This window comes from Candidatus Thiodictyon syntrophicum, from assembly GCF_002813775.1.
Lineage (GTDB): Bacteria > Pseudomonadota > Gammaproteobacteria > Chromatiales > Chromatiaceae > Thiodictyon > Thiodictyon syntrophicum.
Map to the genome: position 1 here is coordinate 3,089,346 of NZ_CP020370.1, position 56,120 is coordinate 3,145,465.

55 protein-coding genes and 1 tRNA gene (2 of these 56 cut by a window edge) are annotated in these 56,120 nt (G+C 64.7%); 35 read left to right on the plus strand and 21 right to left on the minus strand.

Annotation, left to right across the window (positions count from 1 at the left end; genetic code table 11):
- From THSYN_RS13060 to scpB, 6 genes are all read left to right on the plus strand, one after another.
- A protein-coding gene (locus tag THSYN_RS13060) for a PHP domain-containing protein (protein ID WP_100922410.1) crosses the window boundary here: on the plus strand, positions 1–465 show its 3' portion. 441 nt of this gene lie to the left of the window's left edge; the window shows 465 of its 906 coding nt (coding positions 442–906); its start codon lies off the left edge, out of view; it ends in the stop codon at positions 463–465.
- Between the two features lie 56 nt (positions 466–521).
- The gene (locus THSYN_RS13065) at positions 522–1,151 is read left to right on the plus strand and encodes an L-threonylcarbamoyladenylate synthase (protein ID WP_100919537.1); all 630 of its coding nucleotides are present in this window, start codon (positions 522–524) and stop codon (positions 1,149–1,151) included.
- 66 nt (positions 1,152–1,217) lie between these two features.
- On the plus strand, positions 1,218–1,889 hold the full coding sequence (locus THSYN_RS13070) for a site-2 protease family protein (RefSeq protein ID WP_100919538.1): 672 nt from the start codon (positions 1,218–1,220) through the stop codon (positions 1,887–1,889).
- A 58-nt stretch (positions 1,890–1,947) separates the two neighbouring features.
- The gene (locus THSYN_RS13075; RefSeq protein WP_236848884.1) at positions 1,948–3,120 is read left to right on the plus strand and encodes a tryptophan--tRNA ligase; all 1,173 of its coding nucleotides are present in this window, start codon (positions 1,948–1,950) and stop codon (positions 3,118–3,120) included.
- 16 nt (positions 3,121–3,136) lie between these two features.
- Positions 3,137–3,982, plus strand: coding sequence for a segregation and condensation protein A (locus tag THSYN_RS13080; RefSeq protein ID WP_100919540.1), 846 nt, complete (start codon positions 3,137–3,139; stop codon positions 3,980–3,982).
- A 42-nt stretch (positions 3,983–4,024) separates the two neighbouring features.
- Complete coding sequence (gene scpB / locus THSYN_RS13085) at positions 4,025–4,633, plus strand: SMC-Scp complex subunit ScpB (protein ID WP_100919541.1); 609 nt, start codon at positions 4,025–4,027, stop codon at positions 4,631–4,633.
- 159 nt (positions 4,634–4,792) lie between these two features.
- On the opposite strand, the gene THSYN_RS13090 is transcribed toward scpB, so the two are convergent.
- A complete protein-coding gene (locus tag THSYN_RS13090; protein WP_100919542.1) occupies positions 4,793–5,371 on the minus strand; it encodes a DUF805 domain-containing protein in 579 nt (192 codons plus the stop codon).
- Positions 5,372–5,560: 189 nt separating this feature from the next.
- Here THSYN_RS13090 and THSYN_RS13095 point away from each other — a divergent pair, with 189 nt between their 5' ends.
- Positions 5,561–6,433 carry a Uma2 family endonuclease gene (locus THSYN_RS13095; RefSeq protein ID WP_100919543.1) on the plus strand — a complete coding sequence of 291 codons (873 nt, stop codon included), beginning with the start codon at positions 5,561–5,563 and terminating at the stop codon, positions 6,431–6,433.
- A gap of 16 nt (positions 6,434–6,449) precedes the next feature.
- Here the strand turns inward: THSYN_RS13095 and THSYN_RS13100 are convergent, their stop codons facing one another.
- Entirely contained in the window at positions 6,450–6,899 is a 450-nt protein-coding gene (locus THSYN_RS13100) for a hypothetical protein (RefSeq protein ID WP_172965274.1), read from the minus strand.
- A 306-nt stretch (positions 6,900–7,205) separates the two neighbouring features.
- Here THSYN_RS13100 and THSYN_RS13105 point away from each other — a divergent pair, with 306 nt between their 5' ends.
- The gene (locus THSYN_RS13105) at positions 7,206–9,875 is read left to right on the plus strand and encodes a penicillin-binding protein 1A (RefSeq protein WP_335582507.1); all 2,670 of its coding nucleotides are present in this window, start codon (positions 7,206–7,208) and stop codon (positions 9,873–9,875) included.
- 116 nt (positions 9,876–9,991) lie between these two features.
- Here THSYN_RS13105 and THSYN_RS13110 read toward each other — a convergent pair whose 3' ends face one another.
- Positions 9,992–10,870 (minus strand): DUF6279 family lipoprotein, encoded by an 879-nt coding sequence (locus THSYN_RS13110; protein ID WP_100919544.1) that lies wholly within the window; start codon positions 10,868–10,870, stop codon positions 9,992–9,994.
- Between the two features lie 30 nt (positions 10,871–10,900).
- Between THSYN_RS13110 and THSYN_RS13115 the strand changes: the two genes are divergently transcribed.
- The 6 genes from THSYN_RS13115 to THSYN_RS13135 all read left to right on the plus strand — a co-directional run bounded on the left by THSYN_RS13115 (position 10,901) and on the right by THSYN_RS13135 (position 16,442).
- Positions 10,901–11,422: an MOSC domain-containing protein gene (locus THSYN_RS13115; protein ID WP_100919545.1), complete on the plus strand. Its 522-nt coding sequence runs from the start codon at positions 10,901–10,903 to the stop codon at positions 11,420–11,422.
- Between the two features lie 312 nt (positions 11,423–11,734).
- The gene (locus THSYN_RS33820; protein ID WP_157817643.1) at positions 11,735–11,887 is read left to right on the plus strand and encodes a DUF5993 family protein; all 153 of its coding nucleotides are present in this window, start codon (positions 11,735–11,737) and stop codon (positions 11,885–11,887) included.
- Positions 11,888–11,926: 39 nt separating this feature from the next.
- Positions 11,927–12,505: a disulfide bond formation protein B gene (locus THSYN_RS13120; RefSeq protein ID WP_100919546.1), complete on the plus strand. Its 579-nt coding sequence runs from the start codon at positions 11,927–11,929 to the stop codon at positions 12,503–12,505.
- A gap of 291 nt (positions 12,506–12,796) precedes the next feature.
- A complete protein-coding gene (locus THSYN_RS13125; protein WP_100919547.1) occupies positions 12,797–13,687 on the plus strand; it encodes an electron transfer flavoprotein subunit beta/FixA family protein in 891 nt (296 codons plus the stop codon).
- Between the two features lie 6 nt (positions 13,688–13,693).
- Positions 13,694–14,713: an electron transfer flavoprotein subunit alpha/FixB family protein gene (locus tag THSYN_RS13130; RefSeq protein WP_100919548.1), complete on the plus strand. Its 1,020-nt coding sequence runs from the start codon at positions 13,694–13,696 to the stop codon at positions 14,711–14,713.
- A 7-nt stretch (positions 14,714–14,720) separates the two neighbouring features.
- Positions 14,721–16,442: an acyl-CoA dehydrogenase family protein gene (locus THSYN_RS13135; RefSeq protein ID WP_100919549.1), complete on the plus strand. Its 1,722-nt coding sequence runs from the start codon at positions 14,721–14,723 to the stop codon at positions 16,440–16,442.
- A gap of 548 nt (positions 16,443–16,990) precedes the next feature.
- Here THSYN_RS13135 and THSYN_RS13140 read toward each other — a convergent pair.
- The 4 genes from THSYN_RS13140 to THSYN_RS13155 form a co-directional block, all read right to left on the minus strand.
- On the minus strand, positions 16,991–17,449 hold the full coding sequence (locus THSYN_RS13140) for a DUF29 domain-containing protein (protein WP_100919550.1): 459 nt from the start codon (positions 17,447–17,449) through the stop codon (positions 16,991–16,993).
- 90 nt (positions 17,450–17,539) lie between these two features.
- Positions 17,540–20,209, minus strand: a complete 2,670-nt coding sequence (locus THSYN_RS13145) for an AAA family ATPase (RefSeq protein WP_100919551.1) — start codon at positions 20,207–20,209, stop codon at positions 17,540–17,542.
- A 222-nt stretch (positions 20,210–20,431) separates the two neighbouring features.
- Positions 20,432–20,719, minus strand: a complete 288-nt coding sequence (locus THSYN_RS13150; RefSeq protein ID WP_236848885.1) for a type II toxin-antitoxin system HicB family antitoxin — start codon at positions 20,717–20,719, stop codon at positions 20,432–20,434.
- 159 nt (positions 20,720–20,878) lie between these two features.
- Positions 20,879–21,655, minus strand: a complete 777-nt coding sequence (locus THSYN_RS13155) for an enoyl-ACP reductase FabI (protein ID WP_100919552.1) — start codon at positions 21,653–21,655, stop codon at positions 20,879–20,881.
- Positions 21,656–21,962: 307 nt separating this feature from the next.
- Between THSYN_RS13155 and THSYN_RS13160 the strand changes: the two genes are divergently transcribed.
- The 8 genes from THSYN_RS13160 to THSYN_RS13195 all read left to right on the plus strand — a co-directional run bounded on the left by THSYN_RS13160 (position 21,963) and on the right by THSYN_RS13195 (position 29,685).
- Complete coding sequence (locus THSYN_RS13160) at positions 21,963–24,077, plus strand: ABC transporter substrate-binding protein (protein WP_100922413.1); 2,115 nt, start codon at positions 21,963–21,965, stop codon at positions 24,075–24,077.
- Entirely contained in the window at positions 24,074–25,051 is a 978-nt protein-coding gene (locus THSYN_RS13165) for an ABC transporter permease (RefSeq protein ID WP_100919553.1), read from the plus strand. Before THSYN_RS13160 ends, THSYN_RS13165 begins: the two co-directional genes overlap by 4 nt.
- On the plus strand, positions 25,048–26,469 hold the full coding sequence (locus tag THSYN_RS13170) for an ABC transporter permease (protein ID WP_236848886.1): 1,422 nt from the start codon (positions 25,048–25,050) through the stop codon (positions 26,467–26,469). The genes THSYN_RS13165 and THSYN_RS13170 overlap by 4 nt, the downstream gene beginning before the upstream one ends.
- Before the next feature lie 209 nt (positions 26,470–26,678).
- Positions 26,679–26,951, plus strand: a complete 273-nt coding sequence (locus THSYN_RS13175) for a type II toxin-antitoxin system TacA family antitoxin (protein WP_100922414.1) — start codon at positions 26,679–26,681, stop codon at positions 26,949–26,951.
- A complete protein-coding gene (locus THSYN_RS13180) occupies positions 26,948–27,454 on the plus strand; it encodes a GNAT family N-acetyltransferase (RefSeq protein WP_100919555.1) in 507 nt (168 codons plus the stop codon). Before THSYN_RS13175 ends, THSYN_RS13180 begins: the two co-directional genes overlap by 4 nt.
- Positions 27,455–27,561: 107 nt before the next feature.
- Positions 27,562–27,822, plus strand: a complete 261-nt coding sequence (locus THSYN_RS13185; RefSeq protein WP_100919556.1) for a UPF0175 family protein — start codon at positions 27,562–27,564, stop codon at positions 27,820–27,822.
- Complete coding sequence (locus tag THSYN_RS13190) at positions 27,819–28,313, plus strand: PIN domain-containing protein (protein ID WP_100919557.1); 495 nt, start codon at positions 27,819–27,821, stop codon at positions 28,311–28,313. Before THSYN_RS13185 ends, THSYN_RS13190 begins: the two co-directional genes overlap by 4 nt.
- A gap of 85 nt (positions 28,314–28,398) precedes the next feature.
- Complete coding sequence (locus THSYN_RS13195) at positions 28,399–29,685, plus strand: ATP-binding protein (RefSeq protein WP_100919558.1); 1,287 nt, start codon at positions 28,399–28,401, stop codon at positions 29,683–29,685.
- A gap of 194 nt (positions 29,686–29,879) precedes the next feature.
- Here the strand turns inward: THSYN_RS13195 and THSYN_RS33825 are convergent, their stop codons facing one another.
- A complete protein-coding gene (locus tag THSYN_RS33825) occupies positions 29,880–30,278 on the minus strand; it encodes a hypothetical protein (protein ID WP_157817644.1) in 399 nt (132 codons plus the stop codon).
- A 534-nt stretch (positions 30,279–30,812) separates the two neighbouring features.
- Between THSYN_RS33825 and THSYN_RS13200 the strand changes: the two genes are divergently transcribed.
- The gene (locus THSYN_RS13200) at positions 30,813–33,341 is read left to right on the plus strand and encodes an ATP-binding protein (RefSeq protein WP_157817645.1); all 2,529 of its coding nucleotides are present in this window, start codon (positions 30,813–30,815) and stop codon (positions 33,339–33,341) included.
- Positions 33,342–33,506: 165 nt separating this feature from the next.
- On the opposite strand, the gene THSYN_RS13205 is transcribed toward THSYN_RS13200, so the two are convergent.
- On the minus strand, positions 33,507–34,082 hold the full coding sequence (locus THSYN_RS13205) for a Uma2 family endonuclease (RefSeq protein WP_100919560.1): 576 nt from the start codon (positions 34,080–34,082) through the stop codon (positions 33,507–33,509).
- 190 nt (positions 34,083–34,272) lie between these two features.
- On the opposite strand from THSYN_RS13205, the gene THSYN_RS13210 reads away from it, so the two are divergent.
- Complete coding sequence (locus THSYN_RS13210) at positions 34,273–34,608, plus strand: nucleotidyltransferase domain-containing protein (protein ID WP_100919561.1); 336 nt, start codon at positions 34,273–34,275, stop codon at positions 34,606–34,608.
- A complete protein-coding gene (locus tag THSYN_RS13215) occupies positions 34,598–35,008 on the plus strand; it encodes a HEPN domain-containing protein (protein ID WP_100919562.1) in 411 nt (136 codons plus the stop codon). The genes THSYN_RS13210 and THSYN_RS13215 overlap by 11 nt, the downstream gene beginning before the upstream one ends.
- A 42-nt stretch (positions 35,009–35,050) precedes the next feature.
- Here THSYN_RS13215 and rho read toward each other — a convergent pair whose 3' ends face one another.
- Both rho and trxA read right to left on the minus strand, forming a co-directional pair.
- Entirely contained in the window at positions 35,051–36,307 is a 1,257-nt protein-coding gene (rho, locus tag THSYN_RS13220) for a transcription termination factor Rho (RefSeq protein WP_100919563.1), read from the minus strand.
- Between the two features lie 252 nt (positions 36,308–36,559).
- Complete coding sequence (gene trxA, locus THSYN_RS13225; protein ID WP_100919564.1) at positions 36,560–36,886, minus strand: thioredoxin TrxA; 327 nt, start codon at positions 36,884–36,886, stop codon at positions 36,560–36,562.
- Between the two features lie 279 nt (positions 36,887–37,165).
- On the opposite strand from trxA, the gene THSYN_RS13230 reads away from it, so the two are divergent.
- On the plus strand, positions 37,166–38,878 hold the full coding sequence (locus THSYN_RS13230) for a DEAD/DEAH box helicase (RefSeq protein ID WP_100919565.1): 1,713 nt from the start codon (positions 37,166–37,168) through the stop codon (positions 38,876–38,878).
- A 77-nt stretch (positions 38,879–38,955) separates the two neighbouring features.
- On the opposite strand, the gene yrfG is transcribed toward THSYN_RS13230, so the two are convergent.
- Entirely contained in the window at positions 38,956–39,624 is a 669-nt protein-coding gene (yrfG, locus tag THSYN_RS13235) for a GMP/IMP nucleotidase (RefSeq protein WP_100919566.1), read from the minus strand.
- 95 nt (positions 39,625–39,719) lie between these two features.
- Here yrfG and nudE point away from each other — a divergent pair, with 95 nt between their 5' ends.
- From nudE to bioA, 5 genes are all read left to right on the plus strand, one after another.
- A complete protein-coding gene (nudE, locus tag THSYN_RS13240) occupies positions 39,720–40,283 on the plus strand; it encodes an ADP compounds hydrolase NudE (protein WP_100919567.1) in 564 nt (187 codons plus the stop codon).
- A gap of 242 nt (positions 40,284–40,525) precedes the next feature.
- On the plus strand, positions 40,526–41,110 hold the full coding sequence (locus THSYN_RS13245; protein ID WP_100922415.1) for a D-sedoheptulose 7-phosphate isomerase: 585 nt from the start codon (positions 40,526–40,528) through the stop codon (positions 41,108–41,110).
- A gap of 328 nt (positions 41,111–41,438) precedes the next feature.
- Positions 41,439–43,622: a phosphate acetyltransferase gene (gene pta / locus THSYN_RS13250; RefSeq protein ID WP_100919568.1), complete on the plus strand. Its 2,184-nt coding sequence runs from the start codon at positions 41,439–41,441 to the stop codon at positions 43,620–43,622.
- A 64-nt stretch (positions 43,623–43,686) separates the two neighbouring features.
- Positions 43,687–44,133, plus strand: coding sequence for a DUF29 domain-containing protein (locus tag THSYN_RS13255; protein WP_100919569.1), 447 nt, complete (start codon positions 43,687–43,689; stop codon positions 44,131–44,133).
- 206 nt (positions 44,134–44,339) lie between these two features.
- Entirely contained in the window at positions 44,340–45,626 is a 1,287-nt protein-coding gene (bioA, locus tag THSYN_RS13260) for an adenosylmethionine--8-amino-7-oxononanoate transaminase (protein ID WP_100919570.1), read from the plus strand.
- A 166-nt stretch (positions 45,627–45,792) separates the two neighbouring features.
- Here the strand turns inward: bioA and THSYN_RS13265 are convergent, their stop codons facing one another.
- The 5 genes from THSYN_RS13265 to THSYN_RS13285 form a co-directional block, all read right to left on the minus strand.
- Positions 45,793–46,281, minus strand: coding sequence for an RNA recognition motif domain-containing protein (locus THSYN_RS13265; RefSeq protein ID WP_100919571.1), 489 nt, complete (start codon positions 46,279–46,281; stop codon positions 45,793–45,795).
- 37 nt (positions 46,282–46,318) lie between these two features.
- Complete coding sequence (locus tag THSYN_RS13270; RefSeq protein WP_100919572.1) at positions 46,319–47,059, minus strand: RNA-guided endonuclease InsQ/TnpB family protein; 741 nt, start codon at positions 47,057–47,059, stop codon at positions 46,319–46,321.
- Entirely contained in the window at positions 47,037–47,213 is a 177-nt protein-coding gene (locus tag THSYN_RS35295; protein WP_216644752.1) for a hypothetical protein, read from the minus strand. The genes THSYN_RS13270 and THSYN_RS35295 overlap by 23 nt, the downstream gene beginning before the upstream one ends.
- A 37-nt stretch (positions 47,214–47,250) precedes the next feature.
- On the minus strand, positions 47,251–47,442 hold the full coding sequence (locus tag THSYN_RS13280) for a hypothetical protein (RefSeq protein WP_100919573.1): 192 nt from the start codon (positions 47,440–47,442) through the stop codon (positions 47,251–47,253).
- A gap of 87 nt (positions 47,443–47,529) precedes the next feature.
- Entirely contained in the window at positions 47,530–48,198 is a 669-nt protein-coding gene (locus THSYN_RS13285) for a Bax inhibitor-1/YccA family protein (RefSeq protein ID WP_100919574.1), read from the minus strand.
- A 221-nt stretch (positions 48,199–48,419) separates the two neighbouring features.
- Between THSYN_RS13285 and THSYN_RS13290 the strand changes: the two genes are divergently transcribed.
- Positions 48,420–48,507 (plus strand) — tRNA-Ser (locus THSYN_RS13290).
- A gap of 331 nt (positions 48,508–48,838) precedes the next feature.
- Here the strand turns inward: THSYN_RS13290 and THSYN_RS13295 are convergent.
- Both THSYN_RS13295 and THSYN_RS35900 read right to left on the minus strand, forming a co-directional pair.
- Positions 48,839–49,585: a hypothetical protein gene (locus THSYN_RS13295; protein WP_100919575.1), complete on the minus strand. Its 747-nt coding sequence runs from the start codon at positions 49,583–49,585 to the stop codon at positions 48,839–48,841.
- A 506-nt stretch (positions 49,586–50,091) separates the two neighbouring features.
- A complete protein-coding gene (locus tag THSYN_RS35900; protein ID WP_236848888.1) occupies positions 50,092–50,562 on the minus strand; it encodes a hypothetical protein in 471 nt (156 codons plus the stop codon).
- A gap of 409 nt (positions 50,563–50,971) precedes the next feature.
- Here THSYN_RS35900 and THSYN_RS13305 point away from each other — a divergent pair, with 409 nt between their 5' ends.
- Positions 50,972–51,892: an Rpn family recombination-promoting nuclease/putative transposase gene (locus THSYN_RS13305; protein ID WP_100919576.1), complete on the plus strand. Its 921-nt coding sequence runs from the start codon at positions 50,972–50,974 to the stop codon at positions 51,890–51,892.
- Here THSYN_RS13305 and THSYN_RS13310 read toward each other — a convergent pair whose 3' ends face one another.
- Positions 51,893–53,482: a hypothetical protein gene (locus THSYN_RS13310; protein ID WP_100919577.1), complete on the minus strand. Its 1,590-nt coding sequence runs from the start codon at positions 53,480–53,482 to the stop codon at positions 51,893–51,895.
- 206 nt (positions 53,483–53,688) lie between these two features.
- Between THSYN_RS13310 and THSYN_RS13315 the strand changes: the two genes are divergently transcribed.
- Together THSYN_RS13315 and THSYN_RS13320 are read left to right on the plus strand one after the other, a co-directional pair.
- Positions 53,689–54,000 carry a hypothetical protein gene (locus tag THSYN_RS13315; protein ID WP_216644753.1) on the plus strand — a complete coding sequence of 104 codons (312 nt, stop codon included), beginning with the start codon at positions 53,689–53,691 and terminating at the stop codon, positions 53,998–54,000.
- Between the two features lie 171 nt (positions 54,001–54,171).
- Positions 54,172–55,755 carry an AIPR family protein gene (locus tag THSYN_RS13320; RefSeq protein ID WP_236848889.1) on the plus strand — a complete coding sequence of 528 codons (1,584 nt, stop codon included), beginning with the start codon at positions 54,172–54,174 and terminating at the stop codon, positions 55,753–55,755.
- Here THSYN_RS13320 and THSYN_RS37275 read toward each other — a convergent pair.
- Positions 55,667–56,120 carry the 3' portion of a DUF2290 domain-containing protein gene (locus THSYN_RS37275; RefSeq protein WP_418219937.1) on the minus strand. 107 nt of this gene lie beyond the right edge of the window, so 454 of the gene's 561 nt are visible here — the last part of the coding sequence; its start codon lies beyond the right edge, outside the window; the stop codon is at positions 55,667–55,669. The two genes, THSYN_RS13320 and THSYN_RS37275, sit on opposite strands and share 89 nt — an antisense overlap.

Consider the following 56,120-nt stretch of genomic DNA (forward strand, 5'->3'; position numbering starts at 1 on the left):
GTCACCGAGCGCGATGTCTTCAAACACTTTCTGGTAACCGGTAAGCCCGGGTATGTCCCCGGCGACTGGGCGAGCCTGGAGCAGGCGGTGGGCTGGATCCGTGACAGCGGCGGTCAGGCGGTGATCGCCCACCCGGCGCGCTACAAGCTCACGCGGACCAAGTTGCTGCACCTCATCGGCCGCTTTCGGGAACTGGGGGGCGTCGGTCTGGAGGTGGTGTGCGGCAGCCACGCCCGGGACGAGGCCTTTACCTATGCCCGTCACGCGCGTGAGCAGCGGCTCCTGGCGTCCGCCGGTTCCGACTTCCACGGCCCCCAATTGACCCTGTCCACCCAACCCTGGATCGACCTGGGCCGGCTGGCGGCCCTGCCGGACGGCTGTACGCCCATCTGGCATGACTGGCCCGCCGCCGCCCGGTTGTTGCCCGCGGCGGCCGGTGACCCGGTGCGGGCGGCGGTTGCTTGAGGGATCGGCGGCAAGGTCCGGTCACTCCAGGTTAATTTTCATCGATCGACGTAGTCATGGCGCAATTTTTTCAGATCCATCCAGTCAACCCTCAACCGCGCCTGGTGCGCCGTTGCGTCGAGATCCTGCTCGCGGGGGGCATCATCGTCTATCCGACGGACTCCTCTTACGCCTTGGGGTGCCAACTCGGGGAGAAGGACGCCATGGAGCGCATCCGGCGCATCCGCGCCTTGGACGACAAGCACAATTTCACCCTGGTGTGTCGGGACCTGTCGGAGATCACCACCTACGCCAAGATCGACAACCAGGCCTTCAGGCTGTTGAAATCGCTGACGCCGGGGCCCTATACCTTCATCCACGAGGCCACCAAACAGGTCCCGCGGCGGATGCTCCACCCCAAGCGTAAGGCGATCGGTATCCGTGTCCCGGACAACGAGATCTGTCGCGCCCTATTGAGTGAACTCAACCAGCCGATCCTGAGCACCACTCTGATCCTGCCCGGCGACGAGCACCCGCTGACGGACCCCGAGGAGATGCGTGAGGTGCTGGACAAGCAGGTGGATCTGATCATCGACGGCGGCTTCTGCGGGCTCGACGCCACCACCGTGGTGGACATGATCGCGGAGCCGCCGACGGTGATCCGGGTCGGCAAGGGCGACGCCGGGCAGTTCGCCGCGCCCGCGTGACTCGATCGCTGAAGGTTGCCGCGAACCGGGGGCGAGGATTCGGCGCCGCACCCGTATAATGGCCCGATGAACGCACTGAACCAGATCCAACTGCTCGCGGTCCTCGCCCTCCCGGTGGTGCTCGCGATTACCGTCCACGAGGCGGCCCACGGCTGGGTGGCCAACCGCCTGGGGGACCGCACCGCCCTGATGCTGGGGCGGGTCACCTTCAACCCCTTGCGGCACATCGATCCGATCGGCACCGTTCTGGTCCCGTTGGTTACCTTTCTGCTGGCGGGGTTGCTGTTCGGCTGGGCCAAGCCGGTGCCGGTGAATGTGCAGAACCTCCGCCACCCGCGCCGCGACATGGCCCTGGTGGCCTTGGCGGGGCCGGGGGTCAATCTGCTCATGGCGATTGCCTGGGGCCTCACGATCCAGGGCGGCATGTGGCTGTTGGATGTTAATCAATGGGTTGCGCTGCCGCTCGTCTACATGGGCGCGGCGGGCGTGCTGATCAATGTCTTTCTGATGGTACTCAATCTGGTGCCGCTGCTGCCGCTCGACGGCGGCCGGGTGCTCAATGCCATGCTGCCGCGGCGCTGGTCCTACTATTTCTCCCGGCTCGAGCCCTACGGGCTCCTGATCCTGGTGTTGTTGCTGGCGACTGGGCGCCTGGGCCTCGTGCTCCTGCCGCCCGTGATCGGCACCGTCAGCCTCTTGCCGGGCGCCGACATCGTGAGAGAGTTATTCCATTACTGATCTTGAGGCAATAGCATTGACTTCCGTCTCCGCACAGCACGCGCGCGTGCTTTCCGGCATGCGCCCCACCGGCCGGCTCCACCTGGGCCATTATCACGGGGTACTCAAGAACTGGCTGGAACTCCAGCACGAGTTCGAGTGCTACTTCTTCGTCGCCGACTGGCACGCCCTCACCACCCACTATGAGGACCCGACCCTGATCCCCGACAGCATCCGCGAGATGCTGATCGACTGGCTGGCGGCCGGGATCAACCCGGGCTCCGCGACCCTCTTCATCCAGTCCCGGGTGCCGGAGCACGCGGAACTGCACCTGCTGTTGTCCATGATCACCCCGGTCGGTTGGCTTGAGCGGGTGCCGACCTATAAGGATCAGCAGGACCGGCTCAAGGAGAAGGATCTGGCCACCTACGGTTTTCTGGGCTACCCGCTGCTGCAATCGGCGGACATCCTGATCTACAAGGCAGGGCGGGTGCCGGTGGGGGAGGATCAGGTGGCCCATGTGGAGCTGACCCGGGAGATCGCCCGGCGCTTCAACCATATCTATGGCCGGGAGCCGGGCTTCGAGGCCAAGGCGGAAGAGGCCAAGCGCAAGATGGGCAAGAAGAACGCCCGGCAGTTCGACGAACTGCGCCGCGCCTATCAGGAGCGCGGCGACGCGCAGGCCCTGGCGGTGGCGCGCGCCATGCTGGGGGGTCAGAACAACCTCACGGTCGCCGATCGGGAACGCCTGTTCGGGTTCCTGGAGGGCGGCGGCCGGGTCATCCTGCCCGAACCCATACCGCTCCTGACCAAGGCGTCCAAGATGCCGGGGCTCGACGGGCAGAAGATGTCCAAGTCCTATGGCAACACCATTGCGTTGCGTGACGAGCCCGCGGACGTGGAGAAGGCTATCCGCACCATGCCCACGGACCCGGCGCGGGTGCGCCGCACCGATCCCGGCGACCCGGACAAGTGCCCGGTGTGGCAGTTCCATCTGATCTATTCCACCGACGCGGTGCGCGATTGGGTCCAGGGGGGCTGTCGCTCGGCGGGCATCGGCTGTCTGGATTGCAAGGGGCCGGTGATCGAGTCCGTCCTGACCGAACTGGCCCCCATGCGCGAGCGCGTGCGTGAGTTCTCCACGCAGCCGGACCTGCTGCGCAACCTCATCAACGACGGCTGCGAACGGGCGCGGGCCGTGGCCCGGGAGACCATGGAAGAGGTCCGGTTCGCCATGTCGCTGGTCCTGTAGCGGGGCGCCCGCGGGTATGGACGCCATCGGCGAGACCCTGAGCACCGCGCAGGCGTTGCCCGTGGCCCTGGTCCAGGGCAAGCCCTATCTGACCTTGCCCCTGGATCTCTATATACCGCCGGACGCGCTCGAGGTCTTTCTCGACACCTTCGAGGGGCCGCTGGATCTCCTGCTGTATCTGATCAAGCGCCAGAATCTCGATATCCTCAATATCCCGATCGCCGTCATCACCGACCAGTACATTGAGTATATGGACCTGATGCAGGAACTGCGGTTGGAACTGGCGGCCGAGTATCTGGTGATGGCCGCCATGCTGGCCGAGATCAAGTCGCGCTTGCTCCTGCCGCGTCCCGCCGCCGAGGCGCAGGATGAGGGGGACCCGCGCGCCGAGCTGATCCGCCGCCTGTTGGAGTACGAGCGCTTCAAGCAGGCCGCGCAAGACCTGGATGGCCTGCCGCGCCTGGAGCGCGACCTCTTCACCGCCCAGGCGCAATTGCCCCCCGGGCACCTCAACCGGGTCCCACCCGAGGTCGACCTGCGCGAGGTGCTGATGGCGTTGCGTGGCGTGCTGGCGCGGGCGGACCTCTTCACCAGCCACCGGGTGGAGAAGGAGTCCTTGTCCCTGCGCGAGCGGATGTCGCAGGTCCTGGAGCGGATGCGCGGCGGCCATTTCCTCCTCTTTACCGAACTGTTCGACCTGACCGAGGGGCGCGCCGGGGTGGTGGTGACCTTCCTGGCCCTGTTGGAGCTGATCCGCTCCGCCACGCTGGAACTGGTCCAGTCCGAGCCCTTCGCGCCGATCCATGTGCGGCTGCGGGAGGGACAGGGCGACGCCGGTGCCGACGCAGAACTGACGGGCTGAAGAGATTTCGCGCAAAGACGCAAAGACGCAAAGAAGAAAGTAATGACCACGCCGAGCCTGCAGCAGATCGTCGAAGGCGCCCTGTTCGCCGCTGGCGGGCCCCTGACCCTGGAGCAACTCCAGACCCTGTTCCCGGAGGAGGGGCGTCCCGAGCGCGCGGATTTGCTGGAAGTCATCGCCGTGCTGAGTGCGGACTACACCGGGCGGGGGATCGAAATCGCCCAGGTCGCCGGCGGCTGGCGCGTCCAGGTGCGCGCCCTGGTCGCCCCCTGGGTCGGACGCCTGTGGGATGAGAAACCCGCCCGCTATTCGCGCGCCCTGCTGGAGACCCTGGCGCTCATTGCCTACCGCCAGCCCATCACCCGCGGCGAGATCGAGGACATCCGCGGCGTGGCCGTGACCACGCAGATCGTCAAGACCCTGAGTGAGCGGGAGTGGATCCGCGTGGTCGGTCACCGGGATGTGCCGGGGCGCCCCGCGTTGTTCGCCACTACCCGCAAGTTCCTGGATTATTTCGGTCTGCGATCCTTGAACGACCTGCCGACCCTGGCCGAGCTGCGCGACCCCGCCTTCCTGGGGGATGACCTGGACCTGGCTGACCCCAACCCACCGGGCCTGGAGCAGCCACTCAATCCGCTGCCTGGGGCTTGAGCGAAGAAAACGCAGTTTGGCCGCAAATGAACGCAAATTGACTCAAATAATCAGAGGCTTGGCCTTTACTGCATGGTAACCGTCGGGGTGACGCCCGTGACGATGTTAACCAGTAGATTAATTTGCGCTTATTTGCGTTCATTTGCGGCTAAATACTCTTTAGTGCATCCCCTGTGTCTGATAGTCAACGAGCGCCGGGAAGGCGATGGCGGCGATGATCCCGCCGACCAATCCCAGCACGATCAGCACGATGTAGATGATGCCCAGGACCCGCTCCCAGTCCGGCGTGGGGCGTGGCGGGCCGAAGCGGTTGGCTGATTCGTCGCCGCGCTTGAACAGGAGCACGAGAAAGGTGATCAGATTGACCAGCGGCACGATCAGCGTCAAGGACCACCAACCGGAGGCGTCGATGTCGTGGAAACGGCGGATGCTGAGTATCCACCCGAGCACCGCCATGACGAGATAGGGTATGACCAGCACGATAACCCCGAGGATCGGGGCCGCGGCGTCCGGGGCCGCGGTGGGCTGCGGCATCGCCGCCAGGCCCAGTGCCCCCAAGATGAAGACGACGATGCCGACCACGATGCTGCCGACCACTGCCAGCACCAGATTCCAGGCCAGCCAACTCAGGCGGCTGAAGCGGCCCTTGGGGTCGAAGGGACCGGTGGTGTCGAGCGCCGTCCCCGCGGGACGGGTCAGGTCGCTGCGGGGGCTTGCATAGGGATTGCTCTGATCCATGGACGTTTTCCTGTAGGTTCTAGGGTGGATGGGTTGTTCCGCAGCGGGGGGGCCCGGCCCGCGGCCGGGTGCAAATACCCTGGCGTCGGGGCATCAGGCCGGATCGCCGCTCCTGATGCAAGGCCCGGGGAGCGCCGACCGGCCGCCGCGCCCGCTATACTATGCCAACCTTGTCGGGAGCCGTTACTCATGTCCCAAACCGCCGAGAACTTCTACCTGGCCTTCGCGCAAGGCCGCGAGCCCGATAGCGACGAGCCGGAAATGGAAAGCTCACTGCACTATGATCAACTCGCCCTCCTGGTCAGCACCCTGGAGTGGCACTGGCGCGACCGGGACGATTTCTTCATCGGCGCCAACCTGAGCGTCTATTTTCGCCGTGACCAGTGCGAGCCGCGGGAACTGCGCGGGCCGGATTTTTTCCTGGTGCGGGGGGTGGAGCGCCGCCCGCGGCGCTCTTGGACGGTCTGGCTGGAGGACGGGCGCTACCCGGACCTGATCATCGAACTGCTCTCCGACGAGACCGCCCGGTCGGATCGGACCGCCAAGAAGGCGCTGTACGAAGGTGTCTTCCGTACCCCGGAGTATTTCTGGTTTTCACCTCAGACCAAGGAACTGGCCGGTTTTCACCTGGTCGATGCGCACTACTATCCCATCGATCAGGATGCGGCGGGTCGTTTGCCGAGCGTGATCCTGGGGTTGCGACTGGGTGTGGCAGAGGGCCTGTTGCGCTTTTACACCCCCGACGGCGCGCTCATCCCGACGCTGGCGGAATCCGTGGCCCTGGAACAGGCGCGGGCGGAACAGGAGCGGCTGCGGGCGGACCAGGAGCGGCTGCGGGCGGAACAGGAGCGGCTTCACGCGCAGCAGGAGCGGGCGTGCGCGCAGCAGGCGCAGGCGCTGGCCGATCAGGCGCAGTGTGACGCGGAACAGGAACGGCTGCGGGCGGAGCAGGAGCGGGACCGCGCTGCGGCCGAACGGCTTCGCGCGGACGCTCAAAGCAACCGGGCGGACCGCCTGGCAGCGCGTTTGCGCGCGCTGGGCGTCGATCCCGAAGGGGCGTGAGCGGGCGCAAGCCTTGTCACCGCCCGGCGTTGGCGTCGAACGCATTGGCCGGCGCCTGCACCCCGTGGTCCGACAGCCACCGCAGATCGAGTGTCCAGGCCACACTCTGCACGTCCGGCAAGGCCCCGACCAGGTCCATGGCGCGCCGCTGGCTGGCGACCAGGTCCGCCTGGGCCTTGATCATCGCGGGGTCATCCTGGTCCTTGCCGGCCAGTTGCGGGTAGAGGATCGGGATGAATTGGATGGCCGGGAGGGCGGGCGAGCGGGGGGTCAGGAGGGTCGCGACCCCGTTTTCCAGCGACAGGACCCGGAACTGGTAGGGATAATTCGCGACGAGCGGGTCGGCCTCCAGCATCCGGTTGATCTCCCAGACCCGCGGTTGCCAGGTCGAGTGCAGCCACAGGGCGAAGGCGGCCAGTGCGAAAAGACCCAGTACCATGCTGTAACTACGAGTGAAACGATCCAAGGGCGAAGTCCTCCGGGTGAAAGAAAACGGTGCGGGCAACGCGCCGCGGCCGGCGCCAAGCGTCAGCGCAAGCTAACGCAGGAACGCGGGCGCTGCATTGAAGATCCGCAGGGGTGGATGAGGTCCCTGGTTATCTCCGGTCCCGGGGGTGGCGCGGTGCCGTCACCGCGGCGCTCGCCGACGGTTGCGCGAACCGGCGCCGAGGTGCGGGGCTGCTTGGGGGCTGTATGGTGTAAAATCGCGCCTGTTCCGAATGACAGTGAGGTTCGCCCCGGCGCCGCGCGCCCCGGGCGGCCGGAGTTGAGTGTGCAAGAAGAGACCCGCAGCGAGGCCCCAGGATCGAACGGCACGGTTCCGTCGCAGTCACCGCCCGTGCGCGGCGTCCCGCGGATTGGGGATGACGCGGACGCGGTGGTGGCGTCCGCCGCCGAGCCGGTTGCCCCGGCCCCCGCACCGGCGCCTGCGGCCGGACCACCGCAACCGCCGGCGCCCCGCTCCGGGCGGGGTCCGCGTTCGGCCACCGGCTGGTTCCTGCAATACCTGACCGTTCTGGGTGCGCCCCTGCAATTGCTGACCCTCGCCCTGCTCGGGGCGGCGGCCTTCGTCAACCTGACCCTGCCCGAACTGCCGGACGTGAAGCAGGGCTTGAGTCAGGTGCAGCTCCAGGAGCCGCTGCGTGTCTATAGCGCCGACGGTGCCCTGATGGCCGAATTCGGCGTGGAGCGGCGCCAGCCCCTTACCTATGCGGAGTTTCCGCCGCTCCTGATCCAGGCCTTTCTGGCGACCGAGGACAGCCGCTTCTTCGAGCACGGCGGTATCGACGTGGTCGGCATGGGCCGTGCGATCGTCAACTACGCCTCCACCGGCATCAAGGCCCAGGGCGCCAGTACCATCACCATGCAGGTTACCAGGAACTTCTTCCTGTCTCCGGAGAAGACCTTCAAACGCAAGCTGGCCGAGGTGCTGCTGAGCCTGCGGGTGGAAAAGACCCTGACCAAGGAGCAGATCCTGGAACTGTACCTGAACCAGATCTTCTTCGGACACCGCGCCTATGGCGTGGCCGCCGCCTCCACCCTCTATTACGGGAAGGACCTGGCGCAACTCGATGTGGCCGAGATGGCCATGCTCGCCGGGGTGCCGAAAGCCCCGTCGTCCAGTAACCCGGTCACCAACCCCGAGCGAGCCTTGGAGCGGCGCAATTACATCTTGGGACGGATGCTGGAACTGGGATTCATCGACAAGTCCCGCTATGACACTGCCCTGGCGCGGCCCGATGATGCGCGGCTGCATGGCGCCCAGGTCGACCTGGAGGCCGGCTATGTGGCGGAGATGGTGCGTCGGGAGATTGCCGAGTATTACGGTGAGCAGGCGGCCAAACAGGGGCTGCGGGTGACCACGACCATCGACTCGCGCCTGCAGACGGCCGCCCAGGACGCGGTGCGTAAGGCCCTACGTCAATATGAGCGCCGTCACGGTTACCGCGGACCCGAGGCGCGGGTAGACCTGGCGGGTGCCTCCGAGGTCGATATGGACGCCTATCTGGAGGGCGTGCCCCAGGTGACCGGTCTGGAGGCCGGTCTGGTGACCGGCTTTGCGGACGGGGCGGCCCAGGTCTATTTGGGCGGCGGTCGCCGCGTCACCCTGGGGCTCGGTCAGGTGAGCTGGGCGCGGGCCTTCAAGAATGCGGGTTGGCGCGGCAATGCCCCGCGACGGGTGGCCGACGTGGTCGCCAAGGGCGATCTGATCCGGGTGCGTCTGGATCAACAGGGCAAGTGGGAGCTGAGCCCGATCCCGGCGGTGACCGGTGTCCTGGTCACGGTGGCGCCCCGGGATGGTGCGATTCAAGCCATGGTCAGCGGCTATGCCTACACCGAGAAGAGCCAATTCAACCGGGCGGTGGACATGCGCCGCCAGCCGGGTTCCAGCTTCAAGCCCTTCATCTATGCCGCGGCCCTGAACCGGGGCTGGACGCCGGTCAGCATCGTGAAGGACGTGGGGATCAGGATCGGGGACTGGCAACCGCAGGATTCCGATCATCGTGAGTTGGGTGCCATCCCCATGCGCAAGGCCCTGGCCCTCTCGCGCAACCTGGCCGCCATCAATTTATTGCAGAGTGTGGGTGTCGATAATGCCGCCCATTTCATCCGCCGCTTCGGTTTTGATCTCGATCCCAAGGTGCTCGGGCCCTCCATGGCCTTGGGGACCGCCGAGACCTCACCGGTCAAGATGGCGGAGGGCTATGCGATCTTTGCCAACGGCGGTTATCACGTCCTGCCCTACTACATCTCGCGTATCGAGAACGCGAGCGGAGACTTGATCTACCAGGCGGAGCCGCCGCGCGCCTGTGCGGATTGCTGGTATCGCACCGGGACCGAGAAGCCGGCCCGCACCGCGGGCACCGCCGCGGGTGAAAATCCGGCCGAGCAGGTCATCGATCCGCGCATCGCCTACCAGATGACCTCCATGCTGCGCGGCGTCGTCGAATACGGGACCGCCACGCGCGCGCTGCGCCTGGGGCGTAAGGACATCGTCGGCAAGACCGGCACCACCAACGACATCCGCGACTCCTGGTTCTGCGGCTTCCAGGCCGACTTTGTGACCGTCGCCTGGATGGGCTTCGACAACAACGAAAAGCTCGGCCGCGGCGAGGAGGGCGGGCGGGCGGCGCTCAGTATGTGGACCGACTACATGGAGGACGCCCTGCGGGACAAGCCGGTGGCCAAGTTGGAAGCGCCCCCGGGGATGGTCAAGGTGAAGGTCGACGGCAGCCGCGGTACCGAGTCCAAGTCCAGCACCGCGCAGACCGAGGAGGTCATGGAGGAATACCGGCTGATGCTGATGGGGCCTGACCCGGACCCCGATACCGGGCCGGCGGTGGCGGTCAAGAAAAAGCCGGCAGCCGCCAAGCCGGCAGCCGCCAGTCCTAAAGGGACACCCGCCCGTGCCGCCCCCAAGTCGGTGGACGACCTGTTCTGAGTACCGCGCGTCGGCCGCCGCTGCGCGCAATCCGGGCCTGTAGGGTCCGCTGCGCGGACCATCGCACTCGCCGTCAACGTGGCGGCGAGACGAGGGTCGAGCCCGCTGCACCGCGCTTAGGCCGGACAGGTCACCGCGACCAGATGGGGGGCCTTCTGGAGCTGCATCAGATCGTCGCGCAAGGTCGCCAGGCGGTCATTCAAGCGCTTGCGTTGGGCCTGGTCGAGGCTGGCCCCGAGTCGGATCAGGAGTTCCCCCACGCGCTCCTGGAGCTGCTCGCCGGCGCGTCCCAGGGGCGGCGGCAGGTCCCGATAGTCCACCAGCCAGTCGGTGAGAAAGCGCTGGAGTGTGGCCTCATTCGCCTTGGCGCGCAGGAGCGCGATCAACTCCCGGCGCTGGTGCGAGCGGTACTCCAGGACCATCACCTCAGTGTCCGGCATCCGCCCGGTTACCTCCGCCACCAGGGCGCGTTGGGCGGCCGTGAGGGGGCCGGTCCACTCCTCGACCGACTTGACGTACCGGCGGGCGCGTTTGGCCAGTTCCAGGGCGCGATCCCGGTTGCCGGGGCGGGGCAGGTCTTGCGCGTACTCCACGGCGAAGCGCCGCTCCAGCGCCTGGACCTGCGCCGGTGTCACCCCCGCGAGCAGCGGTGCCGCGGTATCCACCGCGAGCCTGGCATGGCGTCGGTAGAGGTCGCGAAAGGCGCCGGTGAGGCAGCGCGTGTTGGCGTCGTCGAAACCCGCACGGCTGGCCTGGAGCAGGGTCTCGAAAAATCCTGCGAGCAGCGGCAATTCCAGTGCCCGATGGGCCGCGAGTGCGGCATCCAGGCGCGGCTCCCAACGCGCCATCTGGTCGCTGTCGAGCTTCAGATAGTCGTCGGCATAGCGCTTGATGAAGAAGGGCGCGGTGCCGTAGGCGATCTGGAGTTGGCTGCATCCGGGCAGGATCAGCAGAAGCGAGAGCAAGGTCAGAAACAGGGTGCGGGCTGCGTTCATGGTTCCGGATGCCTGATAAAGGGGACAATCGTGGAGACGCTGGAGTCACTCAAGAGCCAGTTCCCCCGCGCCGGACGGGTCTTATGGATCGGCGTGCGGGCCTGCCGCCGCGGCCCGGTCAGTTTGCGGCAGCAGGCCCGCGCCCTGGCTGGTGCCGGACTGGATGGGGACCATTATGGCGGTAGGAGCGGTGCCCGGGGCATTACCCTGATGCAATCCGAGCATCTGGCCGCGCTCGGCGCGCTGCTCGGCGAACCCCCGCTGGACCCGACGCGGCTGCGGCGCAATCTGGTCGTCTCCGGGATCAACCTCACGGCGCTGCAGGGGCGGCAGTTCGTCATCGGCGAGGTGCTGCTGCTGGGTACCGGACTCTGCCACCCATGTGCGCGCATGGAAGAGGTCTTGGGCCCCGGTGGCTACAATGCTATGCGCGGTCATGGCGGGCTCAATGCCCGGGTGCTGCGCGGCGGGCTGATCCGTGTGGGGGATGCCGTTGCGGTCTGCGCCGCTGCGGATGAGCTATGCGCAGACGATGCCGTCAGCCGCAACTAGTACCGCGAAGCGCAATTGCCGACACTCGTCTGGCGATCGGGTAAGCCGCGGAAATTGGACAGGATTAACAGAATTTTGCAGGATCAACAGAAAAAATGAGGGTGCGACATGCATCAACAAGCCATCCTGTAAATCCTGAGAAATCCTGTTAATCCTGTCCACTTGTTAAGCTCAGGGTCGCGCTCGAATGGTATCGGGATCTGCGCTCCACGATACTAGCCGCGCCGCTGGTCCCGGACCCGGCCGCCGTGCCGCCGGGCACTTCGTGGTCCGCCGCTTTTTCTGGTTTCCCTTGGCCCTCGGCGAGTTGCTATGTACATCACCTTTCTTCTGGGCCTCATTGCCGCCGTCGCGATCCTGCGGGGGTCGCGGGCGACCGGGGCGCTGTTCGCCTTGTTGACGATCGCGGCGATCGGCGGCTTGTTGATTCATCATATGACCGATCGGTTGCCGATCGGGCTCTAGTGTCGCGTCCTCACCCTGAAGGCCATCCCCGGAGCCCCTATGCCTGCCTCGCGCCTCGTTGTCCGGCTCAATGCGCTCGCCCTGGGTCTGATCTCTCTGGCATTGGTTGCCGCCTTTGCCGATCAGTTGCTTCTCGGTGAACTGCCGTGCCCGCTGTGCCTCCTGCAACGGGCGGCCCTGATCGCCGCCGGGTTGGGCTTCCTGCTCAATCTGCGTTTTGGTATCCGCCCGTTGCATTACGGCCTGGCGATTCTGGCGGCCCTGTCGGGGGCGGCCGCCGCCATGCGGCAGGTCTTGCTGCACATTGCACCGGGTGATCCGGGCTTCGGTCATGCCCTGTTTGGGCTGCACCTCTACACCTGGGCCTTCATGGCCTTCGTCGGCATCATCTTCGGGATCGCCATCCTGCTCAGTCTGCCGGGCAGCATGGACGGTCAGGCCGCCCCCCGGGAGCGCGGGCGATTCGTCGGCCTGGTCATCATCCTGTTCGTTGTACTGATTGTCGGTAATCTCGTCTCCACCTTGCTGGAATGTGGTCTGACCCAGTGTCCGGACGATCCCGTGCGCTATGAATGGATCGCCGGGATTGCGACTCTGTTGCAGGGCGGCGTCCGGTAACCCTGCGCCACGTTGCCTGGGTTCAGCAATGGACAGGCTTAACAGGAGTTACAGCGACTGGGCGGTCGCGGCGAAGGCCTGCTCGGGGGCGGGCGACCGCCGACCACGCCGGCCGGCACCGGTCGGACGCCTAGCTGCCCCGGCCGCGGACATCGCGCCATCGTACGAAAGATGGTACCATCCCCGCGCCCCGTTTTCCGGGTTGTGCAAGCGCCGCCGCCCGGGTTCATCTTAATCGCCGGGCCGGTCGCCGGCCGCATTCCCCAATTACTTCAATAGACAAGGCAGAGCATGAGCTACCATTCCATCGTAATGGTCAAACAGGTTCCCGACACGGCCAATATCTCCGGCCAGGTAATGAAGCCGGACGGTACCGTCAATCGCAGCAAGCTCCCCACGATCTTCAATCCCGAAGACAGGGTGGCGCTGGAACTGGCGCTGCAATTGCGGGACCGCTACGGCGGCACCGTGCGGGTGCTGACCATGGGGCCGCTGAAGGCCTCAGACCTGCTGCGCGACTGTCTGTATATGGGCGCCGATGAGGCCTTTCTCGTCAGCGACCGCAAGTTTGCCGGGGCCGACACCCTGGCGACCTCCTATGTGCTGGCAGAGGCGCTGCGTAAGCTAGGCCCCTACGACATCATTTTTGCCGGCCGCCAGGCGATCGACGGCGACACCGCCCAGGTCGGCCCCCAGACCGCAGAAAAGCTGGGCCTGCCGCAGATCACCTATGCAGAGGCGATCCTCGAGGCGCAGGGACCCCGGATTACCGTCAAGCGCAAGGTCGATCACGGCTTCGAGATCCTGGAGGGCACGCTGCCCCTGTTGATCACGGTGGTCAAGGACGCCGCCACGCCGCGTCCCTTCCGGGCCAAGCGGGTCATGGCCTACAAGAATGCCCACACCCTCCTCGAACTGGAAAAAATGACCGAGGGCAATTCATTGCTGTATGTGGATCAGCTCAAGGAGGAGTATGTGTCCAAGGGCCTGTTTATCCCCACCCTGACCGCGGACGAGCTCGACGTCGATCTCAGCCGGTGCGGCCTCGGCGGGTCACCGACCAAGGTCCACAAGATCGAGTCAGTGGTCCTGGGCGGGAGCGCACATGAAACCATACCGGCTACCAGAGACGGCATGTATGCGCTGATCGATAAACTGATGGAAGACCACATCTTCGGATAAGCCCCTATGAATGAGAATACACAAAAAGTCTGGGTGTTCATCGAGCAGCGCGACGGTGTGCCGGCCGACGTGAGTCTGGAACTGCTGTCCAAGGGCAGAAAGCTGGCGGAAAGCCTGAACGGCGAATTGCAGGCGGTGCTCATCGGCCACGACCTGCAGGCCCTGGCCGCCGAGACCTTCCGCTACGGTGCCCGCGAGGTCTTGCTGGCGGATCACCCGGAGCTCGCTCATTACAATACCCTGCCCTATAGCCGAATCATGAGCGAATTGGTCGATCGGCACCAGCCGCGGATCGTCCTCTTCGGCGGCACCTTCATCGGCCGGGACCTGGCGCCGCGCGTCGCCTCCCATACCCGCAGCGGCTTGACCGCGGACTGCACCGATCTCCAGATCGCCGACGTGACCTATCTGCGCAAGGACTACTCCCAACTCCTGTTGCAGATTCGCCCCGCATTCGGCGGCAACATCATCGCCACCATCATCTGTCCGGATTCCCCGGTGCAGATGGCCACGGTGCGCGAGGGGGTCATGGAGAAGATACCGCTGGCGCAACCGGTCGACGGGCGCATTACCCCGGTCCCCTATTCGCCCAGCGCCGCCGACCAACTGGTGCGCATCATTGCCCGCCATCACGAGGAGAGCAAGGTCAATCTCAAGGCTGCCCCGATCATCGTCGCCGGCGGCTACGGGATGGGCAATTGGCAGAACTTCCAGATCCTCTATGAGTTGGCCCGGGTGATCGGCGGCGAGGTCGCGGGTACGCGCGCCGCGGTCGACGCCGGTTTTATCGACCAGGTGCGCCAGGTGGGACAGACCGGCGTCACGGTGCGGCCAAAGCTCTACATCGCCTGCGGCATTTCGGGGGCGATCCAGCACCGGGCCGGCATGTGCGACTCCAACAAGATCATTGCCGTTAATGATGACCCCGACGCGCCGATTTTCGGTGTCTGTCATTACGGAATCGTCGGCGATGTGATGGAAGTGATTCCGAAGCTCATCGACGCCTACAAGCACAAGTTAAAGTAGTCGAGCCATGGCCAACTATTTCACCGACAACACCGATCTGCTGTTCCATTTCGATCGCCTGAAGCTCGAAGAGGTGGTCGACATCGCCGAGCACGGCTACACCGAGGCCGCGCATTACAACTACGCCCCGACCGACTACCAGGACGCCTTGGACAATTATCGCAAGGTGCTGGAGATCGTCGGCGATATCACCGCGAACAACGTGGCCCCCCAGGCCGCCGCGGTGGACGAGGAGGGGAGCCATTTCGCCGCGGGCAAGGTCACCTATGCCAAGGGCGTCCAGGAGGCCCTGGATCTCCTGACCCAGGCGGAGTTGATGGGCTTCACACTGCCCCGGCGCTATGGGGGTCTCAACATCCCCACCACCCTCTACACCATGGCGATCGAGATGGTTGCCCGTGCCGAGGCCTCGTTGATGAACCTGTTCGGTCTGCAGGACATCGCCGAGACCATCAACAAGTACGGCACCGAAGAGCAGCGTCAGGAATTCCTGCCGCAATTCGCCAGTGGTGCCGCCACCGGCGCCATGGTGCTGACCGAGCCGGACGCGGGCTCCGACCTGCAGGCAGTCAACATGCTGGCCTATCAGGACGACGACGGGCAATGGCGGCTCAAGGGGGTCAAGCGCTTCATTACCAACGGCAACGCGCAGATCCTGCTGGTGCTGGCCCGCTCCGAGCCGGGCACCAAGGACGGCCGCGGCCTGAGTCTGTTCGCCTGTTATGGAAAAGACAACGTCCAGGTGCGGCGCATCGAGAACAAGCTCGGGATCCACGGTTCGCCCACCTGCGAACTGCAATTCAACGATACCCCGGCGCAACTCATCGGCAAGCGCAAGTTCGGCCTGATCAAATATGTCATGGACATGATGAACGGGGCGCGCCTGGGCGTGGCCGCCCAAGGCTTGGGCATCTCCCAGGCGGCCTATGAGGAGGCCCTGCGCTACGCCCGGGCACGCGAGCAGTTCGGCAAGAGCATTTATGCCATCCCGGTGGTCGCCAATCTGCTGATGGAGATGCGCGTCACGCTCGAGAGCGACCGCTCACTGCTCTACGCCGGCTGCCACTGGGTCGACCTGCGCAACAAGCTGGAAGAAAAGATCGAGGCGCTCAAGGCCGCGGGCAAGGACTCGTCGGAACAGACCGCCAAACTCAAGGAGGCGACCCGGGTGGCCGCGCTGCTCACCCCCATGGCCAAGTATGTGCTGAGCGAGAACGCCAATAAGATCACCTATGACGCCCTGCAGATCCACGGCGGCACCGGTTACATGAAGGAGTTCAATGTCGAGCGCCTGACGCGCGATGCCCGGATCACCAACATCTACGAGGGCACCTCGCAACTGCAGATCGTCGCGGCCACCGGCGGGGTCATCAACGACATCCTTGCAGACCATTTCACGGCTTTGGAACAGAAGGGCAAGGCCGGCAATCTGGCGCAGTTGGCGGATGAACTGAAGGAAATGCGGGTGCTGTTCCTCGACGCCCTGAAATATGTCACCGACAAGACCGATAAGCAATTCCAGAGCATCGCCGCCAAGGAACTGGTGGAGATCTACAGCTATCTCTACACCGGCTGGCTGCTCATGGATGAGGCGGAGCAGGACAGCCGCAAGGTCTTCATCGCCCGCCGCTACATCATCGGCGCGGCGGCCAAGACGCGCAAGAACTGGGAGGTGATCAAGAAGGACCTGTTCGCCGACCTGCTGTACGCGGACGATATCCTCATCTGATGTCAGGTGACCGGGAGGGCCGGTGATCATCGGCGCCTCCCGGCGGCATCTGACGCAGGGCCGTTTGGCGGCCTTGACCGTCGTTCCGGCCTTAGGGAGACAGGGAGGTCGCGGCTTTACCGTGAAAGTCGCGCAGCGACGCCGTGGGAGCGGCTTCAGCCGCGACGGGCTGCGTGGGGAACCGGCGTCGGCGTTCGCCGCAGCGTCGCACCGCGGCCGCAGCCCCCGGCGGGAGCGGCTTTCAGGGTAACCCGACTTACGCGACTCTTCTCTGCGTCTCTGCGTCTCTGCGTGAGATTCTTTAAGAGGTCTCACGCAGAGGCGCAGAGACGCAGAGGCAGTGGCCCGCGACGTTCGGGTAACCCGCGAGGTTTCGTCGCGGCTGAAGCCGCTCCCACAAGGTCCCCGCCGGACTTTCACGGTAAAGCCTCGACCTCCAGTGCGGGACTCTTGGGCGGCGGTCGGAACCATGGGCTCATTTGGCCAAGCCGGGCTGGCTCCTGAGCTTCAGCGTGGGACCAAGTGCGGACGATGCCCCGCTTTTCGGGCTACGGGTTTATTCCGTATCCCACAAGTGAAGGAAGCCACCCCGGATCGAGAATGGTGTCGACTGTCCACGGGGAGGATTCGGGGAAATCGCCCAAACCCGTTTCTTCCGACGCCTTCGCGACGGCATCCGACCAGACACCGGACCACCAATCCGCATCGCTAAACTCTGCTTTCAGGCTCGGAGTCTTCTTGATGCAGATAGCAATCGCATTGCGCTGCTCCTTGATTGTGCGCCGCCAACTGTTGCCCTGCCGCTCCGGTTGGTACTGACATTTCAGCAGGTGGGCCAGGAGCACCGCCATGCGGCTTGCCAACTCGCGCTTTTCGCTCTTGCCCACGTCCTCGATTTCCTCTGCAAGGTGTTCGATATCCAGTTGGGAGAAGAGCCCGGCGCGCAGAAACGCCGCCTGCTCGTTCGCCCACGCAACGATGTCGCCGTCGTAATTGCTGATTGCCATATTTGCCTCGCCCGATCAGTGCTGTATCACTTGATCTTTGCGACCACGCTGGGCCATTTCTTACATTGAGGGTCGCTGAAAGAAGTGCCTTCAATCTTTAGAAGAAATCACCGTAGCAAAGTTCATATTAGAAAGGCCCTGCTCCAAGGTTCCCAGCAGCGTCAATACGGAACCAATATCCGCTCTCTCAAATTCCGGAAGATCATCCTGCTCGTGGCTACCCTTGTTGAGGATGCTCCACGGGTACTTATCCTTGAGCGCCGAAAAAGATATGTAAACCACGGAGCCCGGGTCTATGCCTTTCAGTTCCCTGATCAGCGAGTCCACCACAGTGGATAAATCGGGTTGAGCACCTGGCGTGCGCATTTTTACCGTGAGGCTAATGCTTTTCTCTTTTCCAAGTCTTTTCCATAGAGTCTCAGCTATGCTCTCGACAGCTTGGCGGCATTTTGATGCCGCGTCTTTCAGTGCGCTTCTGGAAAATGCTTCCTGCGCCTGAACGAGGTAATGTTTGGTGTCGCCTGTGGAGACTTTTACGCCGCGCTCATCAATCGAATCCACTGGATAAAAGCGATACCGGACGACTTCTTTAGATGCTAAGGATGCTCCGAGTCTGTGTTCCAGTTTATTGATAAACTGCTCACCGTGGCAGGTAATGATTTGCTGTTTATTATTAAAGTCTACATGGGTTAACAAGAGTTCGGCAATGCCGCTGCGGTGATCGTCATCAATCGCGTTGACGATGTCATCAAAAATGATAAAGCCAATTTCTTCATGAACTATTTTCGCCAATAGGATTGAAAGTCCCAGCACCTTAATATGCCCCTCGCTTAGGACATGAAGTGCGTCGCGTGGTGTACTGCTTCCTATAAATCTTACGATAACTTTATCCCCCGCAACCATAGGTAGGGAAAGAGACGCCAGTTGCTCAAAGCTGGGATCGTGCGAATTGATTTGATTGTAATACTCTATCACCTTATCACGCAAACCGGCGGAAAGTTCTTGCGGCAGTCTGTCGCGATACTGCTTCAAACTACAAGCAAGTGCGCTGTAGGCAACGCAGAAGCCGTGGTACACTTCAATGACCTTATTTTCGGCTTCGATTTCGGCAAGACGTTGGGCATTAGTTTCCGCAAATTCTTGGACTAATTTCTCAAGCTGGTTTTTTTCTCTGAAAAGAGTCTCCTCTTCGAGGGTTAACTCAACGCGGCGATTATTAAATGCCTGATACTTAAGGATTTTCTCATCAACGGCGGATTGTTGTGCTCTTTTTTCGGCTAATATGACGTTATAATTTTCAATAGCGAACTGAATGGCTGTAAGCACAGAATTCTGATTCCACAAAAACTCTAATTCTTGTCTGAGGAGTTGGGACCAGGTGGGAATCTCCGCAATCTCGGTATAGACAACTTCGCGGAAGGATGGAAGCATCTGTCCCTGGTAGCTCGCTTGCCGGGCATCCTTGCTGATGGTTAGCAATAGTGCTCTGGCTTTTTTTACTGATTGAACTATCGAACGCGCGTTGGTCGAAATGCGGTCTTGCAACTCCGTAAGGCTTTTTAATCTTGATAGTTCGTTACGCGCATTGGCGAAAGGATCTACCGTCACTTGGGAAAGGGGCGTCTTGCAGGCGGGGCACAGGAATTGGTCCCTTTCGGCAGAATCAGCAATAGCGGTCAATGCCGAGTAGAGACCCTTGAAGTTGACCTCAGATGATCTCGTCTGGAACTTTGCGAGATCGCTTTCCAGTAGTTCCAGATGGTATTGCATATTGCTTATTTCTTCGGGCAATTGGCGAAGAGACTCAAGGCTGATGTCCTCTGGTATCTGCTCTGCTTTATCCTGCTGCAATTGATTGATCGTGCCGGAAACCCCATCTGCGCCAATCAAGAAGTGCCGAATGTCTTCGAGCGAAGTAATGCCCGGCACCGCAAGCGCCGCAATCAGAGTTTGGAGTCGTGCGTCATTGCGTTCGATGTCTTTACAAAGCTGTTCCAGGCGCACTGTATTAGCGACATGCGCATCATGTTCGGTTTCAAAAGCTTTTCCCTTGATTGGTTCAAGAGGAAGGTACTGCTGAAAGTTGTCGGTAAAGCCATCCACAAATTCACTAAAAGCATCCAAGCCAAAGAGAGTGGCAATGCGGTCTTTCTGTACGCCGGCGGTGGCTGCTGTGATACGGGCAAATCCGTCGATCCGGTTTTTTTCCACGAAGCAGAAGCGATATAGAAGATGATTCTGAGGGATAGATGTTTTTTGCTTACTAACCTGGCCGTAGGCGATCGGGGGTCTCGCGGAATTCGTTTCTGTGTTGCGAATATAGTCCGGCAAGGCTATTCGCCTTGCTACCGCTTCTTCAATATCGCCGAGCAGGGCATACTCTAGCCCCTCGCAAAAACTCGACTTCCCCGAACCATTAGGGCCATAAAGGAAGGTGTATTTCTTGTCAAATATAAACTTTTCCTTGCTCTTAAAACCGCGAAAAGGGCCGATCTCCAGCTCCGTGATGCGGTCAGCCCGCGTCGAAGCTGTCGTTTGGAGTTCATTCAAATTTGGAAGCGTAGCGGAAAGAGTGGCATGCTGAGCCTGAATCAGTTCACTGATCTTTTTTGTCCGTCTCCCACCTGCGGTGCCCAACGGTTCTAGCGTATCAAAGTGCGTGATGTAAATATTGAGCAGTTTTCTTTGTGCATCGCCGAGGACTCCGGCATCCAGACTGCGTATCCACCGGAAGAACTCTTGTCTGACTGTTTCGCTCATTTCATCCCTCGTCGCTAACGTGATCTTCTTGCCGAAAAAAGGAAGTAAAGGGGATAGGGTCGAGTATTTCTGCGCGGCAGATACGGGAGAAATAACTTCAGTCTAGCCGCGTTCCTCCCTCTACTGCTCCAATACCCGAGACGCTGCCCGCGCCAGAAATCCGAATCGGCTCAGGTGATGCGCCTCCACGTAGTCCTCGATGCGCCGCACCAAGCACTCGGGTCACGAGATATTGAGCCGGACCGCCTTGGGATCGACCCGCTCCAGGTGGATATCCACCAACAGCCACAAACCGCCCAGATGCTCCGAGCGCGTGGCCAGTTCTTCCAAAGAGGTCGGCGGCGGGATGATGAGATCCTCATCTTCGCAATAGACCTCTACCGCTTCCTGGACCTGTGCGGGCAGTTCTGCCCAGTCATCCGCTGCCGAAAAACATCCCGGGAAATCAGGGATCGTCACTCCATGCGCGTGTTGTGCGTCGCCCAGATGGACGTAAACCGAATACAACATCGTCTTTACTCCCAGAGGCGAAACTCGGCTTCGCGTGTCGCTGACCGCGGGAAGCAAAATCTTCCAGGGCCGGGTTCCCAAGGCTGGATATCGGGTTACGGCGCGCGTCAGATGCCTGCTTCTTGCCGCCAGTACCGTGCCACGCGCGCCTAACCCGACCTACCCCAGGCCGAGGATGTTGAATCCGGTGTCCACGAACAGTACGTCCCCGGTGATCCCGCTCGCCAGATCCGAGCACAGGAAGGCGGCGGCGTTACCCACCTCTTCGGCGGTCACATTGCGCCGCAACGGGGTGTGCTTCTCCACCTGATTGAGCATCGAGCGGAAGTGCGAGATCCCGGCCGCGGCCAGGGTATAGATGGGCCCGGCCGAGATGGCGTTGACGCGGGTGCCGTTGGGGCCGAGCGAGGCGGCCAGATAGCGGACATTGGCCTCGAGGCTGGCCTTGGCGAGTCCCATCACGTTGTAGTTGGGCACGGCCCGCTGGGCGCCGAGGAAGGTCATGGTCAGGAGTGCCCCATTGCGGCCGGCCATCAAGGGGCGACTGGCCTTGGCTAGGGCGGCGAAGCTGTAAGAGGAGATCTCGTGGGCGGTGTTGAAGCCCTCGCGGGTCAGGGCGTCCACATAGTCCCCGTCCAACTCGTGCTTGGGGGCGTAGGCGATGGAGTGGACGATGGCGTCCAGGCCGTCCCAGCGTTGTTCCAGGGCGGCGAAGCACTGGGCGATCTGGCGGTCGCTGCCCACGTCCAGGGGCAGGGCGATGTCGGAGCCCAACTGCGTGGCCATCTCCTCGACCCGCGGGCGCAGCTTGTCGTTCTGGTAGGTGAGCGCGACCTGCGCGCCCTCGCGGCGCATGGCGGCGGCGCAGCCCCAGGCGATGGACCTGTTGCTGGCCAGGCCGGTGATCAGGACGCGCTTGTCTTGTAGGAAGCCCATGGGTGTCGATTGCTCCGTGGTGGGTGGGGTCGGGGGCGGCGCGGCGGCAGATCGGCAGCGGCGCGACTTTCGGCGGCGCCGTCTCCCGTGCGATCATGTCCGCCCTATGAGGATTCGCAACACTACCGAAACTTGTCGGCCCGTGCCAGCCTGGACCAGCCTCGAGCGGGGGCTGGTCGGGAGGGCGTGGGGTTTTGGCGGGCGCGTGGCCCGGCCGGCCATCGCGGGCGGCTCGGTCCGCGCAGCGGACCCTACGGGGCTCAGCGCGCGGCGCGGGGTCCTGGCGGTGCTGCTGGCCCTGGTGCTGCTGCTCGGCGGCTGTGGCAAGGGGCCTTGGAACGACCCCTATCCCGAGGGCCGGGCACTGAGCAACACCGTCTACAGCTCCTTCGACGAGCGGCCCAAGCACCTGGACCCGGTGCGGTCCTACAGCGCCAACGAGTATGCCTTCCTCGCCCAGGTCTACGAGCCGCCGCTGCAGTACCACCTGCTGCTGCGGCCCTATCAGTTGGTGCCCCTGTCCGCGTCGCAGGTCCCGGTGCCGCGTTATTTCGACGCCGCGGGCAAGCCCCTGCCGGACGATGCACCGGCGGCGCAGATCGCCTACAGCGACTACCTGGTCCAGGTTCGCCCCGGGGTCCGGTTCCAGCCGCACCCCGCCTTCGCCCGGGATGGGTCCGGGGCCTTGCGTTACCACGGGCTGACCGCGGGGGATCTGCGCGGCATCAATCGCCTGGCGGACTTTCCCTACACCGGGACCCGCGAGCTGACGGCGGCGGACTTCGCCCACCAGATCAAACGGCTGGCCGCCCCCTGGCTGCAGTCGCCGATCGCCGGGGTGATGCAGGAGCACATCGTGGGATTCAAGGAACTGGGCGAGCGCCTGGCGCCGGCCGCGAAGCTGGACCCGATCGCCCGGGTCCAGGCCCTGCGCGAGGCACGGCTCGACGGGGTGGAGGTGGTGGACCCGACGAGTTTTCGTATCCGCATCAACGGCAAATACCCGCAGTTCACCTACTGGCTCGCCATGCCCTTCTTTGCCCCCATGCCCTGGGAGGCCGAGTTGTTCTATGCCCAACCGGGGATGAAGGAGCGCAATATCGTGCTCGATTGGTACCCGGTCGGGACCGGCCCCTTCATGCTCACCGAGAACAACCCCAACCTGCGGATGGTGCTCACCCGCAACCCCAACTTCTGGGGTGAGACCTTCCCCACCCAGGGGATGCCCGGGGACGCCGAGGCCGGACTCCTGGCGGACGCCGGTCGGCCCATGCCCTTCGTGGACCAGGCCGTCTACAGCCTGGAGAAGGAGGACATCCCGCGCTGGAACAAGTTCGTCCAGGGCTATTACGACTCGTCCGGGATCTCCTCCGACGCCTTCGACCAGGCGGTGCGTATCGGCGGGGACGGCGGCCCCAGCCTCACCGATGAGATGCAGACCAAGGGCATCGATCTCATCACCTCGGTGGAGACCTCCATCTCTTACCTGGGCTTCAATATGCTTGACCCCGTGGTGGGCGGCTACAGCGAGCCGGCGCGGCTGCTGCGCCGCGCCATCTCCATCGCCGTGGATTACGAAGAATTCATCTCCATCTTCGCCAACGGCCGCGGCCTGATCGCGCAGGGACCACTGCCGCCCGGCATCAGCGGCTATCGGGAGGGGGAGGGCGGCATCAACCCCTATGTCTATGAATGGCGCGACGGCCGCCCGGTGCGCCGGGGGATCGAGGAGGCGCGCGCCCTGCTGGAGCATGCCGGCTACCCGGGCGGGCGCGACCCCAAGACCGGTCGGGCGCTCAGCATCAACTATGAGGCGGTCGCCACCGGGCCCGATGACAAGTCGCGGTTGGCCTGGATGCGCAAGCAATTCGAGAAGCTGGGGATCGAACTCGTCATCCGCTCCACGGACTACAATCGCTTTCAGGAAAAGATGCGCAACGGGACCGGCCAGGTCTACATGTGGGGCTGGAACGCCGACTACCCGGACCCGGAAAACTTCTTCTTCCTGCTCTATGGCCCCAACGGCAAGGTGGAGCACCAGGGGGAGAACACCTCCAATTATGACAACCCGGAGTTCAATCGGCTCTTCGATCAAATGAAATTCATGGAGGACGGCCCCGAGCGCCAGGCCCTGGTCGACCAGATGATGACGATTGCCCGCCGCGACGCGCCCTGGCTCTGGGGCTTTTACCCCAAGGCCTTCGCCCTGCATCACCAGTGGCTGTTCAACGCCAACCCCAACAAGATGGCAAACAATACGCTGAAGTACCGGCGGCTCGACCCGGCGGTGCGGGAGCGCCTGCGCACCGAATGGAATCCGCCGGTCCTGTGGCCCCTGTGGGCGACCCTCGGGATCGTCCTGGTCCTGGTCCTGCCCGCCCTGTGGATGGTGCGGCGCCGCGAACGGAGCACCGCCCTGTGAGCGCCTATATCCTGCGCCGCCTCCTTTATGCCGTCCCGATCCTGATCGGGGTCAACCTGCTGACCTTCGTCCTGTTCTTCGTGCTCAACTCACCCGACGAGATGGCGCGGATGCAACTCGGGGAGAAGCGGGTGACCGCGGCGGCGATCAGCAATTGGAAGCAGGAACACGGCTATGACCGGCCCCTGCTGTTCAATGACAAGGCGACGGGGCTCGCTAAGGTCACCGATACTATCTTCTTCCAGCGCTCGGTGAAGCTCTTCGCCTTCGACTTCGGTTCATCGGACGACGGGCGCAATATCGGTTACGACATCTCGCAGCGTATGTGGCCGAGCCTCGCCATCGCCGTGCCGGTGCTGCTGGTGGGGCTCGCCATCAACATCAGTCTGGCGCTCTTCATCGTCTTCTTCCGGGCCACCTATCTGGATCTGGGGGCCGTGGTGCTGCTGGTGGCGATGATGTCCATCTCCGGGCTCTTCTATATCATCGGCGGCCAGTTCCTGATGAGCAAGATGTTCCACCTGGTACCGATCTCCGGGTACGACACCGGGATCGAGGCCTGGAAATTCCTGATCCTGCCGGTCATCGTCGGGGTCGTCGGCGGGGTCGGGTCCGGGGTGCGCTGGTACCGCACCCTGTTCCTGGAGGAGGTCTCCAAGGACTATGTACGCACCGCCCGCGCCAAGGGGCTCAGCGAGCGCCGCGTGCTGTTCCGCCATGTCCTCGGCAATGCCCTGATCCCCATCCTGACCGGCGTGGTGGTGGTGTTGCCGCTGCTCTTCATGGGCAGCCTGATCACCGAGTCGTTCTTCGGTATCCCGGGCCTGGGCAGCTATACCATCGACGCCATCAGCAACCAGGACTTCGCCATCGTGCGCGCCATGGTCTTCCTGGGCGCCGTGCTCTATATCCTGGGGCTGCTGCTGACCGACATCTCCTATACGTTGGTCGATCCGCGGGTGCGGCTGCAATGATGCCCGTCGTATTGTGGACCGACGCCCTGGTGTTCCTGCTGCTCGCCCTCGCCGTCGGCTTCGCACTCTACGCCTCCCGTCACGAGCACCTGCGCGCCCCCTGGCGGCGCGTGGCCCGCTCCCGGGTCGGCATGGGCGCCCTGGTGGTCTTGAGCTTCTATGTGTTGATCGGGCTGCTGGATACACTTCACTTCCGGCTGCCGCTCGCCGATCCGGCGCCCGGCGCGGCGAACCCGTCCGCCGAGCGGCGCTTCGCCCCGGAGGTCCTGAGCGTCTTCGACTACTGGGCCCGGCCGCTGCGTCAACGCCAGGAGAAGACCTATTCGGCCCCCTTCGCCACCCACCTCTTCGTCAAGGAGGCCATTACCCAACCCGACGGCAGCGTGGTGCGCGACTTCCCGCGGCTGCAATACGGCGGTCGGCACCTGAAGGACCCGAACCAGCGCGGCTGGGACATCTTCGGCACCGCACTGCGGGGGCTGACCGAGGGCCTGGCCGTCTGGGGGCTGATTACCCTCCAGGTCCTCTGGAGCATGGCACAGCGCCGGGGGCTCGCCCTGTCGGCGGTGTATGAAGAGGTCCGCGACGGCCGTACCGAGTTGCCATGGCGCACCGCACTGGGGGGACTCGCCCTGATGCTGGTGCTCGGCTTCGTCGCCGGTGAATTGGCGCTCAAGTACCATATCCTGGGCACCGACAAGGTGGGTGAGGACGTCTTCTTCCAGGCGCTCAAATCCATTCGCACCGGGCTCGTCATCGGTACCCTGACCACGCTCGTCATGCTGCCGGCGGCCGTGCTGCTCGGGATCATGGCCGGCTATTTCCGCGGCTGGGTGGACGACGTCATCCAGTATCTCTACACGACCCTCAATGCGATCCCCAGCGTGCTGCTCATCGCCGCCGCCATTCTCATGCTCCAGGTCTATATGGCGAACAACGCCGACCAGTTCGAGAGCCTGGTGGAGCGGGCGGACCTGCGCCTGCTGTTTCTCTGTCTGATCCTGGGCGTGACCAGTTGGACCGGCCTCTGCCGGCTCTTGCGCGGTGAGGCACTGAAGCTGCGCGAGGCGGACTATGTGCAGGCCGGTGCCGCGCTCGGGGTCGGCCATTTCGCCATCCTGGGCCGGCACATCCTGCCCAATGTGCTGCATATCGTCCTGATCACCCTGGTGCTCGACTTCAGCGGCCTGGTGCTGGCCGAGGCGGTGCTGTCCTATATCAACATCGGCGTCGACCCGACCATGAACAGTTGGGGCAACATGATCAACAGCGCCCGCCTGGAACTGGCCCGCGACCCGGTCGTCTGGTGGTCACTGGCCGCCGCCTTTCTCTTCATGTTCACCCTGGTCCTGGCGGCCAATCTATTCGCCGATGTGGTCCGCGATGCCTTCGATCCGCGGCTGCGTGGGGCGCGGTGACACGGGCCTTTATCATAACCCCGGCCACCCTGCTGGACGGCAGGTCGCTGGTCCGCACAGCGGACCCTACGGGCGCCCGTAGGGTCCGCTGTGCGGACCAGCGTTGCCCTCGCCCGAACGAAGTCTCTGAGTCCGGTTGCCGCTGCAGGACCGCACTGCGCCCTGGGATGTGCTAATCTGTACGGGTATATCCCGTATCGGTGATGCCCATGTCCGAATCGATCGAACGCTTCGATATTCGTCTGCCCGCCAACGCCAAACGCCTGCTGGTCGAAGCGGCTGAGGTGAGCGGCAACACCCTGACCGGCCTGGTCCTGAACGCGGCCCTGGACAAGGCCCGTGACATCCTCCAGACCCACCGGCACTTCACCTTGAGCGCTGCTGAGTGGCAGGCATTTGTCGCCACCCTGGACGCCCCGCCCGAGCCCAACCCGGCGCTCAAGGCGGCCTGGCGCGACTACCACGACGCTGGTCTTGAGTGAACATCGGGCCCTTTGAACCGGCCCGCCACGACCGCACCGGGTTCTCCTGCGGCCATGCGGGGCTGGATGAGTACCTGCGGCGCTATGCCGGTCAGGGGATACGCAACGGCCTGGTACAGGTCTATGTCGCGGCGGACGACGGCGGGCGGGTGCTGGGCTACTACACCCTGTCCGCGGCCTCGGTTCGCCATGAGGAATGGTCGGACGAGGCTCGCCGGGGCTTGCCCAAGTATCCCGTCCCCGCCGTATTGATAGGGCGCATGGCAAGCGATGCCCGCGCCCGAGAGGCCGGGCTGCGCGTCGGTTCGCGCCTGCTGATTCATGCCCTGAAGCAAAGCCTGCGCGCCGCGAAGATCCTTGGGGTGCGCTGCGTTATCGTCGACTCCAAGCCCGATGCCGCGGGTTTCTATCAGCGCTTCGGCTTTCTGCCGCTCCAACCGGGAAGCCCCCGACTCTACTTGCCGGTCGGCGCGATCGAGCGCTTGGCGGGGCAGGGCGCTTAGGGCGGGCCGCTCGCGCCACCGGCCGTGTCGGTCGACTACCCGGACCTGTACGCGGTAGTATACCCTGGATCAAACTCCGCCAATGCACAACCCGTCAGGAACCGCCCATGGCAGTCGCCCAAATCGAGATCCCGACCGATGTCCTGGACTCCGCACGGTTGTCGGTGCAGGAGGTCAAGCAGGAACTGGCACTGGCGCTCTACGCCCAACGGCGCCTGTCCATCGGCAAGTCACGGGAACTTGCCGGTCTGTCGCTATGGGAATTCCGTCAATTGTTAGGCTCCCGGCACATCCCGCCGCATTACGATGAGTCTGACCTGGCGGAAGACCTCGCTGTCTTGAGCGAGTTGCGCCAGGCCGAGTCATGACCGGCGTCGTCAGCAATACCTCGCCACTGACCAACCTCGCCGCGATCGGAGCGATGGGACTGCTGGAGCGCCTGTTTGGGCGGCTGCATATCGCCGAGGCCGTGCGGCTGGAACTGGAAGGGGACGGGCATGATTGGCCTGGCCGGGCAGAGGTTGCCGCGGCCCCCTGGGTCGAGTGTCACCGCATCGAAAACCGCTCGCTGGTGTTAGCGTTGAGCCAGGACCTCGATGCGGGCGAGTCGGAGACCATCGCCCTGGGTCTGGAGATCGGCGCAACGTTGGTCTTGATGGACGAGCGCGACGGTCGGCACCGGGCCCAGCGCATGGGTCTGCGGACCATGGGGGTCGTCGGCGTGCTGCTCCGCGCAAAGGAGCGCGGGCTCCTGTTGGCCGTCCGTCCGAGCTTGGATGCCTTGCGTTCAAATGCCGGCTTTTGGTTGAGCGATGCGGTCTATCGGCAGGCGTTGAGCATCGCCAACGAGACAGCCTGAACGTCAGACCACCGCGCCCCTTCTCCCCGGACCCCGATAGGTGATTTAATCCACCTGTCACCGACCCCCAGCAACGGAGCGGACCATGGCGGACTTCAAGGCCCAACTGGGCCGCGCGGATCATCCCGGACTCGCAAGCCAGACGGAGCGCCTCGCGCGCATCGTGCCGGGGCGCAACCCCTATGTCACCGGGCACTCGCTGCCGCCCGACTCCCCGGTCTTCTTCGGCCGGGAGCGCGAACTGGCGGAGACCCTGGGCGTCCTGCGTCGGCCGGACAAGCCCGGCAGCGTCTCGGTGCTTGGGGAGCGGCGATTCGGTAAGTCGTCGTTTCTGAACCAGGTCTGGCAGGCGCTCGCCGCCGAGCCGGACTTGGTGTGCATCCACGCCACCACCCAGGACTGGGGCCAGGCCTGCCCTGAGCGTTTCTTTGGCGGGCTGCATCTCGCCATCCTGGGCGCACTGGACGCAACCGCCCACGCACCCCGCCCCAAGCCGGCCACCAAGGGCAAGACCCAGGGCGAGGTCCGGGACTACGCGGGTCTGCGCGACTTCATCCGGCCCCTGGCGCGCGACGGCCTGCGTTTCGTCCTGCTGCTGGACGAGTTGGAGCGCATCACGGGCGTTGAATCGTTCAATTCCGACTTCTTCAGCAACCTGCGCGCCCTGGGCGACCGGCCCGAATACCGCTTCGGCTATCTGATCTCCAGCCGCCGGCCGCTCAAGGAACTGTGTCGGGAGCACCGGATCTATGAGTCGTCCTTCTGGAATATCTTCGGCTTTCCGCAGTACATCGGCCTGCTCGCTGAGGACCAGGCGCGCGCCCTGGCCCTGGGGCCGCTCGGGCTCAGTCTGCCGGTGCCACCACCGCCCGACCTGGACGGGCGCTGGACCGGGGGAATCGTGCCGCTCACGGGCCGTCATCCCGCACTGATCCAACTGGTCCTGGCGGACCTCTGGAGCGCCTGGGCCGGGGGCTACGAGCCGAACTGGGACCGGATCGCCCAAGGGCTGAGGGACTATCTGGAGGACCTGTGGACCCAGCGGCACGGCAAGGAAGAATGGCGCATCCTGATGCAGGCGGCCACCGGGGTTGAGTTGGCGAAGGATCATGTACTGTGCGACATGAGACTGCGCGGGCTGGTCACGGCCGAGGGACTGCCGCTGTGCGCCGAATTCGCCGAATTGATCCCGGGATGGATGCCCGCGGGTCTCACGATGGAGAAGGCGCTTGCCGGGATCAAGCAGGGCGGAGATGCCGCCGGCGTGGTGTTCAAGACGCTTGAGGAATGGGCGGGCCGCGTTGGGCGGGTGCATCGCGCTTTCAAGGGGCTCGGTGGCGAGCCGGGTGAGACCGGGGGCGATCACCAATGACCGGGCGCGAGACGGCCGTTTATGTCCTGCGGCGGTTCTGGCTCTGGCCCTTGGAGTTGTGGTTGCGGCCGATGGACTTGTCCGACCGCATCGACAAGGCGCCGAGCGCGGAGTTGATTGCAGGTATGTTGGGCGGAGGTTTCTGGGGCGCGCTGATCGGCGTCCTGGTCTGGGCCTCGACCGGTGACGTGAATTCAGTCTGGGTGCTGACTCTTGTATATCTTTTCGCTGTCGCTGTCGTTGTCGGTTTCACTGGCTTTGCCGTTGCTGCTGCCGCTAGCAATGCTGCTGGCGCTGTTGTCACTGTTGCTGCCGCCGAAACGAGAACTGCCGCTGCCTCTTTCGCTGCCGCTGCCGCTGCCGCTGCGGTTGAGGCTGCCGTTGAAGCTCCGGTTGCCGCCGATGGTTATGCTGCCGCGATTGCTGAATTTGGCGCTGCGCATGTAGCTGCCGCTGCCGCTATAGCTGCGGCTGACGCTGCGTCTACCGCTTCCGTGGACAGCACGGCTAACGCTGACGCTGCCGTTTTCTGTTTTGCTGCTTTTCGTGCAGTCTTTGTAGCCGCTGCTGCCGTTGTGGCTGTGGCCGGGCATTTCGCCGCTCCTGTCGCTATAACCGTCGCTGCTGCTGGTTTGTTCTACGGCGGTGCCGCTGTCGCTCGCGGTGCGCTTTACACCGGCGGTCAGTTGATCATGTTCGCGACAATCGGTTGCTTAATTGGCGTTTGGTTTGATGGCTCAACGGTACATGTTCTTGCTCTCGCCGTAGGTGGAGGTTCGGTTGCATCTGCGCTGATTAAATGGCGCGGTCCTTCGAGTCTGAAAGATCCCACCCGATTGTTGCACCCGCTGCTATCGATAATCGGATTGCCAATCGCCGGCTTCGCGTTTCTGCCCCAAGCTGATTCGGCGGAGATGGCCCAATGGGGGCTGGGTCTCTGTCTGGCGCTCGCTGTCGGCGCCTTGGCGGGCTCTTTCCTTAACGAACGGACCGGTATTGCCAGGAGACGCTCAAGACGCGACCAGCGGATCGCGGCGGAATCCCAAACGTACTGGCTCTGGTTTCCCTGGGCGCTCTACCTGCCGTTAACCGTGGCGGCATATTGGCTCGGGCCCACTATCGCTGGCTTGGATGCAAAGCTGGACGAGATAGCCATCTATTGCGCACTCGCGCCGGTGGTCTTGACCGGCCTGCCCGCGTGGCCCTTCGCGGCCCTGGTTGCGCTCCGGCAGTTCCGGCCCGCGGGCGTTGGTGGCGCCGCCCTCCGAGGGCCGGATTGGCTTGGCGGTACGCTCCCGTTCCGCTGGCAGACCTGTGCCTTCCCGCTGCCGGGGCTGGGGGACTGGCTTCTGAGACTCGGGCGCGAGCGTGGCGGCAGTGCAGCCCTGGAGGCCATACAGCAGATCCAGTTCGGCACCCTCCAGTTCGCCGCCGCACGGCGCGCCGCCCGTCTTCTCGCGAACGAACCGCAGACGGCGCTGCCGTTCTGCGGGGCGGTCGCCGTCGGGACCAACGCACTCACGCTGGCGTGCCTGAAGCCCTCTGGGCCGGCCGCTTGCGCCGTCACCGCGCTCTTGGCGGGCCCGTGGCGCGACGTAATGTTCCAATCAGCGATGCCGGACGCCTATGTCCTGGCCCGGCTCTCGGCACAAGGGGCGCCTCTGCTACTCGACATCGGCCATCGACGCGCTTGGCCCCTGGCCCTGGCTGGCCTGTTCGGTCTTGCCCGGAACCCGCGTCCAAGCTATGGCGAACCGACGCTGCAGTCGATCCTTATGCAACCACTGGACCGAAGGATCGAGTATGCGCTGAAGCGGCTCGGCACCCTCTCCGACTACGCCCAATGCCGCGAATTTCGTGAACTATGCGATTGCCTGGCGCTGCTCGCGCCCCCCATCGAACTCCGTCAATGGTCAGGCGCGACCATGTCGATGCTGACCCGGCCGAACGACTGGCTCGCCGGCGGCTGGCGCCTGGTCCATGACCTGACCGGCGCACTGGATAGCCTGGCCCAAGACTACCGCGCACTGACCAGCCCCGTCGCCAGGCGTCGGCTGCTGGAGTCGCGCGCGGAGCGCGTGCGTCAACTCGCCTGGGACGGTCTGCCGGACTACTGGAAGGGGATCGGGTCTGAACTGGCCGCCCACTGGATCAGCCTGCTGGAGGCGGAGGCGCGTCAGGCGCGCGAATGGCTGAATCTGGCAATCGAGGCCCCCGCGGTCCGCTTCGTCCGCGGGGACCAGCGGCTGAAGCTGCGTGTCTGCAACCGCAGCGCCGAGCCGGCCCGCTCGGTCCGGGTCACATTGGACCCGACCGCCGACATCGTCTGGGTCCATGACCACGCTCGTCTGGACCTGCTGGAGGGGGGCAAGGAGGCGGATCTGGGGCTCGACTTCCAGGCGGCGTCCGAGGGCGCGGTGCGCATCGCCGGCCGCCTGGACGCCGAAGACCTGGACGGCAATCCCTTCGCGCTCCCGTTCGCCTTCCAGATCGAGATCGCCAGGGCCGGGCGGCCCTATCGCACCCCGGACTATCAGCCCTATGTGACCGGCGAAGGTCTGGGGAGCGACCGCGTATTCGTCGGCCGTGCCGACCTCATCGACTGGTTGCGGGGTCTATGGCTGCAACCGGACGGCAAGCCAGCGGTGGTACTGGTCGGCCAGCGGCGGATCGGTAAGACCAGTCTGCTGAACAAGTTGGCGCGCGACGGGTTGTCCGGGACCGGGCTCTTGCCGGTCGCGATCAATATCCAGGGGGCCGGGAGCGAATACGATTTCTTGAGCGAGGCAGCCGGGGGGATGGCGAGGCTGCTCGGCCAGTCCGCACCTGAATTGGATCGGGCCGAGCCCTATGCCGCGTTCAAGTCCTTCCTGCAAGGTGCCCGCGGACCGCTCGGCCCCAGGCGCTTCCTGCTGATGCTCGACGAGGCCGACCTGATCCCGGAGCGCCGCCTGGGCGACCTGCTGCCGGGCTTCCTGCGCGCGCTGATGCAGGAGCCCCAATACCCGACGGTGCTGCTCTTCTGTGGTACCACCAGGCTCAAGGCCATGGGCCGGGACTATTTCTCCATCCTGTTCAATACCGCCCAGTTCCGCACGGTGAGCTATCTGAGCGCGGGCGAGTCCGCCGAGGTGTTGGAGAAGCCGGCACGCGGCATCCTGGAATACGACCCGGCCGTCCTGGCGGATGGCTATCGCCTGACCCGCGGCCAGCCATTACTACTGCAATTGATTGGCGCCAACCTGATCAACGCCTTCAATGAACAGGTCCGCCGCGGCGAGGAACGCAGCGACTATGTGGATACCAACGACTTCGACCGGGCGGTCAAGTCGGTGGTGGAGCAAGAGACCAATGCCGCCTTCGAGAATCACTGGGATGACAGCGACCCGGCCACCCATCGGGTGCTCGCCGCCCTCGCCTGGGCGACGGATGAAACCAACCGGCGTCAGTTGGATATCGACGGCATCGAGTCGGCCATGGCCGAGACGCGCCTGAGCCAGCCCCGCGAGCAGACCTTTCGCTGCCTGGAGCGCCTGGCGGATGACGAGGTCCTGGAGCGTGACGGGCCGACCTACCGCTTCTGGGTGCCGCTCTATCGCCGCTGGGTCGCCTGGCGCTGGCCGCCGGGGCGGGTGCGGGATGAGGTGGCGGGGTAGGGCGACGGTTGCCGGGGGCCTTGATCATCGCTTCGGCCCCTGAAAGTCCCCGTGGGAGCGGCTTCAGCCGCGACGAGGCCATGGCAGCTTGTGAGATCGCGTCGCGGCTGAACCCGCTCCCACCGGGTCACGGCCTAAGGTTCGCGGTTTGGGCGCCATCCCGCTCTACGCGCTCGGTCCCCAGAGATCGGCCAAATTGATTGTCACCGCATCGAAGGGCGCGACCGACACCTGGGCCGCGCCGACAAAGCGGCCGATCTCGCGCCAGGCGCCGGCTTCGCGGGCGTAGGCTTCCAGGGTGTGCGCGATGGGATCGAGCAACCAGGCGTAGGGAACGCGGAACTTCGCGTAGATCGGCATCTTGACCTTGCGGTCTTTGCTCTCGGTCGACGGGGAGAGGACTTCACAGACCCAATCGGGTACGACCTCGATGCGATGCACGGGGGGATGCGTGATCATGCGCTCGCGCCGCCAGCCCGCCAGGTCCGGAACATCGACCTCGGCATCGCGAATGAAATGTAATTCCGGTTCATCGACGATCCACCAGCCGCCAGGGCCGCCACGGCTCCGCTGGAAGGGTCCGATCAGTTCGTAGCCGAGCCCGGACGCCGTGACGACATGGGGCCAAGCCCGGCGTGGTTGGGTGTAGAGTTGGCCGTCGAGGATTTCGCCCGTCAGCCCTTCGGGCAGTGCCTCCAGTTGCTCGTAGAGGCTGGGACGGGGTTTGGTGCGAGCGTTCATGGCGCGGGCTCCCGGGCGGGTCGATCCGTAGAGCATACCTCGAGCGGGTGGGAGCGGGGCCATTGGGCAGGCTGCCTCGCTTGCCGGGAGGTTCTTGGTCCGCTGTGCGGACCAAGCGCCGTCGGCTTGCGCAGCCTGCCCCGGTCCCCGGTCTGCTAGACTGGAAGCCCATACCCAATGGTCAATCGTCATGCCCGACCAGTCGGCACAGCAGACGCAATCCGCGGCGCAGTGGCTCGATGCCGCCGTGCTCAGGCTGCGCTCGGCCTTCGATCCGAGCCTGGTGCTGCTCTTCGGTTCGCGCGCCCGCGGGACCGCGACCCGGCGCTCGGATCTCGATCTGCTCCTGGTGTGCGAGACGACGGATGGACCACTGGAGCGCATCGGGCGGGTGCTGCGGCTGCTGCAGGACAGCCCCTGGCCGGTGGAGCCGGTGGTGCTGACCCCGGGGGAGCTTGCTGCCATGTCGCACCGGCCGTTCATCCGGCGCATTCTGGCCGAGGGGCGGGTGCTTTATGAGCGCTGAACGGGTGCGGGAGGACGCGGACCGCTGGCTGCGTCAGGCGCGTGACGACCTGGAGGCGGCCGAGGCCCTGATTGCGGCGGGTAAGTTCGCCCAGGCGGCCTTTCTCGCGCAGCAGGCGGGGGAGAAGGCGCTCAAGGCACATTGGTTCGGGCAGGACCTGGACCCCTGGGGCCATTCGCTGACCCGGCTGATCCGGGACCTCCCGGACGACCTCGGGGCGGCGCTGAGCGGGCTCCGGGACTCGGCCCTGGCACTCGACAAGCTCTATATCCCCACCCGGTATCCTGACGCCCTGGCGGGTCTGACCCCCGGGGAGGCGTTCAACCGGGCGGAGGCACAGACGGCGGCAGGTCACGCCCACGCGGTAATCGATCGGGTGTCTGCCCTCGTCGAACCCTGAATCTCAGCGGTCCGGAGCCTGGCGGGGTCCGCGCAGCGGATCCTACCCCTTCATCGAGTCGAAGAACTCCCCATTGGTCTTGGTCGCCTTGAGCTTGTCGTGGAGGAATTCCATCGCGGCCAGTTCGTCCATGGGGTGCAGGATCTTGCGCAGGATCCACATCTTTTGCAGCTCGGCGGCGGGCATCAGGAGCTCTTCGCGGCGGGTGCCGGAGCGGTTGATGTTGATGGACGGGAAGATGCGCCGCTCGGCGATCCGCCGGTCCATGTGGATCTCCATGTTGCCGGTGCCTTTGAACTCTTCGTAGATGACGTCGTCCATGCGTGAACCGGTGTCCACCAGCGCGGTGGCGAGGATGGTGAGGCTGCCGCCTTCCTCCACGTTGCGGGCGGCGCCGAAGAAGCGCTTGGGGCGCTGCAGGGCGTTGGCGTCCACGCCGCCGGTGAGCACCTTGCCGGAGGAGGGGATCACGGTGTTGTAGGCGCGTGCAAGCCGGGTGATGGAGTCGAGCAGAATGACCACGTCGCGCTTGTGCTCGACTAAACGCTTGGCCTTCTCGATCACCATCTCGGCGACCTGGACATGGCGGGTGGCGGGTTCGTCGAAGGTGGATGAGATGACCTCGCCGCGCACCGAGCGCGACATCTCCGTGACCTCTTCCGGGCGTTCGTCGATCAGGAGCACGATCAGGTAGCAGTCCGGGTGGTTGTGCCCGATGGACTGAGCGATGTTCTGCAACATCATGGTCTTACCGGCCTTGGGCGGGGACACGATGAGGCCGCGTTGACCCTTGCCGATGGGTGCCACGAGATCGATGGTGCGTGCCGTGATGTCCTCGGTGCTGCCGTTGCCGATCTCCAGGCCGAGCCGCTTCTGGGGAAAGAGCGGGGTGAAGTTCTCGAACAGGATCTTCGACTTGGCGTTCTCGGGTCGGTCGAAATTGATGTCGTTGACCTTGAGCAGCGCAAAGTAGCGCTCGCCATCCTTGGGGGGCCGAATCTTGCCGGAGATGGTGTCACCGGTGCGCAGTGCAAAGCGCCGGATTTGGCTTGGGGAGACATAGATGTCGTCGGGGCCGGCCAGATAGGAGGCGTCCGCGGAACGCAGGAAGCCGAAGCCGTCGGTCAGGATCTCCAGCACGCCGTCGCCGGAGATGTCCTCGCCGCGCTTGGCCTGGGCCTTTAAGATGGCGAAGATCAGGTCCTGTTTGCGGGAGCGGCCGACACCTTCGATTTCCATCGACTGCGCCAGTTCGACCAGCTCGGGCACCGGCGTTTTTTTCAGTTCGGTTAGATTCATTCGGGTCTTCTGAGGCAGAGGTCAGGGGAGGTGTTGGGCATCCCGCGAGGGATCGGCGTCAAGGGGGGACGGCTCGGGGTGCTGTACACCGCGCAGGGGCGTCCGGACGAACGCCGCGTGGGGGCTTGGTAGCATGTCGTTAGCCGTATCTGCCGAATCCTCATCAGGGAGGATTAAGAAGGCACGGAGACGAAACCTGCCGGACCCGGGTCGGCGGCCGTGGCCGCGCGCCCCGGGGTCCGTTGGCAGGGGTCAGAGATTGCTGTTGATGAAGGCCGTCAACTGCGACTTGGAGACCGCGCCGATCTTGGTCGCCTCCACCTCGCCCTCACGGAACAGCATCAGTGTCGGGATGCCGCGGATGCCGTACAGGGGGGGCGTCTTGGCGTTTTCGTCGATGTTGAGCTTGACCACCTTGAGGCGGCCGGCGTACTCATCGGCGATCTCGTCCAAGATGGGGGCAATCATCTTGCACGGCCCGCACCAATCGGCCCAGTAGTCTACCAGGACGGGTTTGGAGGATTTCAGTACCTCATCCTCGAAAGAGACATCGGTCACATGGACGATGCAATCGCTCACTGAAGTCGGCTCCGTTTTGGTTTTGCATGGTTGTCGGGGGACCGCGCCTCAAGGACCCGCGGGCTCGTTGGCCGGCTGGAGGTTCGGGCGGGACCGGCCGGACGGTTCGGTCTGACTCGGGTAATCCCCGGCGCGCGCGGCGGCAGGGGCAGGCGGGCGGCGGGCAAATTGGCGCGGATTTGGGCCTAAGGGTTAAGATGCTATTTGATCCAAAGCGCAAAGAATTTGCAAGCCTTGCCTTGGGTGAGGTCCGCACTTAGCGAAAAATAAAGGATTTCAATGACAGAGAAACACCTGACCGCTACCCGGTTCGACCACTTCGACCTGGATCTCAGTGTTCTTGAGGGGCTGGCCGATGCCGGCTTCACCCACTGCACCCCGATTCAGGCCGCCACGCTGCCGATCGCCCTGACGGGCCAGGACGTCGCGGGCCAGGCCCAGACCGGCACCGGCAAGACCGCTGCTTTCCTCCTGGTGATCCTGGAGCGCCTGCTGGCGTCGCAGCCGCCGCCGTCCAGCCACCAGTCCCAGCCGCGCGCCCTGATCGTGGCGCCGACCCGGGAACTGGCGGTGCAGATCCATAAGGATACCCTGTTGCTCGCCCGTCACACCGGATTTCGCGTGGGGCTGGTGTTCGGCGGTACCGGCTACCAGGAGCAGCGCGACCACCTGGCCGCGGGGGTCGACATCCTGATCGGCACCCCCGGGCGCCTGATCGACTACTTCAAGCAGCACGTCTTCAGTCTCGGCCGGGTCGAGGTGGTGGTCTTGGACGAGGCCGACCGCATGTTCGACCTGGGCTTCATCAAGGACATCCGCTTCCTGCTGCGGCACATGCCGCCCCCGGAGGAGCGCCTGGGGATGCTGTTCTCCGCGACCCTGTCCTACCGGGTCCTGGAACTCGCCTACGAGCACATGAACAACCCCCAGCTCGTGAAGATCGAGTCGGAGAAGATCACGGCCGACCGGGTGCGTCAGCGCTGCTACATGACCGCCAATTCTGAGAAAATCCCGCTGCTGATCGGGTTGGTGCGGACCTGGGAGGCCCCGCGGGTGATGGTCTTCGTCAACACCAAGCGGGAGGCCGACCGGGTCTGGGGCTACCTCCAGGGCAACGGCATCGCCACCGCCGTGCTGTCCGGCGACGTGCCCCAGAAGAAGCGGTTGAAGCTGCTCAAGAGCTTCACCGACGGCGACCTGCCGGTGCTGGTGGGCACCGATGTCGCGGCGCGCGGCCTGCACATCCCGGACGTGACTCATGTGGTCAACTATGACCTGCCGGAGGACGCGGAGGACTATGTCCACCGCATCGGGCGCACCGCCCGCGCCGGGGCGGCCGGCGATGCCATCAGCTTCGTGTGCGAGACCTACGCCTTCTGCCTGCCGGACATCGAGCGCTTCATCGGCGCCAAGGTGCCGGTGGCGCCGGTGGAGTCATCCCTGTTGCCCGAGATCGACTATCGCAGCCGGTTGCGTCCGGACCGGGAGGATCGGGAATACCGTTCGGACCGCGACGGCCGCGGTCCCCGCCCCGGCGGCGGGGCGCCGGGCCGTGACGGGCCGCGTGGTGCGGCGCGCGACAGCCGCGGCGCTCCACCCGGTCGCGGCCGCCGGGATGGACCGGGGACCGGGGAGCGCCCACGCCCGGGGTCCGAGGAACGGCCGCCGGCCGCGGACCGGGAGCCGACCGCGGCGCCCACCGCGGCCCTGCCGGTCGCCGACGCCCCCGTGGTGGCGACGCCGCCCCCGGCCCGGCCGCCGCGCCGGGCGCGCCGTGCGCCCGAGCAGGCGGCCTTGACCTCGGTCACCCCGCCGAATGCTCCGCCCGGTGTCCCGGGGCCGTCTGAGTCGGCAGCGGTGCCGACGGACACGGCCGCCGACCCCGCCAAGAAGCGGCGGCGTCGGCGCCGCAAGCCGGGCGCCAGGGCGGGGGATGAGCAACCAGCCATCCCGACGCTGGGAGGGCCGGGCGGCGAGCCCGACGAGTCTTGATCCCGACAGAGGGGGAGCGGTTGTTCGCGAATGAACGCGGGCCGCGCCGTAGGGTCCGCTGTGCGGACCATCCCGGCTCAGGCGCGCAGCCCCGGGAGCAGTTCCGCGAAATCGCCGATCGCCGGAAACTCGTCCTGCACCCGCCGCGGCGCCCGCGAGTCGGGCTTCAGCACCGCGAGCAGCGAGCCCATGCCGAAGATACGCGCGGCGCGCAGGACGCGCGGGTTGTCGTCGATGAACAGGGTGCGGGCCGGGTCGAAGGGTCGCACCGCGCGCAGGCGCGGCCAGAAGGCCGGGTCCTCCTTCGGCAGCCCCAGATCATGGGCGGAGATGATGCGCTCGAAGTGGCCGGCGAGGCGCGTGCGGTCGAGCTTCAGTGCCAGGGTTTTCTGGTGGGCGTTGGTCACCAGCACCCGGCGCTTGCCGCGCTCGGCCAGGGCGGTGAGAAAGTCCACGACATGCGGGTGGACGGCGATCAGGTGGTCCACCTCGGCCTTGAGGCGGGTGATGTCCAACCCGAGTTCCCGGCTCCAGTGGTCGACGCAGTACCATTCGAGCGTCCCCTCGATCGCCTGGTAGCGGGTGCGCAGTTGCGTCTTGGCCGCCTCCAGCGTGAGTCCTTGGGCGTCCGCGTACCGGCGCGGGACGTGTTCAAGCCAGAAATGATTGTCGAAATGCAGGTCGAGCAGGGTCCCGTCCATGTCGAGAAAACAGTCGTCGATGCGTTCCCAGTCGATCGTGGTCATGGTCGCGGTCCCCGTGATTGAAACTCTGTGTGCCTGCCGGGGCATCCGCCCAGGGCGCGCCGCCGCGCCCGCCCGCTGCTGAGGGGACGTTACGCGTGTCCACCAGCCCCAAGATCCTCGCCCGGCGCCTGGTCGCCCGCAGTCGACTCATTCGCGTCGAGGAGGTGGACCTGGAGTTCGCCAACGGCGCCCGGCGCACCTTCGAGCGCATCCCCGGCGGGGCCGACTCGGTGCTGATCGTGCCCCTGCTGGACGCCCACACCCTGCTCCTGATCCGCGAATATGGGGCCGGGAGCGAGCGCTATGAACTGGGGTTGCCCAAGGGCATTGTGGAACCCGGGGAGGACCCCATGGCCGCCGCCAACCGGGAACTGCAGGAGGAGGTCGGCTACGCCGCCCGCGACTTGCAGGTCCTGGGCCGCGTCTCAGTGGTACCAGGCTACCTCGGACACCGCAGCCTGATCGTCCTCGCCCGCACACTCTACCCCAGTCGCCTGCCCGGCGACGAACCCGAGCCCATCGAGGTCGTCCCCTGGCGCCTGGATGCACTGGACGCGCTGCTGGCGCGCGACGACTTCGACGAGGCGCGCTCGCTCGCCGCCCTCTATCTCACCGAGCGGCTGCTGGCGCGTGAACGCGGCGCGGCCCCGTCGGCCTGAGCGCCCCGGGTCCCCTCGGCCATCCTGGATTGCGCCCAGGCGAAGACTCGTCTACGCTGGAATTCGCACCGGTCCTCACGGAAGACCATCCGGGGGGGCGTCGCCCGGCCGCCGATACGGCCCGCGGGGGGCGATCTAAGCGACTGAGTTATTGATAGAAATCGCAGGCTATGGATGAACGATTCAACGCAAGGGCAACTGCCGCCCTGTTCGCGGGCAGGGTAGTCGCCATGGACAAGACCATGCGTGATCGGATTGGTGACGAGATCCGCGAGACCGGGCGGGTATTGGCCGCGATGCTCGCAGATTCGGCCCTAATCGCTACGATCGAGGGCGCGGCGCTGGCCTGTGTTGCCTGTCTGAAGGCCGGGGGCAAGATCCTGTTGGCGGGAAATGGCGGTAGTGCTGCCGACGCGCAGCACATTGCGGCAGAATTGGTGGGTCGCTTTGCGATCGAGCGTCCTGGTCTGGCCGCCATCGCCCTGACGACGGATACGTCCGTCCTGACGTCGATCGGCAACGACCATGGTTTTGAACAGATCTTTGCCCGGCAGGTCCAGGCGCACGGGCGCCGGGGTGATGTCTTTATCGCTTACTCGACGTCCGGCAGTTCGCCCAACATCCTCGCCGCCCTGCACGAAGCGCGCCGCAGAGGGCTGATCTGCATCGGATTGACGGGCAATCGCAATGGTCCGATGGGCGCGTGCTGTGACTACTGTCTGGCCGTGCCCGCGGGCGAGACCCCGAAAATCCAAGAGGCGCATCTGGTGCTGGGGCACCTGCTCTGCGGCCTCGTGGAGACGGCCGTCTGTGGGGCGACGCAGTGACCGGGGCGATCGTTCTGGCCGGCGGTCGGGATCATTGTTTTGCCCACGTCGCAGGGTGCTAGCCGTCGCGGCCGGGGGGTCGCCCGCGCGCGCGGCCGGCGTTTTGATCGAGACCGGCGGCGGGTGGTCCCGCTACCGGAACCTGGTGCGCGCTGTACCCCAACCCATGGCACCGAAAATTCTGTCGTTGCACGGGGCGCCCGGCCTCGCGGCGTGCCCGGGAAGATTCTTGCCCACGTTTTCGTGATGACGTGCGACAATTGCTGCAATGCAGCATAGGGGCCGTCCAGCCCCGGGCTGCGACCCAATCTTCATTGGAGGAGCAGTAATGCAAAGTGTCTACATCGCCGGGGCCAGTGCCGGCAGCGGTAAAGCGGCGGTCATCCTGGGCTTCATGGAGATGCTCTACGCGGTCAATCGCCGGGTGGGGTTTTTTCGCCCGATGGTGGCCACGGGGCCGCTGGACGACAACCTGACATCCCTGATCCGTGATCGCTACGACCTGCCGTTTCCCCCGGAGATGCTCTATGGCTGCACCGCCTCGGTCGCGCGCAGACTGATCGGGGGCGGGCAGTACGACGAGTTCCTCAAGCTGATCCTGGACAAGTACAAGCGCCTCGAGGATGAGTGCGACCTGGTGGTGGTTTCCGGGACCGATTTCCGCGGTCTGGTGCCGTCTCTGGAGTTCGACTTCAACGCCGACCTGGCCAACAACCTGGGTTGTGCCCTAGTGGTGGTGGTCAGGGGCTTCGGGCGCCAACCCAATGATGCCGTGCAGGCGCTGCAGTTGGCACACGAGTCGATGCGCAATCGGGGCGGGGACGTGCTGGCCTGCATCATCAATGGCGTGGCGCCCAAGTACCTGGACCAGGTGCGGGAACGCGCGCGCGCCCTGATGTCGGCCCAAGAGAGTGTCTATGTGCTGCCGGAGCAGCCGACGCTGCGGATGTCGACGGTGGGGGAGATCGGCCAGGCCCTGGGGGCCCAGTGCCTGCACGGGGCGGGCGATGCCCTGAACCAGGTGGTCACCAACTACACGGTGGCGGATATGGAGGTACCTGAGTTCCTGACCAACCATGTGAAGGACGGCTGCCTGATCATCACGGCGGGGGACCGCTCCGATATCATCCTCGCGAGCCTGGCGGCGGAGGCGTCATCGTCCTACCCGCGCGTGGCCGGGCTCCTGCTGACCGGCGGCCAGCACCCGGCGCCCAGCGTCCTGCGGCTGCTGGGGGGGCTGGAGCGTACCAAGTTGTCGCTCTTGAGCGTGAAGGCGGACACCTTCCAGGCCAGCCTCAACGTCAATGGCATCGAGCCGACCATCCTGCCCGGCGACGAGCGCAAGATCGCCTCCGCCCTGGGTGTCTTCGAGTCCAACGTGGACGTGGACGAGCTGCGCGGGCGCATCAGTGTCCGGCATTCGGAGCGCATCACGCCGCTGATGTTCGAGTACCAACTGATCCGCCGCGCCAAGTCCATCCCCCGGCGCATCGTACTGCCGGAGGGGGGCGACGAGCGCGTGCTGCGCGCGGCCGAGATCCTGCAGTTGCGGCGGGTGGCGGATTTGACCCTGCTGGGCAACCCGGAGCGGCTTGCACGGCGCTGCGCGGAACTCGGCATCACGCTCGACGGGGTCCGGATCATCGATCCGGCGACCTCCCCTGACCGGGAGCGCTATGCGCGGGTCTATTATGAACTGCGCAAGCACAAGGGCATCTCCGAGCAGATGGCCCATGACGTGCTGGTCGACGTGAGTTATTTCGGCACCCTGATGGTCTACTGCGGGGACGCCGACGGCATGGTCTCGGGCGCGAATCACACCACCCAGCACACCATCCGACCGGCCTTTGAGACGATCCGCACCACGCCCGGCACCAAGCAGGTCTCCAGCGTCTTCTTCATGTGTATGCCGGACCGGGTGCTGGTCTACGGGGACTGCGCGATCAATCCGAACCCGGACGCGGAGCAGCTCGCGGACATCGCCATCTCCTCGGCCGCTACCGCCGCGGCCTTCGGGGTCGTGCCCCTGATTGCCATGCTCTCCTACTCGACCGGCAGCTCCGGTAAGGGCGAGGACGTGGACCGGGTGCGCGAGGCGGTGCGGATCGTGCGCGCGCGCCGACCGGATCTGCATATCGATGGTCCGATGCAGTACGATGCGGCGGTCGATGCGAGCGTGGCCGCCGCCAAGATGCCGGAGAGCACGGTGGCGGGACACGCGACGGTCTTCATCTTTCCGGACCTGAACACCGGCAACAACATCTATAAGGCGGTCCAGCGCAGTTCCGGGGCCGTGGCCATCGGCCCCATCCTCCAGGGCTTGAAGAAGCCGGTGAATGACTTGAGCCGCGGCTGTACCGTGACCGACATCGTCAACACCGTCGCCATCACCGCCATCCAGGCCCAGATCGAGGCCCAGCCGGGCGACCAGCCCGCGGCCGGGTCCCAGGCCCAGGTCGAGTGGATCGGCACCCGGCGCCCGGTGAAGAGCGTGGCGCAGGCCGCCTCCTGAGTCGATCCTGATCCGGATCGCGGCCCCGATCTCTCCGGCCGGATTCCATTTTCTGGAGACAGCGATGACTGCGACAGTGGTTTACGAAGCCGATTTCCATGCGTGGGCCTTGCAGAATGCCCGGCTGCTGCGGGCCGGTAAGCTGACTGAACTCGATGTCGAACATATCGCCGAGGAGTTGGAGGGCATGAGTGCGAGTGAGCGTCGGGAACTGTTGAGTCGTTTGCAAGTGTTGCTCCTGCACCTGCTCAAGTATCAATTTCAACCGGAGCGTCGCGCCAAGAGCTGGTTATTGACGATCAGCCATCAGCGTACCGCGATCGAACGGTTGCTGGAGCAGTCTCCGAGTTTGCGCACGCCTCTGGATGATGACGGTGTGACCAAGGTCTATCGCAAGGCAGTGCATGATGCGGTGATTGAAACGGATTTGGAGCGGCACCTCTTTCCGATCGTGTGTCCTTATCGCCTTGAAGAGATCCTTGATGAGGACTGGCTGCCGGCAGCTGATTAGCGAGTCAACAACAAGCTAAACCCATATCGTTGTCGTTGTCGTAATCGTAATCGTAATCGGAGAAGCGATGCACTCTAGGGCGCGAGAGAATTCGGGACGCTATGATAACCTCGATTACGAAAACGACAACGACAACGAAAACCGCGCTAGCGGCAGTCCCTGACGGACTTGTTTGACCTGTTACTAAGCGATCCCTTAATTCTTCCATGGACATCGATCAAGTCCTCGCCATCGACCAAGCGCACGCCTGGCACCCCTATACCTCGACCCGCGACCGGGACCCCGTCTACCCGGTGCGCTCGGCCCAGGGCTGTCGGCTGCGTCTGATGGACGGTCGCGAGTTGATCGACGGCATGTCCTCCTGGTGGTGCGCCATCCATGGCTACAACCATCCGGTGCTGAACCAGGCGGTGCGCGATCAGCTCGGGTCCATGGCGCATGTGATGTTCGGGGGCCTGACCCATGAGCCGGCCGCGCGCCTGGTCAGGCACCTGGTGGACCTGACCCCGGAGCCGCTCCAGCACGTCTTTCTGTGCGACTCGGGGTCGGTCGCGGTCGAGGTGGCGATCAAGATGGCGCTCCAGTTCTGGCAGGCCCAGGGGCACGGAGGACGCCACCGGTTGATGACCGTGCGCGGCGGTTACCACGGGGATACCTTTCACGCCATGTCGGTGTGCGACCCGGGCTCCGGGATGCACCGCCTGTGGGGTGCGGCGCTGCCGCAACAGGTCTTTGCCCCGGTCCCGGCTGGCCGCTTCGGTGAGCCCTGGGAGCCCCGTCACATCGCCGTCTTCGCCGACCTGATCGCGCGCCACCGCGATGAACTGGCGGCGGTGATCCTCGAGCCCATCGTCCAGGGCGCCGGGGGGATGCGCTTCTACTGCGCGGACTACCTGCGCGAGGTTCGCGCCCTGTGCGACCGCCATGGCGTGCTCTTGATCGCCGACGAGATCGCCACCGGCTTCGGCCGCACCGGGACCCTGTTCGCCTGTGAACAGGCCGGGATCAGTCCAGACATCATGACGGTCGGCAAGGCCCTGACCGGCGGCTATCTGACGCTGGCCGCGGCCATTGCGAGCGAGCAGGTGGCCGACGGCATTGCGGCCGGTGATCCGGGGGCCTTCATGCACGGCCCGACCTTCATGGCCAATCCGCTGGCCTGCGCGGCGGCGAATGCGAGCATCGAACTGCTGTGCGCGGGTGATTGGCGGGGTGCGGTCGCGCGCATTGAGGCGGCACTGACGGAGGGGCTGGCGCCCTGCCGCGGGGTGCCCGGGGTGGAGGACGTGCGGGTGCTCGGCGCCATCGGGGTGGTGGAGCTGCAGGCGCCGGCGCCGATGCGGCCGATCCAGGCGCGCTTCGTGGATTTGGGGGTCTGGGTCAGGCCCTTTGGGCGCCTGATTTATCTCATGCCGCCCTATGTGATCGACCCCGCGGACCTCAACGCGCTCTGTCGGGCGGTGGTGCAGGTGGTTCGCGACCGGGGCTGGTGAGGGTAGGGCTGGGGGGCGACCAGACGTTCTCACGGACCGGGCGTCGTTGTCGTTGTCGTAATCGTGGTCGGATTATTCGACAACGACAACGACAACGACAACGTACCAGGGATCTCGGTCACCACATCAGTTCTGATCGCACCCCAGGGCCGACCCCCGGGTCGACTCAGGTGAAGGCCCTCAGATCGGGGCCGGTCTCGATGAGGGCGGGGGCGGTCGGGGTCGACCTGACCAGGTCGATCCTGAGGTGTTCGCGGCGTCGTTCCACCAGGGGGCGCGCGACCACGGTACCGGACCCGCTGGCCTCTTGTTGGCGCTGACGATGCTCGCCCCAGGGGGAGCGCTGGCGATAGCGGCGGACCTCGATTGGACTGTCATGTAGCGTCCTGCCATTCAGAACCCGGATCGCCAGCATGGCAAGGCGCGCGGGCCGGACCTCGATCAGTCCATGATACTCGGTCGTACCGGTCGCCAGGTCGGTGATACGCATGATGCTGGCGTTGGCGCAGATGTTGACGAAGGGTAGGGTACGCACGCCGACCTCACGCAGTGCGACGCGCACGAAGGCCTGCAAGTCCTTGCGGCTGGTATCAGGAGGGAGGTTGCGTAAGAAGAGTGCGACCGACCCGGTCTTTCCGCCCATGATGCCGCTCATAAACGTCTGAGATAATATTCACTTATCTCAAGCGTATTCACGCCGTCAACGCCAGCGCGGCCGAAACCGTCTTACCTGACTCTTGCGTGCGTTTAACGTCCGGCTTGAGCGCGTCCAGACGATCCAACCCATAACGATCGAGATTCCTGGCGGCGTCGAGGTCGCGGTCCATGACGCTGCCGCAGTCGCATTCCATTGTCCGCTGAGCGAGCAGCATATCATGAACCTGCCCGCAGGCGTGGCACATCTTCGAGGACGGGAAGAATCTGTCCGCGATGACGACGGTCACGCCGCGCCATGCGGCCTTGTACTCAATCTGCCGCCGCAGTTCGCCGAACCCTGCATCGGAAATGGAACGTGCGAGACTGCGGTTTCTAACCATCCCTGAGACGTTCAGGTCCTCAATGGTGATGACCTGATAGGTGCGGGTCAGCTGGTCGGACAGTTCGTGCAGAACCGCGCGACGCTTCTTGAACTGCGGGTAGCCGGGATTCTTGGCCTTCGCCTTCACCCGCCGGAAGAAGTGCTGGTAGGCGCGATCGAGGTCGTCAATCGCATTGCGCGTCACCCGACTGGAGACGTCGGAGTACCACGGAAACTCAACGCGCAGGACCGCCATGTAATACTGATAGGCTGCGGCCTTCGACCACTTGACGCCCGGTTGGCTGAAGTGGGCCAGCAGTTGGTTGTAGCAATGCCGCCGCGCACCGCATGACTGATTGAGGTACGTTGCCTGTTCAGGCGTCGGCCGCAACTCAATCTTGTTGGCTATCAGCATGGTAAAGCCCAAGGTCGTCGGCAATTACAGCGGCGGTTGCTTGGCGTTTGGCGAGCATCTGGCGGTCCAAGTCGGCCTTCTGGTCGTGGCTCGACACCCGGGCGTAGCAGACGGTCGGCGCGTCGGCGTCACCGATGGCTGTCAGGTCGGCCATCGAGTAGTACCGTGCGCTCGGCTGCCCCGGGCCTCCATTATAGCGCCCGCACCGCCAGGATGAGCAGGATGACCAACAGCACCACGGCGCCCAGCGGCAGAAGTGCGGCCGCCCAATCGCCCGCCCCAGCCTTGGTGCCGCGTTCCTGCCACTGCTTGTACGCCGGCCACAGACGCACCAGCAATAGCACCAGGACGGCTGCCATCGCGACCTTCAGAAACAGTTCCATGGGGTTTCACTCCAGGTGTCGATGACCTGGCTGACGGCCCCCGGCAGTGCGCCGGGGGCCGTCAGCGCCGGTTTCGCTCACGGCCGACTAATCGTCGCCGAGGATCCCCAGCAACTGCAACAGGCTGATGAACAGGTTGAAGATGCTCAGATAGATGCTGTAGGTCGCCATGATGTAGTTGGTCTCCTCACCGCGGGCGATGCGGCTGGTGTCCCACAGGATCATGGCGCTCATCAGCAGGATCATGGCGGCGGAGATGGCGAGCGACAGGGCGGGGATGGCGAAGAAGAGGTTCGCGAGCATCGCAATCAGCAGCACCATCATGCCGGCGAACACGAAGCCGCCCAGGAAGCTGAAGTCACGCCGGGTGGTCAGGGCATAGCCGGAGAGCCCCAGGAAGATCGCCGCGGTGCCGCCGAAGGCCATGGCGACGGTCTCGGGTCCGTGGGGCAGCGCCAGGTAGATGCTTAAGATCGCCCCCAGCCCGAACCCCAGGAGGCCGGTGATCAGGAAGATGACGCCGATGCCGGCGGACGAGTTGGCCGTCTTGGGCAGCACGAAGATGCCGAGCACCATGGAGACGAGCACCGCCCCCATGTAGACCATCGGCGGCATGTGCAGGGCCATGGACAGCATGGCGGTCAGGGCGCTGAAGCCCAGGGTGGCCGCGAGCAGCAGGTAGGTGTTCTTGAGAACCTTGTTGGCCGCGACCGCCTCCGGGGCGCCGCGCAGCAGGGTATAGTCGGGGTTGGCCATGATGGTCTTGCTCCTGGTTGAGGTTAGGTGGTGAGGCCGGTCAAGTCGCCGCGGTGGGCAGCGTGTCAGACCCGGGGACAAAAGCCGAGTTCCGCGAAGGATACCGGACGCCAAGCCGCAGGCAAAGCCTTGGGTGTCAGCGCGGATTCGGTTATCCTGGTAGCCCCGCACGTTGGGCTGATCGGACGCGGCACAAGGGGCGGGGTTTCCCGGTTGCGTTAGGAGAGGTGGCTGAGCGGCTTAAAGCGGCGGTCTTGAAAACCGTTGAGGAGCAATCCTCCGGGGGTTCGAATCCCTCCCTCTCCGCCAATAAGTTATTGATAAACATCGAGTTTTTATACCAGTATTCGGCGCAATAGGTCAGCCTGCTGAAGCCTTGACCTACCGGTCCCGGCGCCCCGGCGGCGGCCGACGCGCTCGCGTGACAGTCGCCCGGCGCCGCTTTGACGCGGCCCGGCAAGGGCAAGGGCCCTGTCTATCCGTGGCTGTGCCTGGCGCGCGTGGCAATTGTCCTGCCGGATTACCAAGATGTCATGCGGAGAGACTGGGGGTCGGGTTGGGCGCGCGTGGCTCAGCGCTTCAGACAGAAACAGTCCCATAACGTGCGCCGTAACCCGACATCCCACGACGGGGCCTCGGGTTACGCTATGCTGACTCTTGCCCCTATGTTAGAACGGCGCCGGAGCAGCGGCAGCAGTCCCATCGGCAATAGGCTGACCGTGGCAGGCGCGGGGACCGCGGGCACTTCCAACTCCTCGCTGAAGGCATATAGCGAAAACTCCTCGGTCTTGGTCCGGTACGAGCCGAACAACCAACCTGCCGACGGGATCTGAGCATGGCCGACACCGGTGGAAGACGAAGTCCCGCCCAATGCGCCTGAGCCCAGTGATTCACCGTGGGTGCCAGTTCCTGTCCAAACCATCTCAGCACGCAATGTTTCGTTCTGAGTCATGGTAATGGTAGACAGTAAAGGGTGGGTTTCGGTGTCGAAGAGGTCCGAAACGGCGGCTGCCACCATAGTGCCATCGGGTAAGAAGACCGGGGCATCGGTAGTGACGAGTGCACTGATGTTGGTCTGCGCTGAGGTCCCGGGTGTGGAAGCGATAGCACGCCATTGAATATCCAGCGACTGAAAAACCCCTGTTGCATCGGCCTGGATATCGACGAAGCCGTTGTAGTCCTCTATGGTGACGAAGGTGGCCGGCGTGACACCGACTGTGACGAAGACGTAATGATACCGGTCCCCAGGCTGCAGGCCGGGTATCGGCTTGACCGGCTGGAGCAGGAGCGCCGCCTCCGGGATGCCCGGCGCAAAGATGGCGCCCGCAAGGATCAGCACTGCTGCGAGCCGTGGTTTCATCGGGCGATGAGTGTCGAACATTTGCATGGTTCCTCAAAGCTGCGTGATGATGGTGGGACGGAGAGGAAATTCAACGATTTCGAGACCGGATCTCGCCTTCATCTTAGCTGCGGGAAAGGTGCCTGGCAAGACGGCTTGGCCCGGGCAGGCGATCTGGGCGAGACAAAAGGGGCCACCATTTAGCTGACCCCGGTCAATAGCACGGCACGCTTGCTCGTGCCTGAACACGCCTTTCGTCATGCCGCGAAGCGCTGTCTCGTTACCGTAGGCGCGCCGTCGGTTCTCGTTGGGCGGAGACGGATTAACTCCGATCCGCACCAGCCACTTTTCTGGATCAAGGCACTGGGGCTGTTCCCATGGGGAAAAGACGCCCGGCCCCTGGTTCATGTGAACCCCAGAAAATCGTCAGTGCCCTGCCAAGGTCCAAGTGGGCCGTGGCGGGCGGGGTGGGGGGCGGGCGCGCGGGACCCCCAAACAGGTCCAAGCGCGCCCGCCCCCCACCCCGCCGGGCCACGGGTTCACAGAGCGCGGGCTCAGCGCCTGGCGGGCGCCGTCCAACCCCTTGGTGGCTCGGTGGCAAGGGCGTCTCGGTCACGAACAATCCTCCGTGGCGTTGGGCGGGGATGCGTCGGTGCCCGATCCAGGCTCAGTGGCTCGCCGCCAGCCTCTTGTTCCAGGTCGCCGACGCAGACCCAAACCGGTTCGGGCGAAGGCCCGATCGACAGCAAAGCGTTGGCGCTCAGGGATTGGCCGCCGCTGCGCGCGAGCTGATTCTGGATCGAAACCAGGTTGGCCGTGCGCTGCTGGATCAGGCGCAGACGCCGCCGCAGCAAATCGCGCACGGCGCGTTCCTCTTTGGGGTAGATGTAGCCCTCGGCCGGCAACCCCAGACGCAGCAACTTCGCCAGCCAGCAGGCGTCCGAGTCGTCGTCGCTGTATTTCAGCCCACTGTACAGTGTGATCGCAGTCGTGTTGGCCAGGTGCACCGGGTAGCCAGCCGCCATCAGGGCGTCGACCGGCCAGTACCAGTTGTAGGTCGACTCCTGCCGCCGGGTCTCCGGCGCGGGTTCTTGCCTACCTTAACTGTAGGCCGGCGGGTGGGGTCGGCTAGATGATCTTCATGCTCGAGTTAATTTTGGCCTTGCCGTCCCGAAATGTATGCGAGCCTGGCCCTTTTGCAAACAAACTCGGGCATGGTGATCTAATAGCTTGCGAAGGCAGGCTGGGGCCTCGGACGCATGCAGGTCGACGGTGACGGCTGCGCCTGCGCCCCGATTACCCGATCAACCAGCTCAAACCGGGGGCTTAAGTGGTGGCCAGGGCCATGCCGCACTGTGGGATGATCCCGCCCCGCCTGCAATCGCCACGCGCTATACTGGTAAGCGCGATCCCTGTCCCACGGAGTCAGCGACCATGCCAACACGCAAGCTCATCAGCTTCGACTGGGCCATGAAACGGCTGCTGCGCAGCAAGGCCAACTTCGGCATCCTCGAGGGCTTTCTGAGCGAGCTGCTGCGCGAGGACGTACAGATCATGGAGGTCCTGGAATCGGAATCGAACCGTGACACGGCCGACGACCGCTCCAACCGCCTGGATCTCAAGGTGCGCAACCACCGCGGCGAACTGGTCCTGATCGAGGTCCAATATGAACGCCAACACGATTATCTGTCGCGGATGCTCTACGGCAGCGCCCGGACCTTAGTCGAGCACCTGGATGCCGGTGAGCCCTATGCGGACCTGGTCAAGGTCATCTCAGTCAACATCCTCTATTTCGACCTGGGCCACGGCGAGGACTATATCTACCGGGGTACCACGCGCTTCCATGGTTTGCACAAGCACGACGAACTGGCCTTGAGCCGCGCCCAGCGCCAACTGTTCCCGGGGCGCGAGGGGACCCACGAGCTGTTCCCGGAGTATTATCTCATCAAGGTCGAGCGCTTCGACGACTGCGCCCGCGACACCCTCGACGAATGGGTCTATTTCCTCAAGCACGAGGCGATCCAGGACGGCTTCTCGGCCAAGGGCCTGCGCGAGGCCAAGGAGAAGCTCGACGTGCTCAAGCTCGCGCCCGCGGAGCGCGCCGCCTACGAACGCTGGCAGGACGACCTGCACCTGCAGGCGAGCCTGGTGGCGTCGAACTATGGGCTGGGCAAGATCGAGGGGCGTGAGGAGGGGCGCGAAGAGGGGCGCGAGGAAGGGCGTCAGGAGGGACTTGAGAAGGGTCGCGAAGAGCGCACGCTGGAGATCGCCCGGGCGATGAAGTCCAACGGTGTGGCAGCGAGCCTCATCGCCCAGTCCACCGGCCTGGACCCAGAGGTCCTTGCCGGCCTTTGATCAGCCCTCCCGGGCGGACTGAAGCTCGGCGATCTCGTCGCAGACGGCCGGGTCGCGGCTCGCGGCGAGCACGGCGACGGCGAGTGCACGATGCTCGAAGAGCGCCAGACGGATGTTCCAGAATCGCTGCTCGCGCTCGTTCATTGCGGCGAAGGCCAGCAGCATCGACAGCAGCTCGCGGTCCGGCTCCGACTCGATCCAGGCCCAGGCGTCCTCGGTCAGCGTCAGGTCTTGGGCGTCGCAGGCCCGCTCCAACATGCGCTGGATCTCGACCGTGGTCCAAGACGCACTGTCCGGGACCTGCTCGGGGAGCAGGCTCAGGAGGCGATTCGCCGTGCAGGCGAAGTAACGGAACTGGGTGCGCTGCGCCTCGCTCAGGGTCGCGGCGGACCGAAACCGCAGGAATGAGCGGCCATCGCCGCTCTCCGGTTCGTCGCGACTGCGGCGCGCCAGGTCATCGACCGGCCCGCGGACGGTCTCAAGGCCCTGCACGATCTGGGCAACCCGTGCGTCGAGGCCCTCCCGGATGGGCCCGGCGCGCTCCGGGAACAGGTCGGACAAGACGGCCAGCGCCTCGTCCCGGGGAATGAAGCGCCGGATGCGCCGCCCCTGAAGCCCAGTCATGTCCAACAGCGCCATGCCGAGTTGGGAATGGACGGTGTCCGGCGCGCCGGTCGGACGCGCGAAGGGCGCCAGGGCCGAGCGCGCCGCTTCCGGGACTGTCACCCAGGTCGCGGCCAGGGTCGCCGCGAAGGCCACCGGATCGAAGCACGGGCCGGCCTCGTCCAGACAGGCGAGCCGGCACAGGGTTGCGAGATCCCGGTCCGCATCGAGCCAGCGCATCGCCAGTCGCGTCACGCCAAGCTGACCCGGCGAGCTGTAGTGCCGCAGCACATCCATGACCCAAGCTTCGAGGTCGCGGCGCGGGGCGAGGCGAAAGAGCGCCAGTTCATCGCCCTGGAACAGCCGATCGAACCGCTCGATCGCGTCCTTGCCCTTGACATAGCGGCCGATCCGCGCAACCAGCCGCTCGGCATCGACGCACAGCGGCAGCGCGACCTCGATCCCCAAGGTCTCCTCGATCATGGTCTGTGCGGTCTCGGCCTGTGCCCGGTCGATATCGCCGCCGGTAAAGGCGTACAGGGGGAAGCAGTCTTCGATCAGCATCGCCACGGCCAGCATCGGCGTGTGGTAGTCGTGCCCCTGGGTCTTGTCGTCGAAGACGTTCCAGTGGCCGCGATCGTCATCGCCGAGCAACTCCTGGAGGATGTCCTCGGGCGGCTCCTGGGGGCCTGAACCTGCGGTGCCGCGGTAATGGCCGAGGTCGGCGTACAGTTGGAAGGACTCGGCCCACTCCATGCTGTCGAAATCGCCGACCACGAGCCAATGGCGCTGGCCGGGCTCCGCCGCGCAGTGCTCGAGCCCGCGGGTGAAGACCCGGCGCTCGATGGCCTGCCCGCGGCTGCGCCGCGCGCCCATCAAGGTCGGCGGGCAGCCTGACAAGAACTCCAGCGTGCGCAGATAGAGCGCGTGCCAGGCTTCGGGCGCGATCCGCCCCGGGATGATCCGCGATCGAACATAGACGCCCATGACAGAGGACCTCTCTTGGAAAGGGTTCGGCGCAGCGTGCGAGCACCAGCCGGCGCCTCTGACTGCCCGAGCAGCAGGCCGCAGGGTGCAGGCACGCGAGGCCGCAGCATAACCGCAGCCCAACCGACGGCGCTACTCTCCGCCCCCACCGACCGGTACAGGGCGGCTGCACAATCCGCTCTCTCGCCCGACCGGCCACTGACCGGATGCCGCCCGCGGCGGACACTTGCTATGCTTGGTACCACGCGCTTCCATGGTTTGCACAAGCACGACGAACTGGCCTTGAGCCGCGGCCAACGCCAACTGTTCCCGGGCGTGAGGGGACCCACGAGCTGTTCCCGGAGTATTATCTCATCAAGGTCGAGCGCTTCGACGACTGCGCCCGCGACACCCTCGACGAGTGGGTCTATTTCCTCAAGCACGAGGCGATCCAGGACGGGTTCTCGGCCAAGGGCCTGCGCGAGGCCAAGGAGAAGCTTCGGGTCATGCGAGTGCTCATCTGCTATACGAGGTCCTGACGGACCCCTGCTCAACCCCGGTAACCGCCTATGAATGTCAATGCAGCCATCGTCGATCAGCGCCTCGCCGGAATTGCGGACGAGGTCCGCGCCCAGGCGGAGGCGGAGCTTGGGATCAAGGACGCGGAGCGCCGCAAGACGCTCGCCTTCGTCTATCTGTGCGTCAAGACCATGCTCGATCTGGAGCCGGAAGAGGCGTTCGACTGTCTCACCGAGGGCGGCGGGGACTTCGGCGTCGATGCCATGCATATGACCGAAGAAAGCGATGGCGAATTCGGGGTTACGTTATTCCAGGCCAAATACAAGGCCAAGCTCGAGGGGGATGCGAATTTCCCGGAAAGCGGCATCGACGCCCTGGTGGACGCCATTCGCCATCTCTTCGACCCGGCGTCTGCGCTCGGTGCGATCAACGACCGTCTCAAGGCCAAGGTGGAGTCTGTTCGCGCGATGATTCGCGATGGATTCATTCCGCGCGTGCGGGCCATCGCCTGCAACAACGGGCTGCACTGGAACGCCAACGCGCAAGCGGCGATCACACGGGCGGACTTCGGGAGCCAGGTGACCTGGGAGCATGTCAACCACGATGTCCTGATCGGCGTCTTACAACGCCAGCGCCCGATCGACGAGACCCTGCGCCTGGCCGGCAAGGCGATCGTCGAGGACATGAATTTCAGCCGCGTGTGCATCGGCCGCATTCCGGTCGCCGAGATTGCCGAGCTGATGCACAAACATGGCGAGCGGCTCCTGGAGCGTAACGTTCGCCGCTACCTGGGGTTGCACGGTAACCGCGTCAACGAAGGTATCCGCGAGACCCTGCGCTCCGACAACCCGGCGAATTTCTATTTTTTCAACAACGGCCTGACGCTGGTGTGCAGCGATTTTTCATACAATGCCCTGCAGAGTGGCGATTATCGGGTCAAGGTGGAAAACCTGCAGATCGTCAATGGCGGACAGACCAGCATGACGATCGCGAGGACGCGCGATGAAATGCAGGCCGCAGGGCAAGCCCTGCCGGCGGATGCGAGCGTCCTGGTGCGGGTCTACAAGCTGCCCAAGGATAACCGGGATATCGTCCTGCAGATTACACATGCCACCAATAGCCAGAACCCGGTGGACCTGAAGGACCTGCGCTCCAACGACGAGAAGCAGAGACGCCTGGAGACCGGCATCGCGGATTTGGGCTTTTTCTATCGGCGCAAACGGATGGAGAGTGCCGCCAAGCCGACCGAGATCACGTCGGGGGCCGCTGCCGAGGCCATTCTCGCCGTCTGGCGCCACGCGCCGCATCAGGCAAAGTTCTTGACCCGCGAACATTTCGGCAAACTTTACGACACCATCTTCACCGATACCCTGAACGCCGCACAGACCATCGTTGCCGTGTTGCTGTACCGGATTGCCGAGAACCGTCGCCGGCGTCCCGAACCGAGCGATCCGCCCTTTGTACGCTACGCCTCGTGCTTCGCTGCGATGCAGATGGGGGGGCGATTGCTCGCCGATTTGCAGGCGCCGCTCGACGGCCTGGATCATCGCGGCTTCGCGCGGGCCAGGGCGCTGATCGAAGAGCGCGGCGAGTGCTATTTCGCAGACTCCATCGCGGATGTCGAATGGGCGCTCAAGCGTCTTTACGGCGAGCAGCAGGTGTCGATGCAGCAGCTTTCGGCGACCTTCAGGCGCGGCGACTTGATCGATATGTTGCGCCACAGAAAACTCTGGGAGGAGCGGGATAGCGCCCCGAAACTGGAAGACTACCTTTAGTCAGTGCGGAGAACGGAAGACGACGTCGAGGCGCCGATCGCGGAGCCGCCTCGTGGGCAACAGCGGGCGGACTCTGAGATAAGGCGATTTCCGGAATCGCTCTTACCTCTCCGTCGTTATCGTAATCGGACAGCGAAACGGCGAGAAGCCTGCCGAGCGGGCATACGGCTTGCGAAGCGCTCGCAAGCCGGCGAACAAAAAGTTGCGCAGCAGAAAGTCGACAAACCAATAGGGGCTGACGGGCGCGGTCACGGCACAGATCGTATTGCCCGAGCGTCAAGTGCGACTTGGGATGGGTCACGGGCTTGTGAATCCCTTCCCGCACGTCGTAATCGAAGCGTAGCGGGTGCTCAACGCCTGACAGT

What these genes read in the sequence shown, in the direction of transcription:
- THSYN_RS33825 (WP_157817644.1), bottom strand. Translation starts at nt 30,278, where the DNA reads ATGCCCGGCCACAGCCACAACGGCAGCAGCGGCTACAAAGACTGCACG.
- THSYN_RS13155 (WP_100919552.1), bottom strand. Translation starts at nt 21,655, where the DNA reads ATGGGCTTCCTACAAGACAAGCGCGTCCTGATCACCGGCCTGGCCAGC.
- THSYN_RS13130 (WP_100919548.1), top strand. Translation starts at nt 13,694, where the DNA reads ATGAATGAGAATACACAAAAAGTCTGGGTGTTCATCGAGCAGCGCGAC.
- THSYN_RS13280 (WP_100919573.1), bottom strand. Translation starts at nt 47,442, where the DNA reads ATGGAACTGTTTCTGAAGGTCGCGATGGCAGCCGTCCTGGTGCTATTG.
- THSYN_RS13120 (WP_100919546.1), top strand. Translation starts at nt 11,927, where the DNA reads ATGCCTGCCTCGCGCCTCGTTGTCCGGCTCAATGCGCTCGCCCTGGGT.
- THSYN_RS33820 (WP_157817643.1), top strand. Translation starts at nt 11,735, where the DNA reads ATGTACATCACCTTTCTTCTGGGCCTCATTGCCGCCGTCGCGATCCTG.
- THSYN_RS13075 (WP_236848884.1), top strand. Translation starts at nt 1,948, where the DNA reads ATGCGCCCCACCGGCCGGCTCCACCTGGGCCATTATCACGGGGTACTC.
- THSYN_RS13315 (WP_216644753.1), top strand. Translation starts at nt 53,689, where the DNA reads ATGCCGCCCGCGGCGGACACTTGCTATGCTTGGTACCACGCGCTTCCA.
- THSYN_RS13145 (WP_100919551.1), bottom strand. Translation starts at nt 20,209, where the DNA reads ATGAGCGAAACAGTCAGACAAGAGTTCTTCCGGTGGATACGCAGTCTG.
- bioA (WP_100919570.1), top strand. Translation starts at nt 44,340, where the DNA reads ATGGACATCGATCAAGTCCTCGCCATCGACCAAGCGCACGCCTGGCAC.
- THSYN_RS13195 (WP_100919558.1), top strand. Translation starts at nt 28,399, where the DNA reads ATGGCGGACTTCAAGGCCCAACTGGGCCGCGCGGATCATCCCGGACTC.
- THSYN_RS13215 (WP_100919562.1), top strand. Translation starts at nt 34,598, where the DNA reads ATGAGCGCTGAACGGGTGCGGGAGGACGCGGACCGCTGGCTGCGTCAG.
- THSYN_RS13175 (WP_100922414.1), top strand. Translation starts at nt 26,679, where the DNA reads ATGTCCGAATCGATCGAACGCTTCGATATTCGTCTGCCCGCCAACGCC.
- THSYN_RS13230 (WP_100919565.1), top strand. Translation starts at nt 37,166, where the DNA reads ATGACAGAGAAACACCTGACCGCTACCCGGTTCGACCACTTCGACCTG.
- THSYN_RS13150 (WP_236848885.1), bottom strand. Translation starts at nt 20,719, where the DNA reads ATGTTGTATTCGGTTTACGTCCATCTGGGCGACGCACAACACGCGCAT.
- THSYN_RS13090 (WP_100919542.1), bottom strand. Translation starts at nt 5,371, where the DNA reads ATGGATCAGAGCAATCCCTATGCAAGCCCCCGCAGCGACCTGACCCGT.
- THSYN_RS13210 (WP_100919561.1), top strand. Translation starts at nt 34,273, where the DNA reads ATGCCCGACCAGTCGGCACAGCAGACGCAATCCGCGGCGCAGTGGCTC.
- THSYN_RS13255 (WP_100919569.1), top strand. Translation starts at nt 43,687, where the DNA reads ATGACTGCGACAGTGGTTTACGAAGCCGATTTCCATGCGTGGGCCTTG.
- THSYN_RS13080 (WP_100919540.1), top strand. Translation starts at nt 3,137, where the DNA reads ATGGACGCCATCGGCGAGACCCTGAGCACCGCGCAGGCGTTGCCCGTG.
- rho (WP_100919563.1), bottom strand. Translation starts at nt 36,307, where the DNA reads ATGAATCTAACCGAACTGAAAAAAACGCCGGTGCCCGAGCTGGTCGAA.
- THSYN_RS35900 (WP_236848888.1), bottom strand. Translation starts at nt 50,562, where the DNA reads ATGGCGGCTGGCTACCCGGTGCACCTGGCCAACACGACTGCGATCACA.
- THSYN_RS13320 (WP_236848889.1), top strand. Translation starts at nt 54,172, where the DNA reads ATGCTCGATCTGGAGCCGGAAGAGGCGTTCGACTGTCTCACCGAGGGC.
- yrfG (WP_100919566.1), bottom strand. Translation starts at nt 39,624, where the DNA reads ATGACCACGATCGACTGGGAACGCATCGACGACTGTTTTCTCGACATG.
- THSYN_RS13070 (WP_100919538.1), top strand. Translation starts at nt 1,218, where the DNA reads ATGAACGCACTGAACCAGATCCAACTGCTCGCGGTCCTCGCCCTCCCG.
- THSYN_RS13170 (WP_236848886.1), top strand. Translation starts at nt 25,048, where the DNA reads ATGATGCCCGTCGTATTGTGGACCGACGCCCTGGTGTTCCTGCTGCTC.
- THSYN_RS13095 (WP_100919543.1), top strand. Translation starts at nt 5,561, where the DNA reads ATGTCCCAAACCGCCGAGAACTTCTACCTGGCCTTCGCGCAAGGCCGC.
- THSYN_RS13295 (WP_100919575.1), bottom strand. Translation starts at nt 49,585, where the DNA reads ATGCAAATGTTCGACACTCATCGCCCGATGAAACCACGGCTCGCAGCA.
- THSYN_RS13185 (WP_100919556.1), top strand. Translation starts at nt 27,562, where the DNA reads ATGGCAGTCGCCCAAATCGAGATCCCGACCGATGTCCTGGACTCCGCA.
- THSYN_RS13110 (WP_100919544.1), bottom strand. Translation starts at nt 10,870, where the DNA reads ATGAACGCAGCCCGCACCCTGTTTCTGACCTTGCTCTCGCTTCTGCTG.
- THSYN_RS13265 (WP_100919571.1), bottom strand. Translation starts at nt 46,281, where the DNA reads ATGAGCGGCATCATGGGCGGAAAGACCGGGTCGGTCGCACTCTTCTTA.
- THSYN_RS13285 (WP_100919574.1), bottom strand. Translation starts at nt 48,198, where the DNA reads ATGGCCAACCCCGACTATACCCTGCTGCGCGGCGCCCCGGAGGCGGTC.
- scpB (WP_100919541.1), top strand. Translation starts at nt 4,025, where the DNA reads ATGACCACGCCGAGCCTGCAGCAGATCGTCGAAGGCGCCCTGTTCGCC.
- THSYN_RS13270 (WP_100919572.1), bottom strand. Translation starts at nt 47,059, where the DNA reads ATGCTGATAGCCAACAAGATTGAGTTGCGGCCGACGCCTGAACAGGCA.
- THSYN_RS13245 (WP_100922415.1), top strand. Translation starts at nt 40,526, where the DNA reads ATGCGTGATCGGATTGGTGACGAGATCCGCGAGACCGGGCGGGTATTG.
- THSYN_RS13190 (WP_100919557.1), top strand. Translation starts at nt 27,819, where the DNA reads ATGACCGGCGTCGTCAGCAATACCTCGCCACTGACCAACCTCGCCGCG.
- THSYN_RS13205 (WP_100919560.1), bottom strand. Translation starts at nt 34,082, where the DNA reads ATGAACGCTCGCACCAAACCCCGTCCCAGCCTCTACGAGCAACTGGAG.
- THSYN_RS13310 (WP_100919577.1), bottom strand. Translation starts at nt 53,482, where the DNA reads ATGGGCGTCTATGTTCGATCGCGGATCATCCCGGGGCGGATCGCGCCC.
- THSYN_RS13135 (WP_100919549.1), top strand. Translation starts at nt 14,721, where the DNA reads ATGGCCAACTATTTCACCGACAACACCGATCTGCTGTTCCATTTCGAT.
- THSYN_RS13305 (WP_100919576.1), top strand. Translation starts at nt 50,972, where the DNA reads ATGCCAACACGCAAGCTCATCAGCTTCGACTGGGCCATGAAACGGCTG.
- THSYN_RS35295 (WP_216644752.1), bottom strand. Translation starts at nt 47,213, where the DNA reads ATGGCCGACCTGACAGCCATCGGTGACGCCGACGCGCCGACCGTCTGC.
- THSYN_RS13065 (WP_100919537.1), top strand. Translation starts at nt 522, where the DNA reads ATGGCGCAATTTTTTCAGATCCATCCAGTCAACCCTCAACCGCGCCTG.
- pta (WP_100919568.1), top strand. Translation starts at nt 41,439, where the DNA reads ATGCAAAGTGTCTACATCGCCGGGGCCAGTGCCGGCAGCGGTAAAGCG.
- THSYN_RS13140 (WP_100919550.1), bottom strand. Translation starts at nt 17,449, where the DNA reads ATGGCAATCAGCAATTACGACGGCGACATCGTTGCGTGGGCGAACGAG.
- THSYN_RS13125 (WP_100919547.1), top strand. Translation starts at nt 12,797, where the DNA reads ATGAGCTACCATTCCATCGTAATGGTCAAACAGGTTCCCGACACGGCC.